General features: G+C 69.1%; 40 protein-coding genes and 2 pseudogenes (1 of these 42 only partly in view). 27 read left to right on the top strand and 15 right to left on the bottom strand.

Translation table 11 applies throughout. The annotated features are described in order from the left end of the window. Positions 1-148 precede the first annotated feature (148 nt). Entirely contained in the window at positions 149-1,399 is a 1,251-nt protein-coding gene (locus tag QCZ28_RS08855; RefSeq protein WP_279516127.1) for an MFS transporter, read from the bottom strand. A 1,202-nt stretch (positions 1,400-2,601) separates the two neighbouring features. On the opposite strand from QCZ28_RS08855, the gene QCZ28_RS08850 reads away from it, so the two are divergent. After that, on the top strand, positions 2,602-3,615 hold the full coding sequence (locus QCZ28_RS08850) for a cytochrome P450 (RefSeq protein ID WP_279516126.1): 1,014 nt from the start codon (positions 2,602-2,604) through the stop codon (positions 3,613-3,615). 872 nt (positions 3,616-4,487) lie between these two features. Beyond that, the gene (locus QCZ28_RS08845; RefSeq protein ID WP_279516125.1) at positions 4,488-5,711 is read left to right on the top strand and encodes a hypothetical protein; all 1,224 of its coding nucleotides are present in this window, start codon (positions 4,488-4,490) and stop codon (positions 5,709-5,711) included. A 75-nt stretch (positions 5,712-5,786) separates the two neighbouring features. On the opposite strand, the gene QCZ28_RS08840 is transcribed toward QCZ28_RS08845, so the two are convergent. Next, complete coding sequence (locus QCZ28_RS08840; RefSeq protein ID WP_279516124.1) at positions 5,787-6,302, bottom strand: Lrp/AsnC family transcriptional regulator; 516 nt, start codon at positions 6,300-6,302, stop codon at positions 5,787-5,789. Positions 6,303-6,353: 51 nt separating this feature from the next. Here QCZ28_RS08840 and QCZ28_RS08835 point away from each other — a divergent pair, with 51 nt between their 5' ends. Further along, a complete protein-coding gene (locus QCZ28_RS08835) occupies positions 6,354-7,433 on the top strand; it encodes a Glu/Leu/Phe/Val dehydrogenase dimerization domain-containing protein (RefSeq protein ID WP_279516123.1) in 1,080 nt (359 codons plus the stop codon). Between the two features lie 161 nt (positions 7,434-7,594). On the opposite strand, the gene QCZ28_RS08830 is transcribed toward QCZ28_RS08835, so the two are convergent. After that, positions 7,595-7,975, bottom strand: a complete 381-nt coding sequence (locus QCZ28_RS08830; protein ID WP_279516122.1) for a helix-turn-helix domain-containing protein — start codon at positions 7,973-7,975, stop codon at positions 7,595-7,597. 84 nt (positions 7,976-8,059) lie between these two features. On the opposite strand from QCZ28_RS08830, the gene QCZ28_RS08825 reads away from it, so the two are divergent. After that, entirely contained in the window at positions 8,060-8,977 is a 918-nt protein-coding gene (locus QCZ28_RS08825; protein ID WP_279516121.1) for an NAD(P)-binding domain-containing protein, read from the top strand. A gap of 102 nt (positions 8,978-9,079) precedes the next feature. Here the strand turns inward: QCZ28_RS08825 and QCZ28_RS08820 are convergent, their stop codons facing one another. Further along, positions 9,080-9,940, bottom strand: a complete 861-nt coding sequence (locus QCZ28_RS08820; RefSeq protein WP_279516120.1) for an SDR family NAD(P)-dependent oxidoreductase — start codon at positions 9,938-9,940, stop codon at positions 9,080-9,082. 170 nt (positions 9,941-10,110) lie between these two features. Between QCZ28_RS08820 and QCZ28_RS08815 the strand changes: the two genes are divergently transcribed. Next, positions 10,111-11,025, top strand: coding sequence for a helix-turn-helix transcriptional regulator (locus tag QCZ28_RS08815; protein WP_279516119.1), 915 nt, complete (start codon positions 10,111-10,113; stop codon positions 11,023-11,025). A 30-nt stretch (positions 11,026-11,055) separates the two neighbouring features. Here QCZ28_RS08815 and QCZ28_RS08810 read toward each other — a convergent pair whose 3' ends face one another. Then, entirely contained in the window at positions 11,056-11,385 is a 330-nt protein-coding gene (locus tag QCZ28_RS08810; protein WP_279516118.1) for a contact-dependent growth inhibition system immunity protein, read from the bottom strand. A 342-nt stretch (positions 11,386-11,727) separates the two neighbouring features. On the opposite strand from QCZ28_RS08810, the gene QCZ28_RS08805 reads away from it, so the two are divergent. The 3 genes and pseudogenes from QCZ28_RS08805 to QCZ28_RS08795 form a co-directional block, all read left to right on the top strand. Continuing rightward, positions 11,728-12,087 (top strand): hypothetical protein, encoded by a 360-nt coding sequence (locus QCZ28_RS08805; protein WP_279516117.1) that lies wholly within the window; start codon positions 11,728-11,730, stop codon positions 12,085-12,087. Next, complete coding sequence (locus QCZ28_RS08800) at positions 12,084-13,361, top strand: caspase family protein (protein ID WP_279516116.1); 1,278 nt, start codon at positions 12,084-12,086, stop codon at positions 13,359-13,361. The genes QCZ28_RS08805 and QCZ28_RS08800 overlap by 4 nt, the downstream gene beginning before the upstream one ends. 39 nt (positions 13,362-13,400) lie before the next feature. Continuing rightward, a pseudogene (locus QCZ28_RS08795) lies at positions 13,401-13,550 on the top strand (transposase); the annotation flags it as partial. 366 nt (positions 13,551-13,916) lie between these two features. Here the strand turns inward: QCZ28_RS08795 and QCZ28_RS08790 are convergent. Both QCZ28_RS08790 and QCZ28_RS08785 read right to left on the bottom strand, forming a co-directional pair. After that, positions 13,917-16,436 carry a S8 family serine peptidase gene (locus QCZ28_RS08790; protein WP_279516115.1) on the bottom strand — a complete coding sequence of 840 codons (2,520 nt, stop codon included), beginning with the start codon at positions 16,434-16,436 and terminating at the stop codon, positions 13,917-13,919. A gap of 878 nt (positions 16,437-17,314) precedes the next feature. Continuing rightward, complete coding sequence (locus tag QCZ28_RS08785) at positions 17,315-18,562, bottom strand: MFS transporter (protein ID WP_279516114.1); 1,248 nt, start codon at positions 18,560-18,562, stop codon at positions 17,315-17,317. Positions 18,563-18,951: 389 nt separating this feature from the next. Here QCZ28_RS08785 and QCZ28_RS08780 point away from each other — a divergent pair, with 389 nt between their 5' ends. The 11 genes from QCZ28_RS08780 to QCZ28_RS08730 all read left to right on the top strand — a co-directional run bounded on the left by QCZ28_RS08780 (position 18,952) and on the right by QCZ28_RS08730 (position 37,969). Continuing rightward, on the top strand, positions 18,952-19,752 hold the full coding sequence (locus QCZ28_RS08780; protein WP_279516113.1) for a response regulator transcription factor: 801 nt from the start codon (positions 18,952-18,954) through the stop codon (positions 19,750-19,752). Positions 19,753-19,757: 5 nt separating this feature from the next. Beyond that, the gene (locus tag QCZ28_RS08775; RefSeq protein WP_279516112.1) at positions 19,758-20,597 is read left to right on the top strand and encodes an aminoglycoside phosphotransferase family protein; all 840 of its coding nucleotides are present in this window, start codon (positions 19,758-19,760) and stop codon (positions 20,595-20,597) included. 164 nt (positions 20,598-20,761) lie between these two features. Continuing rightward, the gene (locus tag QCZ28_RS08770) at positions 20,762-23,989 is read left to right on the top strand and encodes an amino acid adenylation domain-containing protein (protein WP_279516111.1); all 3,228 of its coding nucleotides are present in this window, start codon (positions 20,762-20,764) and stop codon (positions 23,987-23,989) included. Next, positions 23,982-26,237, top strand: coding sequence for a polyketide synthase (locus QCZ28_RS08765; protein WP_279516110.1), 2,256 nt, complete (start codon positions 23,982-23,984; stop codon positions 26,235-26,237). Before QCZ28_RS08770 ends, QCZ28_RS08765 begins: the two co-directional genes overlap by 8 nt. Next, entirely contained in the window at positions 26,237-26,503 is a 267-nt protein-coding gene (locus QCZ28_RS08760; RefSeq protein WP_278146919.1) for a phosphopantetheine-binding protein, read from the top strand. Before QCZ28_RS08765 ends, QCZ28_RS08760 begins: the two co-directional genes overlap by 1 nt. Beyond that, on the top strand, positions 26,503-29,895 hold the full coding sequence (locus QCZ28_RS08755; RefSeq protein WP_279516109.1) for an amino acid adenylation domain-containing protein: 3,393 nt from the start codon (positions 26,503-26,505) through the stop codon (positions 29,893-29,895). The genes QCZ28_RS08760 and QCZ28_RS08755 overlap by 1 nt, the downstream gene beginning before the upstream one ends. Beyond that, complete coding sequence (locus QCZ28_RS08750) at positions 29,892-32,774, top strand: type I polyketide synthase (protein WP_279516108.1); 2,883 nt, start codon at positions 29,892-29,894, stop codon at positions 32,772-32,774. The genes QCZ28_RS08755 and QCZ28_RS08750 overlap by 4 nt, the downstream gene beginning before the upstream one ends. After that, positions 32,771-34,795, top strand: coding sequence for an amino acid adenylation domain-containing protein (locus tag QCZ28_RS08745; protein ID WP_279516107.1), 2,025 nt, complete (start codon positions 32,771-32,773; stop codon positions 34,793-34,795). Before QCZ28_RS08750 ends, QCZ28_RS08745 begins: the two co-directional genes overlap by 4 nt. Before the next feature lie 273 nt (positions 34,796-35,068). Beyond that, a complete protein-coding gene (locus tag QCZ28_RS08740; RefSeq protein WP_279516106.1) occupies positions 35,069-35,950 on the top strand; it encodes a helix-turn-helix transcriptional regulator in 882 nt (293 codons plus the stop codon). Between the two features lie 95 nt (positions 35,951-36,045). Further along, positions 36,046-37,050 (top strand): hypothetical protein, encoded by a 1,005-nt coding sequence (locus QCZ28_RS08735; protein ID WP_279516105.1) that lies wholly within the window; start codon positions 36,046-36,048, stop codon positions 37,048-37,050. 22 nt (positions 37,051-37,072) lie between these two features. Beyond that, positions 37,073-37,969 (top strand): MBL fold metallo-hydrolase, encoded by an 897-nt coding sequence (locus QCZ28_RS08730; RefSeq protein ID WP_279516104.1) that lies wholly within the window; start codon positions 37,073-37,075, stop codon positions 37,967-37,969. 80 nt (positions 37,970-38,049) lie between these two features. Here QCZ28_RS08730 and QCZ28_RS08725 read toward each other — a convergent pair whose 3' ends face one another. Continuing rightward, entirely contained in the window at positions 38,050-38,454 is a 405-nt protein-coding gene (locus QCZ28_RS08725; RefSeq protein ID WP_279516103.1) for a hypothetical protein, read from the bottom strand. Next, positions 38,451-38,879 carry a hypothetical protein gene (locus tag QCZ28_RS08720; protein ID WP_279516102.1) on the bottom strand — a complete coding sequence of 143 codons (429 nt, stop codon included), beginning with the start codon at positions 38,877-38,879 and terminating at the stop codon, positions 38,451-38,453. The genes QCZ28_RS08725 and QCZ28_RS08720 overlap by 4 nt, the downstream gene beginning before the upstream one ends. A gap of 81 nt (positions 38,880-38,960) precedes the next feature. On the opposite strand from QCZ28_RS08720, the gene QCZ28_RS08715 reads away from it, so the two are divergent. Continuing rightward, a complete protein-coding gene (locus tag QCZ28_RS08715) occupies positions 38,961-39,578 on the top strand; it encodes a TetR/AcrR family transcriptional regulator (RefSeq protein WP_279516101.1) in 618 nt (205 codons plus the stop codon). Between the two features lie 124 nt (positions 39,579-39,702). Here the strand turns inward: QCZ28_RS08715 and QCZ28_RS08710 are convergent, their stop codons facing one another. Together QCZ28_RS08710 and QCZ28_RS08705 are read right to left on the bottom strand one after the other, a co-directional pair. After that, a complete protein-coding gene (locus QCZ28_RS08710; RefSeq protein WP_279516100.1) occupies positions 39,703-42,981 on the bottom strand; it encodes an FG-GAP-like repeat-containing protein in 3,279 nt (1,092 codons plus the stop codon). 189 nt (positions 42,982-43,170) lie between these two features. Continuing rightward, a complete protein-coding gene (locus QCZ28_RS08705; RefSeq protein ID WP_279516099.1) occupies positions 43,171-43,797 on the bottom strand; it encodes a hypothetical protein in 627 nt (208 codons plus the stop codon). Between the two features lie 461 nt (positions 43,798-44,258). On the opposite strand from QCZ28_RS08705, the pseudogene QCZ28_RS08700 reads away from it, so the two are divergent. Then, positions 44,259-44,456: pseudogene (locus tag QCZ28_RS08700) on the top strand (hypothetical protein); the annotation flags it as partial. Positions 44,457-44,848: 392 nt separating this feature from the next. Here the strand turns inward: QCZ28_RS08700 and QCZ28_RS08695 are convergent. After that, entirely contained in the window at positions 44,849-45,925 is a 1,077-nt protein-coding gene (locus QCZ28_RS08695) for a hypothetical protein (RefSeq protein WP_279516097.1), read from the bottom strand. Positions 45,926-46,678: 753 nt separating this feature from the next. Between QCZ28_RS08695 and QCZ28_RS08690 the strand changes: the two genes are divergently transcribed. Both QCZ28_RS08690 and QCZ28_RS08685 read left to right on the top strand, forming a co-directional pair. Further along, positions 46,679-47,134, top strand: coding sequence for a hypothetical protein (locus QCZ28_RS08690; protein ID WP_279516096.1), 456 nt, complete (start codon positions 46,679-46,681; stop codon positions 47,132-47,134). A 272-nt stretch (positions 47,135-47,406) separates the two neighbouring features. After that, positions 47,407-47,991 carry a transglutaminase family protein gene (locus QCZ28_RS08685; protein WP_279516095.1) on the top strand — a complete coding sequence of 195 codons (585 nt, stop codon included), beginning with the start codon at positions 47,407-47,409 and terminating at the stop codon, positions 47,989-47,991. A gap of 436 nt (positions 47,992-48,427) precedes the next feature. Here QCZ28_RS08685 and QCZ28_RS08680 read toward each other — a convergent pair whose 3' ends face one another. From QCZ28_RS08680 to QCZ28_RS08670, 3 genes are all read right to left on the bottom strand, one after another. Further along, positions 48,428-48,685 (bottom strand): hypothetical protein, encoded by a 258-nt coding sequence (locus tag QCZ28_RS08680; protein WP_279516094.1) that lies wholly within the window; start codon positions 48,683-48,685, stop codon positions 48,428-48,430. A gap of 703 nt (positions 48,686-49,388) precedes the next feature. Beyond that, a complete protein-coding gene (locus tag QCZ28_RS08675) occupies positions 49,389-49,766 on the bottom strand; it encodes a VOC family protein (RefSeq protein WP_279516093.1) in 378 nt (125 codons plus the stop codon). A gap of 387 nt (positions 49,767-50,153) precedes the next feature. Beyond that, positions 50,154-51,467, bottom strand: a complete 1,314-nt coding sequence (locus QCZ28_RS08670) for an aspartate aminotransferase family protein (RefSeq protein WP_279516092.1) — start codon at positions 51,465-51,467, stop codon at positions 50,154-50,156. 85 nt (positions 51,468-51,552) lie between these two features. On the opposite strand from QCZ28_RS08670, the gene QCZ28_RS08665 reads away from it, so the two are divergent. The 4 genes from QCZ28_RS08665 to QCZ28_RS08650 form a co-directional block, all read left to right on the top strand. Beyond that, positions 51,553-52,440: a LysR family transcriptional regulator gene (locus tag QCZ28_RS08665; RefSeq protein WP_279516091.1), complete on the top strand. Its 888-nt coding sequence runs from the start codon at positions 51,553-51,555 to the stop codon at positions 52,438-52,440. Between the two features lie 498 nt (positions 52,441-52,938). Then, entirely contained in the window at positions 52,939-54,585 is a 1,647-nt protein-coding gene (locus QCZ28_RS08660; RefSeq protein WP_279516090.1) for an alpha/beta hydrolase, read from the top strand. Beyond that, positions 54,554-55,837: a glutaminase gene (locus QCZ28_RS08655; RefSeq protein ID WP_279516089.1), complete on the top strand. Its 1,284-nt coding sequence runs from the start codon at positions 54,554-54,556 to the stop codon at positions 55,835-55,837. Before QCZ28_RS08660 ends, QCZ28_RS08655 begins: the two co-directional genes overlap by 32 nt. Before the next feature lie 77 nt (positions 55,838-55,914). Beyond that, positions 55,915-56,032 carry the 5' end (the start) of a flavodoxin family protein gene (locus QCZ28_RS08650; RefSeq protein ID WP_279516088.1) on the top strand. It continues 608 nt past the right edge of the window, so the window shows 118 of its 726 coding nt (coding positions 1-118); its start codon is at positions 55,915-55,917; its stop codon lies beyond the right edge, outside the window.

Here is a 56,032-nt window from a genome sequence, read left to right as displayed (position 1 = left end):
GCCGCCCGCGGTGTCGACCACCTCGCCCAACTGGTCAAACGCCGACTACGCGCTTGTCAGCAACAGACCGATCTCCTCGCCGGTTTCTTCGCCAGCACCGGCATGACCCTCGAACCCGAACCACCGAAATAGCCCGAACCTTGGCCCTTCAACCTCTGTAGCCGTGCCGAAGGTTGTAGACGGAGCGGGAAAGTAGCGGAAGAAGCGCCGCCGCGAGAAACAGGATGCCACCGAACAGGGCGACGTGCTCATTGCCGAATATGGCGCCGGCAGGGGCAGCGCACATCATCCCAATGGGAACGGTGACGTACGAAAACAAGTCGTCGTAGGAAGTTACCCTGGACAGGACGTTGTTCGGAACGTGTTCTTGTAGCGAAGTTTCCCAGGCGGGACCGAACATGCCCGAGCCGATTCCAGCCATGAACGCCGCGATGAAGAGCCATAATGCGTTGGCACCGACCCCGAGCGCGATGAGGGGGAGGCACCCCAGAGCGAAGAACAGCTGGCCGGTGCCGAGTAAGCGGCTCACCGTCAATCGGTACATCACAAGTCCCATGACCAGCAGGCCTACCGCACGCGCGCTAAGGACCCCACCCCACGAAGCAGCCCCGATGGTGGTGATAGCGATAGCTGGGCCAAGAACAACCCAGATCCCGGTCTTGAGGAGATTGGTAACCGCCAGGGAGGCGACCACGGACCAGACCCAGGGGATGCTGCGGAACTCGCTCCACCCTTCGCGTACGTCCGACAGGACGCTGCGGGAATTGCGGGCGATCTCTTCGGTCAGGCGGATGCGGGAGATGAAGAACGCGGCCAGTAGGTAGCTGGCCGAGTCGAGCGCGATCGCCCAACCGCCGCCGACCGTGGCGACCGTGATTCCCGCTGCAGTAGGACCTAAGATCGTTATTGCATTCTTGGACGAGGCGACAAGGGAATTTGCTCGTCGCATCTGTGCCTTGGCGACCAGTTGGGGGATGATCCCCCGCATGGCGGGCTGAGTGAACGCGGTCAGGGAGCCGTTAAGAAATTCAAGAGCGATGATGAGTATAAGGCTGTACCGGCCCGAGAGCAGCAGGAAAGCGACGACGCCTTGAGTGGACGCAGCTCCGAGGTTCGACAGCTTAAGGACCGTGCTCCGTGGGAATCTGTCGGCCACAGCACCGCCGACAAGGAGGAATGCTACTAGCGGAATGCTCCGTGCAGCTAATACCCAGCCCAGGTCGTATACGCTGCTCGAATGCTCGAGCACGGAGAATGCCAAGGCTACCGGGGCCATCGCCGTGCCCAAGAGGGAGACGGACGTACCGGTGAAATACCATCTGAAGCCTGAGGTCCACAGTATGGTCTCGGCATCACCGGTATCCGCCTCCGCAGGCGCGTCCATTCCTTGCTGCTGCAACTCTTTTATCCTTCATGAGGAACAGGAAGTCCGAGGGCCCGGGGTGGTAGACCTCGGCGGGTCAGTGAACCTCTGTCGGGCCCGGCGTGATCGCCGAGCCCGACAGGCCTCAGGCTCAGTGGTCGTAGCTCATGATTACACCTCCTTTGTGAGGGGAGATTTATCCCCGGGCGCCCTGGGGCGTCTCCGGTGGCATGGGCGTCCGCAAGGGCGCGATAATGTTCAACGCGGCCTATGGCTATTTGATGACCGACGGGAGCTGCTGCCCGATTGCTCAGCATCGTGGCTGTAGTCGACAGGCTGATCGCCGGCTCACGCCGTACGCCATGGCGACGAAGAGGCGAGGACGCTCGGGCGCCCGTTTATTTCAAACAGGAGCTTGAAATGATTGGGCGAATCGTAGTCGTTGCCGACTGGCACGGCTCTGTCTACCGACACTTGGGCGTGGATGTAGACATCGATCTAGAGCGTAGCCGGCTTCGCCAGAGAGCGCAGGCGGCCTATGGCTGGCGCGTGCAGCTTAGGCGAGCTTCTAAAAAATGATCAACCATCACGCACTACCCCCGTGGTGTCATGTCGGCCTAAGATAATTCCTTGATCGCGTGACGACTGCAGATTTGCATCGTTCCGCGACTAGCGTCAAGAGGCGCTTTGATGAGAGTGCCTCGGGTGTGACCACGTCATACATAGCAGGGGCGGCCGACGACTGAAAGAGACCACCCCCTGTTAATGGGTGAATCCCTGGCGCCGCCAACCAGCCTGACGTATGTGGCACAGTAACCCCAGACGGTTGCCTGGGGCAACCCTCTGGCTAAGCGCGAGGACGTTTCCGCAGGTGAGAGACCATTAATCCAGGAGATGCAGGCAGTCTTACGGGTAAATCTCCTTCGTCTGGAGCCTACGTCGTTGACAACGATGTCCAGCCGGTCGTAGCGTCACGTCAGTACCGATCACGGAGTCGGGTCTGGGACAAGATGTCAATTGACCAGGCACGGACGCGTCGTTATGTCGTGCACATTGCGCACGGGGAACCCATCAAAAGGGGTGGCAATTTGACTACAGCCGTGGAATACGACCCTCTGTCTCCAGAAATGCTCGCCAACCCGTACCCTCAGTACGCTCGGTTCCGTAGAACAGCGCCAATCTTCTGGCACGAGGGCATGAAGTCATGGGTGCTCAGCCGGTATCAAGACTGCCGCGACGTGCTGCGCGACAACGACACGTTCGCGCGAGACCGTCGGCGGGTAGGGGCGGAACTGCCGGAGTTCCTGCAGAACATCCAGACGATCGATCCACCGGATCAAGGTCCACTGAAGAGCGTCCTAATGAACGCTCTGCGTTCTCAAGACCTTGACACCGCCGGCGCCCAGGCGCGGGAGCAGATCACGGGGATCTTCGCGGACCTCGCGCGGCGTGTGCGCTTCGATTGGATCAAGGAGGTCGCCGCTCCGGTCGCCCTCACGATCACCTCGCACTTGTTCGGAGTGCAGCGCCCCGACCTGCAGTGGTACGTCAAGTTGTCGGACTCCATCGCTCGCCGGATGGATATCGGGCTGCGCCCCGAACGAGCGGCGGTCGGAAACGATGCCCGCACTCAGCTCAATTCGTTGGTCGACCAGTGGTACGCCGCCGAACGACGGCCTGGCGTGTTCGCCAGCATCCGGGAAACCGCCGGCCAGCTCCAGGTTCCGCCGCACTACGTGCACAACACCGCAGGTGTGATGTTCAACGCGAGCTACGGAACCCTGTTTGCGACGGTCAGCAACATTGCCCTGACACTGATCGAGCGACCTGAAACGCTCGATGCCCTGCGCGGGGCAGACCGCAAACTCCTCGATTCCGCTACTGACGAGCTGATCCGCTTCGAAGGGCCGGCCCAGGGAACTAGTCGCGTCGCTACTGAGCGAACGGTCATCCATGGCACGACGATCGAGCGTGGGCAGATCGTGCTGACCCTGATGGCCTCTGCGAACCGCGACGAGACCGAGTTCACGCGTCCGGATGAGTTGGTGCTGGATCGATCGCCTAACCGGCATCTGTCGTTTGGCTGGGGCGTTCATGGCTGTCTCGGAGCAGCCTTCGGCAGGGTGGCGGTTCGCGAGCTGATTCTATGCTTGACCGAAGCCCCTCGGCTGCGGCTGGCTGGCACACCGGTGCGACGGACGACGGCAACGGTCGGAAGCCTCGATTCATTGCCGGTCTCCTTCACCGCCTGACGCCGTCATCGTCCGGCAGCCTCAGGGGACAACTAGGGCAGTTGCGACACGGAGCCGATCGGTAACCCTAGCCCGGGTAGCGGCTCGTTCCCCTACGTGCTGAACTCAAGCTTCTACTGCCGGACCCGCCGCCAAGACTCGGCCATGCCTGTCGGCTAGTCGCAACCTTGGTCAGAGGCCCTGTCTGCGGCTCGGGTCGTCCGCCCCCGCCTACTGTTGGTGATGGGCGGACGACTCAGCACGATCAATCGTGGGCGCGTCGGACGTCTGCGCGATTGCGCGGGCACGGCGGACGTAGCTGCCCGCGTGCCGGGTCGTATCCCGCGTTGTGCGCCGCGCGAGTTGAACCAACGGAAGCGTTCAGCGGTAAGAATGCGCACGCGACGATGCCGCCCGGACGCGATCCGTCGCCGGCTCCCCTTCGATGGCCGGTAGCCACAGGACCCCGAACGGTCGCAGCCCTGCCGGCGGCACGACACGAAGAAGTCCCGGGCCACCAGCGGAGATAGCTCGGAGGTTGCGTCGTTGACGGCGAATTGGGGTCGCAGTACCGCCGACGCGGAGGTGGGAGGTGACGTGCCCTCATGACCGCGTGCAGCTGACGTCGTTGATCTGGGCAGTAAACGGCAATTCTCCGCGACCCGCAGACGACGGCTACCAGTGTGCGGGGTGGCGTGGGACCGGTAGTGCGTGCTCAGCCGTTGAACGTCGCCGGGTGCGGCCCGACACGCAGGTCCCGCTCCAGCGAAGGCAACGGATGAGCGGAAACGGTGGCGGGCCGCTTGAGCGCGGGCGGGTTGGCGAAGTGATCAGGGTCGATTGCCGATAGTGTTCCCAACCGCGCTGTCCGCGCTTACTGAAAGGGTGCTGTCATGAGCTCTGGTCGTCGACGGCTGTTGCGAACTGTTGCCGCCGCGCTGTCCCTCCTCGCCGGGTCGGCTGTCCTCGCCGCCCCCGCCGCGGCGGCGAAGAAAGGTCCGGACCTCGCGGTCGACGCGTCCGGGACACGGATCGCGCTGGGGGTCGAAAGGAAGGTTGTCTATCTGAAGATCAGCAACCTGGGGGACGAAACCCCGAGCGACGTCGTCGTCAATGTCCGTCAGCTATCGCAGGGCCCTGACCCCCTGCCGGTCTCTCTGCTGTGGCATTCCGGGGGTGGTGTGGGGGAGTGCGACGGTGATTTCGGCGGTTTCTACTGCCGACTGTCGCCGGAGTTGATTCCGGGGCCGGGCGAAACCGTCGACGTTCCCATCGACGCGCTCGTCTACGGGACGGCGCCCTACGAGGGCAGGTTCGAAGCGTCGGTCAGCATCCGGCCGGATGAGGACGCGAATCCGGCTGACAACACCAGATCGTTCCCGCTGACGCTTGTCGACGAGCCCAAGGTGGACCTCTCGTTGGTAGCTCGAGACGTGCGGCAGTCCGTGCGGATCAGTGCCGACGGCATGCCGACGCCCACCGGGACGCTGCACCCGGGTGAGACGGGCGCGGTGTGGCACACCGTCGCCAACCAGGGCCGGAGAACGGTCAGCGGAGTGCGGGTCATGCTGCGTCTGCCCAAGGGTGTGACCTTCATCAGGCAGCCGGAACAGTGTGTGCTCGCCGACGCCGGGCGATCGGCCGTCTGCACCTACCAGCGCCTCACACTCGTTCCGGCCGCCGAGGACACCGATCCGAACGACACGATCTACTCGGCGGTCGAGCTGTACAACCTGGTGACGACTGCGTCATCCGCCAGCGCGCCGGCGACGTTGCGGGGCGGCACCGTGCGGGTGGAGGGCCTCGCCGAGCAGTCGACGACCAACGGCTCCACGCCTGCGCGAACCGACCTGCCCGCGAACGCGGTCGCCGTACGGGTGGCCGAGGTGGACCCCGGTGACAATCAGGACGGGTTCGCCGTGGTGCTGGCCGCGAAGGGCGGTGGTGGCGGTGACGGCGGGTTGCCGGTCACCGGAGCGCAGGCGGGGTTGTTCGGCGGAATCGGCATGACGGCGCTGGCGGCCGGAGGCGTGTTGATCCTCGCTGCCTGGCGTCGCCGGGTGGTCCTGGTGTCGCCCGAGGACGCCGGATCCACCCGTAGCCGAGCGCGCACCTGATCAAGCGGTCCTGGCGGCCGCGTCGCGCCTGATCGGCGGCAGATGTGCGCACTGTTCCGACTCTGTGGCCGTGCGTTACGGGTCAAGTGGTTCGATGACCTGCTTTCGGGTGTGTTGATAGATGACGGAGCTGCGGAACCCGACGATCTCGCGGCGTCCGCTGAACTTGTCCATGAGGAAGGAGTGCAGGCCGTCGACGCTGGGCACGGCGACGTGGACGAGGAAGTCGTCGCCGCCGGCCACGACGTACACCGACAGCACCTCGGGCAGCTCCATCGCATATTTCTTGAAGCCGTCGATGACGGTGCGACTCAGGGGTCGGACCTGCACGTGCAGCAATGCTTGGACGCCGCGGTTGAGGGCGGCCAGGCTGATCTCGGCGTGGTAGCCGGTGATCACGCCCCGCTCCCGTAGTGCGCGCACGCGTTCGAGGCAGGTGGACGGCGCGATGCCGACCGCGCGGGCCAGTTCGCGGTTGGTCTGCCGCGCATGTGTCTGCAGATGCTGGATGATCGCCGTATCAAGTTCGTCCACGACCGGAATCTTGCCATTCTCTCCGAACGTTGTTCGCCTTGAGCCGGTCAGTGCCAAGCACCTGCCTACTGTCGATCTCGTTCCGGCGAACACACGACAGGAGCCATCATGGTCGCGACGCACCTCGACACCGAGTCCATGCACGAACACGTCGTCCTCAGGCGGGGCGTACGGTCGGGCTTGCCGATCGTCGTCGCGGTGCACTCCACCGCGCTCGGTCAGGCCATCGGCGGTTGCAGGGTCGCGCAGTACCCGCACTGGCGCGACGGGCTCACCGACGCGCTGCGGCTCGCGGCCGCGATGTCGGACAAGTGCGCGCTGGCTGGGCTGCCCAACGGCGGCGGCAAGACCGTCGTCGCCCTGCCCCCGGGCAGGGCACTCGACGCGGCCGCCCGTCGAGCGGTGCTGCACGACGCGGGCGACGTGATCGCCGGCCTGGACGGCGCCTATGCCACCGGGCCGGACGTGGGAACCGGACCGGACGACATGGTCACGATCGCCGAGCGGACCCCGCATGCGTTCTGCCGACCGGTGCACGCCGGTGGCAGCGGCGACTCCTCCGGACACACCGCCGTCGGCGTCCTCGCCACGCTGCGTGCCCTGTGCGCCGAGCGATTCGGGTCAGCCGACCTGTCCGCGCGCAGCTTCGCCGTGCTCGGCCTCGGCCGCGTCGGCGGCCACGTGCTGCGCATGCTCGCCGACGCCGGCGCGACCCTGGTGGCCGCCGACACCGACGAGGGCAGACGCCCGCTCGCCGACACCGCCGGTGCCGCCTGGGTCAGCCCGCAGGACTGCCTGACCGCCGACGTGGACGTGCTCGTCCCCGCCGCTCTTGGCGGTCTGTTCACCCCGCACACAGTGCCGACATTGCGCTGCGCCGCGATCGCCGGACCGGCCAACAACCAACTCGACACCCCGGTCACCGCCGACCTGCTGCACCAGCACGGCATCCTCTGGGCACCGGACATTGTCGTCAGCGCCGGCGGCATCATCCACGCCACCGCCGTCGAACTACACCGGGAAACGTCCGCCCAGGCCACAGCCCGGGTCCACGGCATCGCCGACACCCTCACCGACATCCTGCGCACCGCCCGCGCCACCGGCTCGACCCCGGCCGCCGCCGCCCGCGCCCGCGCCCGGCACCACGTCGACGATGACGAGCGTCTCGAACCTCATGAGAGACCATGATGGCCACCGCAGCCCCTGCAACGAAAGGCTCCTGCCCTCGTCGCGGCAGGCGCCTCCGGCTGAGAGGGCTTGCACGTAACCGCGGGTCGATGTTCCTGGCCACAGCAGGCTCTTCGTACCGCTGACCGCCGCCGATCGCGACGCGGCCTGCCGCCCCCTGATCAGCGCAGAGCCGCGCGGTCTTCGGAAGTCGCGTCGACCATCTCGGCGGCCTCGCGTCGGATCCGCTCGCTCCCCCAGGCGCCGAGCGGCCCGAGCGCCTGGTTGAGCGTGCGCCCGTGCTCGGTCAAAGAGTATTCAACCCGCGGCGGCACCTCGGCGTGGACCTTCCGGTGCACCAGGCCGTCCTCCTCGAGCTCGCGCAAATGCTGAGTCAGCATCTTCTCGCTCACTCCGGGCAGCCCTCGACGCAGCTGCGCGAAACGGCGTACGCCGTGGGCCTCGAGTTCCCAGAGGATCAGGCCCTTCCACTTGCCGCTCACCACGTCGAGCGCCGCGTCGATGCCGCAGATGTAAGGCCCGCGTCGGGATGCCTTGGCCATCCCTGACCCCCTTACTGAAAGGTAAGTACCGCAGAAATTAGTGGGTACTTACGAGAATAGTGAAGCGTCGCCGAGCATGGAAAGGTGAACAACCAACAGCACAACAGCGCCGTCACCGTCATTGGGCTCGGCCCGATGGGGCAGGCGATCACCCGCACCCTCCTCGCCGCCGGCCACCCCGTCACGGTCTGGAACCGCACCCCCGGCCGGGCCGAGGGCGTCGTCGCCGACGGCGCGACGCTCGCGGCCGTACCCGCCGAGGCGGTCGAGGCGAGCAAACTCATTATCCTGAGCCTGACCGACTACCAAGCGATGTACGACATCCTCGGCCCCGCCATCGCGTCACTCGCCGGCCGGACGTTGGTCAACCTAAGCTCCGACACCCCCGACCGCAGCCGCGAAGCGGCATCCTGGGCGGCGACCCATGACGCCGCTTTCCTCACCGGCGGCATCATGGTCCCAGCGCCGATGGTCGGCACCGACGCGGCGTACGTCTACTACAGCGGCCCCGGCGGGGTGCTGGACGACAGCCGAGAGGCGCTGGCCCAGATCGGCACGCCCAACTATCTGGGCGAGGATCCAGGTCTCGCCCAGATGATGTATCAAGCCCAGCTCGCCGTATTCCTCGGCACTCTGTCCGCGTTGATGCACGCCACCGCGATGCTGGGCGCCACGGGAATGACGGCCACGGAGGCAATGCCGGAGCTGATCGCCTCGGCCGAGTCGATTGGCGCCATCCTCCGCGCCGGCGGGGAAACCCCCGGCGCCGCGCTGGACGTTGGAGAACACCCCGGCGATCTCAGCACGGTCACCATGATGGGCGCGACCGCCGACCACATCGTCGAGACCAGCACGACACTGGGCCTCGACCTCGCGCTTCCCCTGGCCGTGCGAGCCCACTATCGGCGTGCGATCGAGAATGGGCACGGTGGCGACAACTGGACCCGCATCATCGACAGCATCCGCGAACCACGGGACAAGCCGCGCCGTCCCATCAGCTGACTTTCGGGACGGGCCATGCCGTGGTTCGTCGTAGGCGCGGCGGGCGGCCCGGCCTGGGCAGTGAGACCAGGCCGGGCATCGCCGGGAGGCCGCGGAGAGCCCTCAGCTGCGCTGCGGGATGTCCGTCGTGTACGCCAGCTCGCGGCCTGCCTCCACATCGGAGGTCAGCGCATCGATCCGGGCCTTGGCCAGCGAGTAGGAGTCCGAGCCGAGCAGTTGGTGCAGAGGAGCCTTACCCGAGACCGCCACCTCGATGATGGCGGTTGCGGCTCGGACAGGGTCACCGAGCTGGGTGCCCGGCATCGCCAGGTGCGCCTCGGTCATCTCCCGGATCGACTCGTAGCCGGACACGGTGGTCGACGGCAGGCCAAGGGAGTGTGTACGCAGAAAATCGGTCTGCATGTAGCCGGGCTCCACGAGGTTGACCTGCACGCCGAAATCGCCGACTTCCGCGGCCAGTGACTCGGTCAGCCCTTCGAGGGCGTACTTCCCTGCGCAGTAGAGACCCCAGCCCGGGAAGGAGGTCAGACCGAGGATCGAGGAGACGTTGATGATGTGACCGCTGCGCTGGGCGCGCAGGGACGGCAGTACCGCGCGAAGAACGTTCCAGAGCCCAAAGATCTGCACGTCGAACATCTGCCGGACGTCGGCGTCGGTGACCTCCTCGATGGCAGCGAGGAAGCCGTAGCCGGCGTTGTTCACGATCACGTCGATCGCGCCGAAACGGTCGGTGGTGGAGCGGATCGCCGCCGCGACCGCCGGCTCGTCCGCGAGGTTCAGCTCAAGTGGCAGCAGCCGGGCCCGGCCCACGGATCCCAGGGCCGCGTCGAGACGCTCGGACGACCTGGTCGTCGCCGCGACGTTGTCACCGCGCTCGAGGAGCTGCTTGACCAACTCCAGGCCGAGGCCACGGGAGGTGCCCGTGACGAACCAGGTGGCGGGTCGGGTGGTGGGGTACGACATCGGTGTTCTCCTTGTGACTGGAGTGGCAGCGCTGCGCCCTGCCGGAACGCATCTCATGCTGCTGCCGTGCGGGCGAGCCGAATACCTCTGGCCAGGCCCAGCCGTACCTGGGAACGACATGCCCACTCAACCTCTGGGCGCGGCCCGCCGCGAGCGGCATCATTGGCGACATGGTGCGACGCACAGAACTGGCCGGCTTCCTGCGGAAATGCCGGGCTGACACGACGCCGCAGGCAGCGGGAATCCTCCCCCTGCCGGGGCGACGCGTCCGCGGCCTGCGCCGGGAGGAGGTGGCTCAGCTCGCCGGGGTGAGCGTCGACTACTACACCCGACTCGAACAGGGTCGCCACAGCAGTCCGTCGGAGGCGGTCATCGACGCGTTGGGCCGTGTCTTCCACCTCGACGCGGCCGCCCGGGCTCACCTTGTCGACCTGGCCCGCCCGGCCCGGCACCGCGCCGGGCAGGTGCCGGGCCAGCGGGTCCGGCCGGCGATGCACCAGATGATCGCCTCGATGGTCGACCACCCGGCCTTCATCGTCGGGCGCCGTACCGACATCCTCGCGTCGAACCTGCTGGCCCGTGCCCTCCTCACCGACTGGACCCAACTGCCACCCCGCGAGCGCAACTACACGCGCTGGGTCCTCCTCGACCCCGCCGCCCGCGAGGTCTACCCCGAATGGGCCACCGTGGCGGCTGACGTCGTGGGCACGCTGCGCCTCTACGCCGGCCGGAACCCCGACGACCCGCAGCTCAACGAACTCGTCGGCGAGCTGACCATCAAGAGCCCGCAGTTCCGTACGTGGTGGCACAACCACCGGGTGCACGAGCGGACCCACGGCACCAAGCACATGGTCCACCCCGCCGTGGGACCGATGACCATCCGATACGAGGCGCTGGCACTACCCGGCGACGACGACCAGACGCTCTTCATCTACACCACGGATCCCGGCAGCAGCTCACACGACAACCTGCGCCTGCTCGCGCTCTGGGCGACACAGCAGCGGTACGCCCCAACGACCGGCGCATCCAAGGCCGCTCCCGCTCAGATCGAGGACAGCCCAACCAGGTCTGCGGGCTCAGCCTGATTCCGACGGGCGTCGATTGCCCTTCGACAATCAGCGGTCTCCACCGTGGAGCACCGGCACCAACCTCTTGCGATCCGCTCGAAGGTTCGACCAGGCCGAGTCGGGCAGCCGCAGCACGTTGCGGAGCAGGTCGACCGGATAGTAGTCACCTTCTGCCAAGGGCTCGCGGAGCAGGTCCTGTACCGCGAGAGGCAGCAGAGCCGGCACACCGATCTCTTGCCCGAGCATGATGCGCAGGTCTTCGACCGTGAACTCAGCCAACGGCTTGCGTCGCAGTTCGGTGCAACGTCTCACGAGGAACGTGTCGTCCGCGTGGGGCTCCGGCCACACGTCCCGTTCAAGCTGCTCGATGGTCGTCACGGCGGTCAGGGTAGTCCGCAAAGCCTGGGATGCCGACGAGGATGGCGGGCCATCCACGGGCTACAAGGTGGTGTCGCGGGAGACCAAACGAGGCCATCGCCGGCCAGGTCGACAAGGCGAAACGCCATGCCCTGTACCGATCTTGTGCAATTCCCAAGCTGACAGTCGGCCCGTGCCCGCTGCGTGCCCAGCCAGTAATGGGAGCTGCATACCCATGCGAACAACCCGTGTGGATCAATGCTGTCCGTACGTTTCTGTTCTGCCGAGCTCACCGAGGGTAGGGTCAACGGCCTCCAACCAGTATGGGTTGCCGATCACGTCAGCCGGGGGTCAAGGATGTCTGTGCCGCTGCAAGTCGACGTCTCGTCTGCTGATGGGGACCCTGAGACGCTGCAGTCGCTTTTCGCGTGGCTGCAGAAAGAGGAAGAACTGCGGGGACGGGTCACTGTCCGTCGACCCGCTGTCGTCGACGGGGAGATGGGTGCGTTGGCAGACACCCTGACGATGGCACTTGGTGGCGGCGGCGCCGTCGCCGCGCTGATCGCTACGATGTCGACATGGTTGACCGTGCGCCGCGCCCGGATCGTCGTGGAGGTCAACACGACGGGGAGCAACCGCCGGGTCGAGATCGATGCGAAGGACGCGGAGGACGCCGGGCGTTTGCTGCGGGCCGCTCTTGATCCGCCGCCGGATGCGCGATGAGTGCTCGGCTGCCTGACCGGGGGAATTCGCGGGCGTTGATCGTCGGTGTCTCGCGGTTTGCCGACAGCGCCATCCCAGATCTCCCGGCCGTGGCCAATAACGTCGCGGCGCTCCGCAACGCGCTCACGGCGCCAGCCGGTGTGTTGATGCCCGAGAACTGTCGGGCTTTGGTGAATCCGGCCCTGCCGCACGAGGTCGGGGCCGCCGTGGCCGAGTTGGCCGACGCGCCGGCGGACACCGTAATCCTCTACTACGCCGGGCATGGCCTCCTTAACCAGCAAGGGACGCTACACCTGGCGGTCAGTGACACTAGGCGCAACTTCGAGACCTACACGGCCGTTCCTATGGAGTGGCTGCGATCCGCGCTGGCCGTCAGCCCTGCCCGGAACCGTATCCTCATTCTCGATTGCTGCTTCTCCGGCCGGGCCGCTGAGGCGATGTCGACCGAATCCTCTGCGGTCGCGGCCGCCATCGAGGTCTACGGCACATACACGATGACCTCGTCGCCGGCGAACTCCACCTCCATCGCAATGCCCGGAGCTCAGTTCACGGCGTTCACGCAGGAACTCATTGCGGTCCGGCGCGACGGGATTCCTGGAGCGGGGGGCCTGCTTACGCTGCGAGACATCTACCTCGAGATGGTCCGACGGCTGACAACGCGTGGTATGCCTCGCCCGCAGCGCCTCGGCACCGGTCTCGCGGAACTCATCGCGCTGGGACATAATCTCGCTGGCCCGGCGCCCCCCGTCGTTCCGCCCTCGCTTAAACCACCCTCGCTTAAACCACCCTCGCCTGGGCCACCTGGGCGTGCACCGGCCCCACCCGAGCCGTCCGAGGTTCGCGCGTCCTCAGTACCGAAGAGGCCTTCGGCACCCGATATTGAAAACCTCGCCCGCACGCAGACCGGTCGGCAGATCGCGTCATTGAAGGCAAACAAGACGCTCGACCACCAGCAGTTCGGGCGGTTGTTAGCCAGCGTGACAGTGCTCCGTCCCTTCGACGAGGTGGTCGAGATCGCGTTCGCTCTGATCGACGCAGGCGAGCGCGACAACGCCCGCTGGCTGCTTGGCGCGGTGTCGCAGTCGTCCCTCCGGTGGGAAGAGGTCGCGCACCGGCTCATTGAACTCAGGGAACGGGGGCCGCGTGAGTATTGGGTCATCTGGGTGGAGAGCATCCGCCACTGCGTCGGTCGCAAGGACATAGCCAGGCGGTTCAAGGCTGCGGGCGCGGATGTCGAGAGTCGACTGGTCAAGACTAATGGCGCGGTTACCTAGGGCATGTCCTGCCGGATCTTCGAGAAGTTGGTCAGCGTCGGCGGACGACCACCGGCCTTCGACAAGCAGCTTTACCGCAGACGCAACGTCGTGGAACGCTGTTTCAACCGGCTCAAACAGTGGCGTGACCTGGCCACCCGCTACGCCAAACGCGCGTCGCTCTACCAGGCCAGCCGAGGCGCTGCTTGAGGCGCAGGTGCACGACCTTGCGGACCACGGGTTGCGGTGTGCATCTCGGGCTGTGGTGTGGGCGTGACGAGCGGTCCTGCATACCGTCAGCGCCGTGCTCGCGGTAGCGATCTACCCAGCGTTCGCGGTCCGCCAGGACGTCATAACGCCGTGCCGCCTGGGCGACCGGTCAGCCGTCGTCTACGACGAAACGCGCCAGACGCAGACGTGCGCATGGAGTCAGAGCAACATTAGGTGGAGCTGAAGGCCTCCTGGTTGCCGGAGCGGTTCCTGGACAGATCCACTCCACAACCGGAGGCCTTCACCTACCTACGACATCAGACCGTGTCGTCACACAACCTCGACCAACGTCCCTGGACAGCACACCTAGGCGTTGCCGGACCGTGCCCCCGGCAGCGTCCGCTCGGCGGTCAGCGTCATGGCGCCGCCCTTGTAGGACACCCGGAACATGTGGCCGCCCACGTTCAGGACCCGCCGTTCCGGCATGGAGTGGAAGTTGCCTTTGATCGAGGCCCCGCTCATGATCGTGATTACCGTGCCCGGGGTGATGGGCGCGCGGACGTCCAGGGTGAGTTCGCCGTCGAGCACCAGGGCACCCGTGGCCCGCACGCTCGTGTAGTCGCGGTCGCCGGAAATGGTGATGGCGAGGCGACCCGCTCGGCTGATGGTCACGTCGCCGCCGACCTTCAGGACATTGCCCTGTGGAACGTCGGTGAGACTGACGGACAATGCGGACGCCGCTTCCGCGGCCGACAGGCCGGGCTGCAACACGCCGCTGTTGACGCGGATGCTGCCTCCCACGAAACCGCTGCCGCCGAGCGTGCCGCCCTTGACGGCGACCGAGCTTGCGTGCGACCCGGCGATCGAAAGCTTGCCGCCTTCCACCGTCGTGCCGCCCTCGTAGGTGGCGTGGCCCGACATGATCAGCATCCCGGAGCCCTGCTTGGTCAAAGACGCCGTGTAGAGGTTGTTGTCGATGTTGTTCTGAATGAAGGCCGCGCGCGCGTCCATCCATTCCTTACGCCACTCGGCGGCGTCCTCATAGCTGATCTTGTCGTACAGTTCCGGGTGGCCGTTGGTGATGGCTTGGACGTAAGGATCAGCCAGAATGCCCTGAAGCATGAAGGCGTTTTCGCTGAGCTTTCCGTCCGGGCTCAGTACGTTGGGGCTGAATTCACCGGCGAAGGCGATGCCCTGTTTCTTGTAGGCCGCCAGCCACTCCCGATCCTCCCGCTCCCTTTCCTTGATCGCGACCTGGCTGATGTCGTTCGACCAGACGTCCAGGGGCCCCTTGTCCATGTTGTAGGTCATGGGGCCCAGGAACTGGCCGGGGCCATACATGCCCTTGTCCAGATCGGGGATGCCCCAGCCCCAGCGCGCGTCCGGAACCCCGTCGGGAGCGGTCCAGGCGATGGATGCCCCGGAGGGGGAGGTCTGACCCGTGCCGAGGAACCTCACACCGTCGGACATCTTGTTGTTCGCCGTGGTGAACATCAGATCACGGACCTGCTTGGCGTCCATGTTCGGATAGCGGGAGAGCAGAACCCCCATCACCGCTGTCGCGACGGGCGTCGCCGGAGACGTTCCGCTCGAGTTCGAATAGTTGGTGTCGCCACCGCTGTTGGTGGTTCGAACACTGTTCGACGGAGTGGACACGGTCCACCATTTGGCGAGCCCCGCCTCGTTGTACCCGAATTGCTTCGTGTATTCGGGGTTGGCCGCAGTGGGAGGCTGCACCCCGCCGACGCATACCCACTGCGCCTCCGCGGCGGGATTGAAGAAGGGGTACGCCGGGCGGAAGTACGGGTTGCTCCAGTCGTTGTTGCCGGCCGACCTCACGTTGACGGTACCGCTGTCCTTGATAGCGTCCCAGATGGCATCCATGAAGGAGCGTCCGGGGTGGTTCGGGTTGTATTGAATACCGTCTTCCGAATAGCTCTTCTTGAAGAGGAAATACTGGTATTCCAGGTCCTTCAGATGCTCGTTGGGGATGATGATCGCCATCGCCGTGGCGCTGGCGCTGTCCTTGCCGCGCAGTTGGTAAGCGTTGGCGAGGTTGCCATTGACCCCAAGGTCGTTACCCAGGCCGTCGAAACGGCTCCTGTCGAGAGTCTGGACATAAGAGCCCCAACTGCTGTTGATGACCTGGGCGCCTACGTCAACCAGGGCCTTATTGGCCGTACGCCAGTAAACGTAATCGTGGAAGGGGCCGTGGGACTGGGTATCGGAACCGCCGGTCATGGCGACATACATCGTCGAGCCAAAGGCGATGCCGTGCTGCTCTTTGCCATCGCGAATGCCAGAGGTGACGCCAAGCATGCCGGTTCCGTGACTGTAGTCACTCGTTCGCGCCTGGTCGCCGGCCACAGTGAACCGCTGGCCCGCAGTGAACGGGTTCGACGGGGTTGCTGAGTTCCGGTACCCGAAGCCGGACGTTCCGTAGAACCCCTCGGCTCTCACCGGAACGATCAGCCCGGTCTGGAATCCTTCGTGGGTAGGCCGGTAGCCCGAATCCATCATGCCCAGAGCGACGCCCTGCCCGCGGTACCCAAGGGCGTAGGCGGTGGACGCGTTTACCGCGACGAGCTGCCAGGGGGAGTCGATCGCTGTGCCAGGGTTGGCAGGATTGTGGCCGCTGTAGTAGCCATACTCCGGCGTTTCCCAACTGGCTTTAGCGGCACCCAGTTCCCCCGGCGTCCTGGCGACAAGGCCGGGGTCTCCCGGATACGCCGGTCCGCCGGCTGTACTGCCGGGGGTTGATGTCAGGCCGGTCTTGGGCGATGCTGAGGCGAACCCGGCCGGAAACAAGGCGATGCCTGCGCCGGCAATAAAGGAGCCTCCCACTCGACGCAGCAAATCCCGCCGGCTCAAGAAATTCATACTCATCTCCGATTCCTTCCGAAGGGTCGATTCCAGTGGGCGGGGGCGCAGTCCTGCCGCCTTTATCGGGCGGCGAATGTTGTTGGCTTTGTTCGGGATCCAGGCTGCCGCGCGAGCCCACGCATGGACGTCGGAACGGCGAATTGGAACTCTCCCGCAAGTCGGCCTCCCCTATATGGACACCAAATTAGACTGCGGCAGATGCCCCTCGTCAAGGGGTCAACATCGGCCCGCCGGGAACAGTTAAGCGACGATCTATATCGATATGAATAACTGCCATGCATCGGGTCACGGATTGACTACGTGGAGGTGGTGTGCGACTTGCCCGCGATGGAGTAAATGCGCAGATGGGAGGCAGCCGCCGCGCCGCGCGACCCTTCGAGACGGCGAAGTCGAGCGGAGGAGTGTGCTGCGCGACGCTGAGTCCGCCGATGCTGGAGCCGAACCGGTCTGCGGCCGCGGGTTACGGGCAGCGACGCAGCACCGAAGAAGTGCCCCGATGAGCTGCGTGAACGCCCGGTGGGCTTGTATCGGGAGTCGGAGCCGAAGCCCGTGATCCGCCAGCTGGCCCGCCAGCTTGGGGCCCATCACGAAGCGTTGCCGCAACTGGATCCGCCAGGACGAGGCCGACCGCGGTCAGCGTGACGACCGGCCGACGACCTCGGAGGTGGAGGAGCTACGCCGGCTGCGGCGGGAGAGCGCCGAGTTGAAGCCTCTGTCTGATGTGGGCTTGGCGGCTCGCTGGAGGCCCTGCTGGTGGGGTTACGTCGAGGTCGTCGGCGAGGCCAGGGTGAACAGTCCGGCTTCGGCGGGTCGGGTCGAGTTCCGAGGCGAAAAAGCCGACGCGGCCTTCAAAATCTCATTCGCCCTCCCGAACCAGCCCCTCAGGTCGTGGTGGCCGGGGCCGTCTCGTGGACCAGCGTGACAGCGCTGTGGTTGGCGGCAGGAATGATCAGCGCCGATGCGACGAGCGCGGCGACGGCGATGCCCAGCCATCCCCAGAAGCCGAAGGCGATGACCAGGCCGGAGAGCGCCGCCGGGCCGATGATGTTCTGCGTGATCACGTGCAGGTCGAACGCCCCCAGGTACTCGCCCTGAGCGTGCTCGGGGGCGAGGCCGAATGCGAGCCCCCAACCGGAGGCGGCCTGCATCACCTCGGCCACGGAGAGGATCAGCACGGCGGCGACGATCGCCACGGACGCCAGGACCACGTTGTCGTCGAGCGCGGTCACCGCCAGGATCGCGCAGCCGCCGGCCAGCCAGTAGCCGGAGCGCCGGGCGAGCCGACCGGCGCCGTGCACGGTGTCCGCGCCCCGGCTGGCCCGTACCTGGAACAGGATGACGAACGCGGTGTTGACGATCAGCAGCAGAGGAATCAGGAAGTGCGGCAGGTCGGTGCGGTTGAGCGCCCAGAGCGGCATCGTCACCAGGATGATGCTGACGTGCGAGGCGAGGATCGTCGAGACGCCGATCACCGCGAGGAAGCGTGGGTCGCGGACTGCGGCGAAACGCTTGAAGCCCACCGGTGCGGGACGCGGCGGCACGTCGGGCAGGCGGGTGACGAGCAGCGCGGCGCCGGCCATCAACGCGGCGGTGGTGAGGGGGATCAGCACGAGCAGCCGTTGGCTGAGGGCGGCGACGGCCGCCACGCCGATACCGATGCTGAATCCGATGTTGAACACCGACCGCATCATGGCCTTGAGCTTCACCCGCTCCTCGGCGGGCACGAGGTTGCCGATGAGGGCCCCGTTGGTCGGGCCGGTGCCGTACTCGAGGAAGCCGACGGTGACGACCAGCGCGAAGAAGGCGGTCGCGCTGTCGACGAGGCTGTAGAGCCCGAATCCAACCGCCAGCGCGGCGAACAGGATGACGAGCAGGCGGCGGGCGCCCACCCGGTCGGCGATCACACCGAACAGGACCGACGAGAGGAAGGCGGACAGGCCGGCGGCCGACAGGCCCAGGCCCACCTGCCGGGCGTCGAGTCCGACACGCAGCGTGAAGTAGACGATGCTGCCGCTGAGGAAGACTCCCTTGCCGATGGACTCGGCCAGTCGGATCGCGATCAGCTTCCTGCGGAGCGGGTCGGTCGGTACCAGGCCGGCGACAACGTCCGTCACTCGTGACAAGGGCATGGGTCAATCCTGGCGACGGCGGTCGCCGGCGGACAGGGCGACAGGAGTAGCGCGTGCGGGACGACGTCCCGGATCGGCCGGGAAATTCTCCCGTGGACTCCCGGGGTCGGCGGCACGTCGACCGTCCGTGAAAGGTCCGCTGTGGACGGCTTCGTCAGGGCCAAGACGGAAAGTCTGGTTCGTTTTTTCGATGCGTCAAAAGCCTGACCGAGCCCGTTCCCGGGATCACTTCTTGTGTTGTTCTGTTGGCCGTGAGTAGATGTTCATCACGACGCGGGGTCGGCGCTACCGCGGCGTTTCCCCGCGCGACTAAGACACCGCGGGCCGTTCGGACGGGGTGAGGTGGATAGATGGTCAGCGTTGGCTCGGTCTCGGAACTGACTCGGAACATGAGGCGGTGTCCGGAGGAAGTCGCGGCGGAGACACAACCCGACGCGGTGACGGTGGTCCTGGCCGACGCTCAGCCGGTGGTGCGCAAGGGCCTGCACGCCCTGCTGTCGCCGTCGGCTGAGGTCGCCGTGACAGGTGAGGCGGCGTCCGCGCGGGAGGCGTTGGCGCTGGCCACCGCCACACGTCCCGACGTGCTCGTTCTCGACGTCGAGCTGCCGGGGTTCCAGGCGGGGGTGACGATCCAGGAGATCATCCGGGTGTCGCCCTCGACAGCGGTGCTGGTCTTCACCGCGGTCGAGGACGAACACGCGATCCTCGCGGCCATGTGGGCGGGCGCCCGGGGCTACGTGCTCAAGAGTTGCCCGGGCGACGGCATCGTCCGGACGATCCGGGGCCTCGCGACGGGTGAGGTCATCCTCGGCCCCCGGGTGGCCGACAAGCTCATCGGGCAACTGAGCCGGGAGCCCCGCAATCAGCAGCTCTTCCCGGAGCTGACAGCCCGCGAGCGGGAGGTGCTGGAATTGATTGCCTCGGGTATGCGCAACGTGGCGATCGCCGCGAAGCTGAATCTGTCCCCGAAAACGGTCAGCAATCATATTTCCATCATCTTCAGCAAATTGAACGTTTCTGACCGGTACGAGGCGATCGAGGTCGCCCGCCGGGCGCGGTTGGGGCGCCCCGGGCCGCCCGGCTCCCATTCACCAGTGGTGCCTGGTGGCAGCGTTCTGCTGACCGGCAGGCGTGGTGTCGTGGCGCCGGGCGCGGCCGCCTACGCCGGCGCGCGGTCGGTGCGGGGGTGAGCGGGATGAGCCTGGACCTGGACGCGATCGCCAACCGACTGGAGCCACGGTTCGGCCGGGCCGCGCACCGCTGGGTGGGCACGCTGCGCCAGCGGCTCGACGACCTCGTCGAGCAGTGGGAGTTGACTCTCGGTGACCGGCTCAAGTCCGGCAACTCCTCGGTGGTGTTCCGGTGCGTGGGCCCGCTCGGCGACGCGGTGCTCAAGCTGTCCCCGGACAGCTACGCCGTGCGGGAGGAGGTGGACATGCTGCGCCAGTTCGCCTCCAGCGGACGGGTGCCGGCGGTGCGGGAGTCGGCCAAGGGCGCCGTCCTGCTCGAAGCGATCCACCCCGGCACCCTCGTGGAGAAGATGCCGCAGCCGCCCTCACCGCGGGAGTACGCCGCCTTCCTCACCGATCTGCACGGCGCGGGCGACCCGGCTGCCGCTCCCCGTCAACTGGCGGACTGGATCGACGTGCTGTTCAACTCGGCGACGCGCCGGGGCGCCGACCTGAGCGGGTCCAAGCGGCTGCGCGACGACCTCTTCGCGGTGCCCACCGACACCGTGCTGCTGCACGGGGACCTGCACCTCGGCAACGTGCTCGACGGCGGGGGCAGGGGCCTGGTGGCGATCGACCCGATGGCGTGCGCCGGTGACCCCTGCTTCGACGCCGTGGACTACGTGCTGGAGGGTCTGGACCGCGCGGAGATGGTGCGCCGCCGCGACGAGCTGGCGAGCGCCGCCGGCATCGACGTGGGCCGGCTCGACGCCTGGTGCCGGGTGACGGCCCCGATCGGCGCCACGTACGTCAGCAATCCCTTGCACTCCGCCGAGCTGGCGGCCTTCGGGCGCGGCGAGTACTGACCGGCCGACCACCGCCCCGGTCCGACGGCAACCCGCGTCGGGCCGGGGCCGCGCCATGCCCGGGGACCGGGTCGACGTGTCGCCGACGCGACCGGGAGCTTTTCCTGGTGAGGCAGGAGAACGTGCTCTGCCGCGCGGGACGTGCCGGGCCGCACGATCGGTGCATGGTTCGTACCGGTCGTGCTTCCTTCGCCCAGGAACGCCTCTACTTCCTCGATCAGCTCCAGCCCGGAAACCCGGCGTACGTGGTGGCCTTCGCGGTGCACCTGCGCGGTGCGCTGCGACCCGAGGCCCTTCGCACGGCCCTGACCCGGGTGGTCGCCCGGCACGACGCGCTGCGCACCACGTTCGCGGTGGTCGACGGTGTCCTCACCCAGCGGGTGTCGTCGACGCCCGCTGTGGACGTCGACATCACCGCCAACGGGTGGGTCGATCGCGCCACCCAGGAGGCCCACCTGCGGACGCTCGTCGCCGAGCAGGCCCGGCAGCCCTTCGACCTCGCCGACGGGCCGGTGGTACGGGCCTTCCTGCGCTCCTGGGGCCCGGACGAGCACGGCCTCGCGGTGCTCGTGCACCACATCGCCTGCGACGGGTGGTCGGTGGGTCTGCTCCTGCGGGACCTGGCCGCCGAGTACGACGCCACCGTCGACGGGTCGGTGGCCGCCTACGACGAGCCGGCCGAGTCCTACCTGGCGTACGCCGAGCGGCAGCACGATGATTGGCGGCGGGACACCTCGGGCCTCGACTTCTGGCGTGCGGCGCTGGTCGACGTGCCGCAACTGGCGCTGCCCACCGACTTCCCCCGCCCGAGCGTGCTCGGCACCACCGGCGCGGTGCTGCGCCGCCCGGTCGAGCCGGAACTGGTGCGGCGGCTGGGGGAGTGGGGGCGGGCGCGGGGCGCGACGCTGTTCGCGGTGACGCTCGCCGCGTACGCCTCGGTGCTGTCCCGGTACGCGCGCCAGGACGAGGTGGTGGTCGGCGTTCCGGTGGCGAACCGGATGGACGACGCCGAGGAGCGCCTGGTCGGCTGTCTGGTCAACACGCTGCCGATCCGGCTCGACGTGTCCGGCCGGCCGAGCTTCACCGAGCTGGTGGACCGGGCACGACGGACCAGCATGGCGGCCTTCGCCAACCAGGACGTGCCGTTCGAGCAGATCGTGCGGGCGACCGTGGGGGAGCGGCAGCTCAGCCACGCGCCACTGTTCCAGACCTCGCTGACGGTGCAGAACTTCCCGTTCGCGTTCCCCGAGTTCGCCGGGGTACGGCTGACCGAGGTCGACGTCGAGATCGACGTCACCAAGTTCGACCTGGGCCTGACCCTCGACGTCTCCACCGACGTGCCGTTCCTGCGCGCCGAGTACAGCACCGAGCTGTTCACGGCGGAGACCGTCGGCACGCTGCTCACGCACTACCTGACGTTCCTGCGGTCGATCGTCGACGAGGAGCAGCGGGAGCCGTCCATGGTGGACAAGGCCGAGCGGGCGCTGCTCACCGAGGGGGTGAACCCGCCGCTCGCGTCGGCGCCGGTCATGCACCCGTCGGTGCTGCGTCGCTTCGCCGACCACGCGGCGGCGACCCCGGACGCGGTGGCCGTACGCCACCGGGACGTCGAGATCACCTACGCCGAGCTGGACCGGTGGGCCGGGCGGATCGCGGCGGGCCTGGCCGACCGCGGTGTCCGCCCCGGCGTCCGGGTGGGGCTGCTGCTCGGCCGTTCACCGGGGGTCGTCGCGGCGATCCTGGGCGTGTGGAAGCTCGGCGGCGTCTACGTGCCACTGGACCCGGACTACCCGCGCCAGCGCCTCGAACTGATCGTTGCGAACGCCGGGATGGCGGTGCTCGTGGTGGACCCGGAGACCGCAGAGGCGGCAGCGGCGCTCACCCGCGACAGCGGGACCCCCCTGGCCGACGCGCACACCCTCGACGGAATCTCCGTGCTCGAGGAGACCTTCCCGGGGCCGGACGACCCGGCGTACGTCATCTACACCTCCGGCTCGACCGGCGTACCCAAGGGGGTCCTGGTCGGGCACGGCGGCCTGGACGCGCTGAACAGCCCGACCCCGGCGGGCCTGGACGTCACGGCCGCCGACGTGTGGCTGGCGGCCAGCTCGTTCTCGTTCGACGCGTCGGTGTGGGAGATGTGGGGCGCGCTGACCACCGGCGCCCGGCTGGTCATCGCCGACCGGGTCGACCTGGTGGACCGGGAACGGCTGGCCCGGCTGGTGCGTCGCGAGGCCGTCACCGTGCTGTTCCAGACCCCGGGCGCGCTCTACCGGTTGCTGCCGCCGTACCTGCGGGCGCTCGGCCCCGACGAGACCTCCCGCATCCGCTACGTCGTCCTCGGCGGCGAGGCGCTGAGCTGGTCGCGGCTGGCGTCGCTGATCGCGGACGCGCCGGGTCTGCAGACGGTGTTCGTCAACATGTACGGCATCACCGAGGGCACCATCCACGTCACGATCTTCCAGGCGTCGGCCGCCGACGTGCCCCGGGTCCCCGAGGGTGCCATCGGCGTGCCGTTGCCGTCGGCGCGCTGCTACGTCCTCGACGAGGACCTGCGGCCGACCGGCCTCAACGTGCCCGGCGAGCTGTACTGCGGCGGCGCGCTCGTGGCGCACGGCTACCTGGACAACCCGGAGCTGACCGAGGCGCGGTTCCCGCCCGACCCGTACGGCGGCGGGGTCATGTACCGCACCGGCGACGTGGTGAAGTGGGGTCTCGACGGGGGCATGGTGTACCTCGGCCGCAACGACACGCAGGTGCAGGTGCGCGGCTACCGCGTCGAGCTGGCCGAGGTGGAGGGCGCCCTGCTCACCCACCCCGCGGTGCGGTCGTGTGCCGTGGCCGCCGAGGACGACGAACTCGTCGCGTTCGTGGTCCACGGGATCGGCCCGGACGCCGAGCACGACCTGCGGGCGCACCTGCGCGAGACACTGCCGGCGTACATGGTGCCGTCGCGGATCCTGACCGTGGCGATGATCCCGCTCACCGCGCACGGCAAGGTGGACCTTCCCCGCCTGCTGGCCGACAGCCGCGCGGCACGGACGGCCACCGCGCCGTCGCGGACACCGGCCGCAGTGGTCGGCACCGGGTTGGAGGAACGGATCCGGGCCTGCTGGGTCGAGGTGCTGCGGCGGCCCGATGTCGGGCTGCACGACAACTTCTTCGACCTGGGCGGCCACAGTTTCGCGCTGATCGCGCTCCAGCAGCGGATGTCCGAGGAGGGTCTGGACGTCTCGGTGACCGACCTCTTCCGCTGCGGCACGATCGCCGGCTGCGCGGCGGCGCTCCAGCACACCGCGCCCGTCGTCGCGGACCCCAACGCGGCCCAGCGCCGCCAGGGCCGCGCCCTGCTGGCCGACCGGCGGCGCAGCGTGGGAGCCGGCCGTGGCTGAGCTGGACGAGAGCGCCGCGGTGGCGGTGGTCGGCATGGCCATCCGCGTCCCCGGCGCCGAACGTGACCTGGACCGGTTCTGGCGACACGTCCACGACGGCGTCGACGCCGTCAGCGTCTTCACGCCCGAGCAGCTCGTCGGTTGGGGCGTACCCAAGGATCTGGTGGAACGGTCGGGCTTCGTGCCGGCCCGCGCGGTGCTCACCGACGCGGACCGCTTCGACCACCGGCTGTTCAGCTACTCACCGTCGGACAGCGCCCTGATGGACCCGCAGCAGCGGATTCTGCTGGAGTGCGCCTGGGCGGCCCTGGAGCACGCCGGTCACCCGCCGGTCGCCGCCGACGGCAACCGGGTCGGGGTGTACGTCGGCACCGGGCTCAACGTCTACCTGCTGGACAACGTGTGGCCCAACGAGCGCGCGGTCGAGGCGGCCGGTGGCCTGGGCGTGATCATCGGCAGCGACAAGGACTTCGCCGCCACCCGGATCGCCTACAAGCTGAACCTTCAGGGGCCGGCGCTGACAGTGCAGACCGCCTGCTCGACGTCGCTCGTCGCGGTGCACCAGGCGACGCAGGCGCTGCTCACCTACGACGCCGACGTGGCACTGGCCGGGGCGGCCACCGTCGCCCCGCCGACCCGGCGCGGACACCTGCACGAGCCCGGCGGCATCTTCTCCGCCGACGGTCGCTGCCGCGCCTTCGACGCCGCCGCCGACGGGACGGTGCCGGGTGACGGAGCGGGCGTGGTGGTGCTCAAGCGCCTCACCGACGCGCTGCGTGACGGCGACACGGTGCACGCGGTGATCCGTGGCTCCGCTGTCAACAACGACGGCGCCCGCAAGGCCGGCTTCACCGCGCCCGGTCCGACCGGTCAGGCCGCCGTCATCGCGGCGGCGTTGGAGGTGGCCGACGTCGACCCGGACACCGTGGGCCTGGTCGAGACGCACGGCACCGGCACCGCGCTCGGCGACCCGATCGAGGTGGCGGCGCTGCGGCAGGTGTTCGACTCCACCCGGCCCGACCGGGCGCCCTGCGCGCTGGGCGCCGTCAAGTCGGTCGTCGGCCACCTGGACACCGCCGCCGGGGTGGTCGGCCTGATCAAGACGGTCCTGGCCCTGACGCACCGGACGATTCCTCCGATCGCCCACCTCCGTACGCCCAACCCGGCGATCCGACTGGACGGCTCGGTGTTCGAGCTGCCGACGACCGCCCGACCCTGGGCGCCTGTCGACGGCGTACGCCGCGCCGGGGTGAGCGCCTTCGGCATCGGCGGCACCAACGCCCACGTGGTGCTGGAGGAGGCCCCGCCAATCGCGGCCCGACCCCGCCGGCACGTCCCGCAGCTCGTCCTGGTCTCCGCGAAGACCGCCGCGGTGGCGCAGGAGAGCCTGGACCGGGTCACCGCGTTCGCGGCGGGAACCGCGCCCGGGGACCTGGCCGACCTCGCGTACACACTGCGGACCGGCCGCGCCGAGCTGCCCTGGCGGGCCGCCGTCCTGACCGGCGTGACCGACGGGGTCGCCCGGGTCCGCACTGTCGACGCGACGGCTCGGGCGCGCGGGGTGGCGCTGCACCTCACCGGGGCCGGTGAGCTGACCGGCAACCGACCCAACTACGACGCCGACCCGGTGTACCGACGGACCGTCGACGAGGGCGTCGCGCTGCTGCGTGGCCACGACCTGGACGATTCGGTCCGGGAACGCGGCGACCGGCTGCTGGCCTGCGTCGGCCTGACCCGGTCACTGCGCAGCCGGGGCGTCACCCCGCGCGCTCTGGCCGGTGACGGTGTCGGCGCGGTGGCCGCCGCCGTCGTGGCCGGGGTGATGTCGCTCGCGGACGCGCTGGCGCTGCTGCGCGACACCGACGACCCCGGGGTACGCCTGCACCCCGCCGCTCTGCCCCTGCTCATCGACGGGCGGCCCGACGACAGCGCCTTCTGGCGGGCCGCGGCCCTCCGTCCCCCGACGTCGACGCCGCCCCCCGACGTGCCCGACCAGGTGCTCTGGATCGAGGTCGGCACCAGCGTCACCCCGCACCTGGACGCCGACCAGCCGCCGCTTCCCGCCAACCGGCACGCCCGACTGCTGGCGACCGTCGGCGCACTGTGGCAGCTGGGTCTCACCGACGCCTGGGATTCCGTGCACGACACCGGCCGCCGCCGGCTGCCCGCCCCCACCTACCCCTTCGCGGCCACCCGGCACTACCTGGACGCACCCGGAGCCGACCCGACCACAGAGAGGCGACACTGATGCGCGACGTACACGACCGGACCTGGGTGGCCGAGTTCGAGGAGCTGTGGATGGAGGTGCTCGGCGTCGACACCGTCGACGACGACGACGACTTCTTCGACCTCGGCGGCCATTCGCTCAGCGCGCTGCGGCTGAGCACCCTGATCCGCCAGGAACTCAACCTCGCGGTCATGTTCGGGCACGTGCTGGAGAACCCCCGCCTCGCCGACCTGCGCAAGGTCGCGAGCGAGGTGCCGCTGGAGCGTCCGGCGGCGGAGACCGCCTGATGGTCGCCCCCGACCTCGCCGCCTGGGTGCCGCTCGCCGCGCGGGTGCTCGGCGGCACCCCCGAACAGGTGAGCGCGGCGGCCGCCACCGAGTCGTTCGTCGCTCTGGGCGGCACCTCGCTCCAGGCCATCGCCCTGGTCTCGCTGGGTCAGCGCGAGCTGCGGGCGGACGTGGACAGCGCCCGCCTGCTGTCGGCGCTGCCGCTGGCCCAGGCCCTCGCCGGCGCCGTGGACTTCGTCGACACCGCGCCACCCGTCGTCGCGCGGCGGCCGGCAGAGCGGGAGCTGCTGCCGGGTCAGCGGTCCATGCTGGCCGCGCACCTGCTGGAGCGGGACGCGCCGTACCACCTGATGTTCACGGTGGAGGCGGACGGGCCCCTCGACCCGGCCCGGGTCCGGTGGGCGCTGCGCGAGCTGACCACCCGACACGAGGCGCTGCGGACACGCTTCGTGCGCGACCCCCGCCAGGCCCGGATCGTGCTGCCCGCGCCCTATGAGCCGCGCCTGCTGCACCAGACGCTGCCCGACGACGACGCGGTACACGCCGTACACGACCTGTACGGCCCGGCCGCCGCGCGTCTGCTGCGCCCCCTCGCGCAGCCACCCGTGGTGTTCGTACTGACCCGAACCGGCCGGCGCGACCTGCTCACCATGCTGGTGCACCACACGGTCAGCGACGGCTGGAGCGTCGGACTGTTCGCGCGGGAGTTCGCCGAGTTCTATGCCGGGGACGGCCCGGCCGAGGCGGCCCCGTCGCCGGACTGGGTCGGCACCCGGCTCGCCGCGCAGGAGTCGTCCGGCGCGCTTGACGCCGCTCTGACCCGGGTCACCGCGCGGCTGGACGGGGCACCGTGGACGGTGACGCTCCCCACCGACCTGCCGCCGGTCGCCGAGGCCGACGGGCGGGGCGCCCGGCTGCGCTTCCACCTGGACGAGACGGCAGCGGAGGCGACGACCGGATTGGCCCGGGAGTGCGGAGTGACCGTCACGTCGGTGGCCCTGGCGGCCTGGGCGTTGACAGTGTCCCGCCGCGCCGGTCTGGACGACCTGGTGCTCGGGGTGCCGGCGGCGGGCCGGTTCGAGGCGGGCATGGACCGCCTGGTGGGCCTCTGCACCCGGGTCGTCCCGGTCCGCTGCGCGGCGACCGACGACAGCACCGTCCGGGAGTTCGTCCGCGGGATCGCCGACGCCCTGGCCGCGGCGGTCGCCGACGCCGACGTGCCGTTCGAGACTGTCGTCTCCGCGCTGGGCGCCGGCACCGACCCGGGACGGAACCCGTTGGCCCAGCTCGGCTTCGCCGCCCACCACGAGCTGGTGCCCGACGAGCTGGTGGTGGGCGACCGTACCTGGCGGCTGCACGAGGGTCACTGCGGCGGCGCGGTGTTCGACGCCCTGCTCTACCTCCAGTCGTGGTCGGATCGTCCCCGGTTCGCGCTGGAGTACGCGACAGCCCTGTTGACCGCCGCCGACGCCGGGGAACTGGTCGAGTCGTTCCAGGCGGCGGTGCGGGAGCTGGCCGCCGACCCGGACGCGACGGTGCGGGACGTCACCACGCTCTCGGCGGGTCAGCGCGCCCGGTTGCGCGAGCTGGGCTCGGGTGGGACGTACGACACCGCCGACGACGTGTGGCACCGGTTCGCGGCGTACGCGGAGTCGGCGGGCGAGCGGTCCGCGCTCGTCGACGCGCACACCGGGCTGACGCTCACCTACCGTGAGCTGCACGACGCCGCGGTCGAGCAGTCCCGTCTCCTGCACGGCCACGGGGTGCGTGCCGGCGACGCGGTTCTGCTGGAGGTGCCCCGCTCGGCCGCCGAGGCGGTAGCGGTGCTGGGTGTGCTGCGGCTCGGCGCGCACTACGTGGCCGTGGACCAGCACGCCACCGCCGAGTGGCGTACCCATCTGGCGGCGACCGTCGCGGCGCGGGCCCGCCTCGGTGTGGGCGAGCCCTGGCCGGGAGTCGTCGACTGCCCGCTCGTCGATCCGCGGACGCCCGTCGGGGCAGACCCGGTCGAGGCGGTGCCGACCGACCCGGCGCGCACCGCGTACGTCTCCTTCACGTCCGGTTCGACGGGCGTGCCCAAGGGCGTCGTCGTGCCGCACCGGGCGGTGCTGCGACTGGCCGACGACCCGGGGATGTTCGCCGAGCGGCCGGGCATGCGGATGCTGCGGCTGTCCCCGCTGGCGTTCGACGCGTCCACCCTGGAGCTGCTGGTGCCCCTGGCCACCGGCGACACGGTGGTGGTCTTCCCGCCGGAGGACCCGACGCCACGCGGGCTGGCCGACGTGCTGAGCGCCGCCGGGGTCACCCACGCCTGGCTCACCTCGGGCGTGTTCCACCTGGTCGCCGACCACCGTCCGGACGCGTTCGCCGGGCTGCGGCAGCTGTTCACCGGCGGGGGAGCGGTGTCACCGCCGCACGTGCGCCAGGTGCTGCGGGCCTGCCGGGGCCTGCGCCTGACCAACGGGTACGGCCCCACCGAGAACACCACCTTCACCACCACGTACTCCGTCGAGCACGCCGACGCGACGCCCGACCCGCTGCCGATCGGTGCTCCGGTGCACGGCACCGACCTGTCCGTCGTCGACGCGTCGGGTCGTCTCGTCCCACCGGGCGCCGTGGGTGAACTGCTGGCCGGCGGCACCGGTCTGGCCGACGGGTACCTGGGCGACGCGACGAGGACGGACGTCTCCTTCGTGCGCCACGACGGGGAACGCCGTTACCGCACCGGCGACCTGGTGCGCTGGGGCGCGGACGGGCAGCTGCGCTTCCTGAGCCGCAACGACCGCCAGGTGAAGATCGCCGGACACCGGGTGGAGCCGGTCGACGTCGAGCGCCGGTTGCGGGCGCAGCCGGGCGTCCGCGACGCCGTGGTCTTCCCCACCGGTGACCCGACGACCGGGGTACGCCTCTGCGCGGCGCTCAAGCCCGACCCGGACGGCGTCGACGTGGCCGCCGTGCGCCGCGCGGTGGAGCCCGACCTGGCCCCGTACGCCCGGCCGCAGCAGTGGGTGACGGTGGCGGAGTTCCCGCTGGACCGCAACGGCAAGGTCGACCTGCGGGCACTGGGCGCGCTGGCCCAACCGACAGCGCCGCCGGACACCTCGGCCGCGCCGGCCCGGGTTCCCGCCCAGCGCTCGGCGTCACTGGCCGAGTTCGAGGAGCTGGTGACGGACGCCTGGGTGGAGGCGTTGGGCACCGACGACTTCGACGTCGACGAGGCGTTCTTCGACGTCGGCGGTGAGTCGCTGCGCCTGGCGATCGTGCGCCGGCTGCTGCAGGAGCGGCTGGCCGGCCGGACCATCCCGCTCACCGACCTCTACCGCTTTCCGACCGTCCAGACCCTGGCCCGGCATCTGCACGCACAGACCGAGAGAGCAGGGGCACCCTCATGAACGACGACATCGCGATCGTCGGCCTGGCCGGTCGGTTCCCCGGCGCCGCCGACGTCTGGGAGTACTGGTCGAACCTGGTCGCCGGGAAGACCACCGTCAGTGCGCTGACCCGGGGCGAGCTGGTGGCCGCCGGGGTGCCCGCCGACCGGCTCGACGACCCGGCGTACGTGCCGGCGCGCGGCGTCCTGGCCGACCCGGACCTGTTCGACGCGGCCTTCTTCGGCATCACGCCGAGGGAGGCGGAGACGATGGACCCGCAGCACCGGCTGCTGATGCAGACGGCGTGGGCCGCGCTGGAGTCGGCGGGGCTCGCCACCGAGCGGCCGTTCGGTCGGGTCGGCGTCTTCGCCGGGGCCGGGTTCAACTACTACGCGCTGCACCACGTGTTCGCCCAGCCCGACGTCGTCGAGTCGCAGGGGCTGCTGTCGGTGGTGCTGGGCAACGAGAAGGACCACCTGGCCGCGAAGATCGCGTACCGGCTGGACCTGGGCGGACCCGCCATCACCGTGCAGACCGCCTGCTCGACGTCGCTGGTGGCGGTGCACCTGGCCTGCCAGAGCCTGCGCGGCGGCGACTCGGACGTCGCGCTGGCCGGTGGCGCCTGCGTGGCGGTGCCGCAGCAGGCCGGGTACCTCTACGAGACGAAGGGCATCATGTCGCCGGACGGCACGTGCCGGCCCTTCGACGCCGCGGCCGACGGCACCGTGCCCGGCAACGGGGTCGCCCTGGTGGTGCTCAAACGCGTCGCGGACGCCCGCCGGGACGGGGACACCGTGTACGCGGTGATCAAGGGGTCGGCGGTGAACAACGACGGTGGGATGAAGGTCGGCTACACCGCGCCGGGCATCGCCGGGCAGGTCGACGTGCTGACCCGCGCGTACGCCTCCGCCGCCGTCGACCCGGCGACAGTGGGCTACCTCGAGGCGCACGGCACCGCGACCGAGGTCGGCGACGCCATCGAGCTGGCCGCGCTGACTGAGGTGTTCCGTAGCGGCGGGCGACAGCGTTCGATCGGCTCGGTCAAGGCCAATGTCGGGCACCTCGACGCCGCCGCCGGTGTCGCCGGTCTCATCAAGGCAGCGCTGGCCCTGCACTTCCGGCAGATCCCGCCGCTCGCCGGCCTGAAGCAGGCGCGGCCCGAGCTGCTGGACCCCTCGACACCGTTCATGGTGGACACCGTCGCCCGTCGGTGGGAGGCCGTCGACGGTCCGCGCCGCGCTGCGGTCAGCGCCTTCGGTCTGGGTGGCACCAACGCGCACGTGGTGCTGGAGGAGGCCGACGGCCCGATCCCGCCGGAGCCATCGGCCGCCGACGGCCCCGCCGAGCTGATCGTGCTGTCCGCGCGGACCCCGGAGGCGGTCCGCGAGGCCGCCGAGCAGGTGCACGAGTACGTGCGGCAGCGCCCCGACCTGTCCCTGCGGGACGTCGCGCTGACGGCGCAGACGTACCGCCGGCACTTCCCGCACCGGTTGGCGGTGGCCGCACGGGACGTCCCGGCGGCGCTCGCCGGCCTGCGCCGGGCGCGGGTGCGCGCGGCGGCCCGCCGACCCCGGGTGGTCTTCCTGTTCCCCGGGCAGGGCGCCGAGTTTCCCGCCATGGCGCGGGGCCTCTACGACCACTACCCGTCGGCGCGGGCCGACCTCGACCACGGGGCGGAGCTGCTGGCCCCGGTCCTCGGGCTGGACCTGCGGGACGTCCTCGTCGACGACGACCCGCACGGTGTCGTGCACCGCACGGACATCACCCAGCCGGCCCTGGCCCTGTACGAGGTGGCGCTCGGCCGGCTGCTGCTGTCGTGGGGCGTCCGCCCGGCGGCGATGATCGGCCACTCGGTCGGTGAGCTCCCGGCCGCCGCGCTCGCCGGTGAGCTGGCCGACGACGACATGCTGCGCCTGGTCGCCACCCGGGGCCGGCTCATGCAGGACGCCCCGGAGGGCCACCTGCTGGTCGTGCTGGCCGGGCCGCGCACCGTGGAGGAACACCTCGCGGGCCTGGACGACCTCGACATCGCCGCCCGCAACGCGCCGGAGGTCACCGTCGTGGCCGGACCGCCGGCCCCGCTCGCCGCGTTCCGCGAACGCCTGGACGCGGCCGGCGTGCCCTGTCGGGCGCTGCCCGCGCAGCGCGCCTTCCACAGCCGGATGATGGCCGACGCGGCCCGGCTGCTCGGCGTGGCGGCCGACCGGGTGCCCCACCGACCCCGGACCATCCCGGTCGTCAGCAGCGTCGACGGCGCGCTGCTCGGCAGCGGCCAGTCGCGTGCCGAGGGCTACTGGGCGGCGCAGTTGCGCAGCCCGGTGCGCTACCACGACGCCCTGCTGACCGCGCTGGAGCTGCCCGACCCCGTGCTCGTCGAGGTCGGTCCCGGCACCGCGCTGACCGGCATGGCCCGGCAGACACCGCAGGGACGGGGGGTGCCCGGGTTCGCCGTGCAGCCACGGGCGGCACAGCGCGCCGACGCCGCCGACGTCCTCGCCGGGCTCGGTGGACTGTGGACGGCCGGGGTGACGGTGGACTGGCCGGCGGTGCGCGGCGACACCCCGGCGCGACGGGTGGCGCTGCCCACGTACCCGTTCGCCCGTACCCGCCACTGGCTGGAGGCGACACCGCCACCGGCCCCGGACACCGCCGAACCGTCGCCGCCTCCCGCGGCTACCGGGGAGAACACGGTGGTGGGCGAGATCGTGGAGCTGTGGGGCCGGTTGCTCGGCTCGCCCGACATCGGGCCGGACACCGACTTCTTCACCGTCGGCGGTGAGTCCCTGCTGTTCATCCGCATGGTCAACCAGGTGCAGCGCCGCTTCGCCGTCCGCATCCCGATGGAGAAACTGTCCGCGCGACCCACGCCGCGCGCCCTGGCCGAGCTGGTGACCGCATGACCGACCCCACCGACCTGGCACACGCCGCAGCGGTGGCGGCCGTGCTCGCCCACCGCCTCTCCGGCGCGACGTCGGTGACGGTGCGCGGCCCGCACGGCGACCACACGCTGCGCGTGCACCCGGACACCACACCGACAGAGGTACGCGCGCAGACGCGGACACCGTCAACCGAGCTGTCCCCGGTGGACGCGGTGCTGGTGACACCCGGCCCACCGGGCGGGGCGACGGGAACGGTGGGCCCGGTGCCGGTCTGGCTCGCCGGCGACCACTGTCATCCCACCCACCTCCAGGAACGACTGGACACCCTGAGCGGATGGCTCACCGCCCACCCCGACCGCCCGGTGCGCGAGGCGGTGCTCGTCGGTCCCCGGGAGCGGGCCACGCTGCTCGGCTTCAACCCCGCGCCGACCCCGGCCCCCCGGACACCCGTGCACGAGGCGATCTGCCGGCAGGCGGAGCGCACCCCGGACGCCGTCGCGCTGCGCGGCGGGGGACGCGACCGCAGCTACCGGGACCTGCTCGACGAGGCAGCGGCGCTGGCCGGGCGACTGCGCGCCGAGGGCGTCGGCCCCGGCTCGGTCGTCGCCCTGTGCACCGAGCGGAGCCCGGAGATGGTCGTCGCGGTGCTCGGTGTCCTGCTGGCCGGAGCGGCGTACCTGCCGCTGGACCCGTCCCATCCGAGGGCCCGGCTGGACCTGATGCTCACCACCGCCGACGCCGCGCTGGCGCTCGCCGACGAGGAGGGACGGGCCGCGCTCGGCACCGGTGGAGCCCCGGCCGTTCCGGTGCGACCACTGGCCGGCGCCGACCTGCCCGCCTCGCCCGTCGACTGGCGTGGCTACCGCGCTCCGGAGGAGGTGGTGGACGGGCTGTCGTACGTCATCTTCACCTCCGGGTCGACCGGGGCGCCGAAGGGTGTGCAGATGACCCATCTGTCGCTGGCCAACCGGCTGGCGTGGATGCAGGAGGAGTACCGCATCGGGCCCGGCGACGTGGTGCTGCAGAAGACGCCGTACACCTTCGACGTGTCGGTGTGGGAACTGCTCTGGGCCTTCCTGGCCGGCGCGACGCTGGTCACGGCCGAGGCCCAGGCGCACCGCGACCCGCAGGAGATGGCCGCCGTCATCGCCCGCGAGGCGGTGACCACAGTGCACTTCGTGCCGTCGATGCTCGCCCTGTTCGTCGAGGAGCCCGGAGTCGCCGCGTGCGCAGCCCTGCGCCGGGTGATCTGTAGCGGGGAGGCCCTGCCGCCGAAGCTCGTCAACAAGCTCACCGCCACCCTGCCGACGGTGCGGGTGGACAACCTGTACGGCCCCACCGAGGCCGCCATCGACGTCACCGCCTGGCCGTGCCGCCGGCCCGAACCGGACCCCACCGTCCCGATCGGCAGGCCCATCACCAACGTCACGGCATACGTGCTGAACGACGACGGTGCGCTGGCCCCGCTCGGCGTACCCGGGGAACTGGTGGTCGGCGGCGACTGCCTGGCCCGGGGGTACGCCGGACGGCCCGACCTGACCGCCGAGCGGTTCGGCACCGTGCACGTCGCCGGGCGTCCCCAGCGGGTGTACCGCACCGGCGACCTGGCCTGGTGGTCACCACAGGGGCACCTGAACTACGGCGGGCGCATCGACACGCAGGTGAAGATCCGTGGGCAGCGGGTGGAACTCGGCGAGATCGAGTCGGTGCTGAACAGTCACCCGCTCGTCGCGAACAGCGTGGTGCTGCTCCGCGACGACCTGGGTGCGGCCCCGACCCTGGTGGCGTACGTGGTGACCGAGCGGCACGCCGACGCGGGCGACGTGAGCGAGGCGGCGCTGCGGGCGTTCCTGGCCGAGCAGCTTCCCGACCACATGGTGCCGTTGCGCCACGTGGTGCTGCCCGAGTTGCCCGCCACCGCCAACGGCAAGGTCGACCGCAGGGCTCTGCCCGCCCCGCCGGCCCGGGTCCGCCGGCCGGTACGGGTCGGGTCACCCTCGGCGTATGGCGCCCTGAGCACCGGCGTTCCTCCGCCGAAGTGACCGGCGGCCGCGGCGGCTCGCCGGACGCTGAACCGCCAGCCTCCGATCGCCCGTCGAGTTCCCGCAGCGTCCGGACCTGTTCCAGCCGGACCAGCATGAGCACGAGCAGGACGACGTCCACAACGGACCTCGGTCGATCGTACGGCCACTGCGCCCGGCAGACGACCCTCGCCGGTGCCCATCGCCCGGTCGGTGCAGGGGCTGCCTCGCCGTGCGGTGCCTACCCCTGGCAGTGAGTGGTTGGGACCGGCAGGGATCGCAATACTTCGAGTCATGAACGCGAGAGGACAGCTCGGCGACTTCCTCCAGGCCCGGCGCTCCCAGCTGAGCCCGGAGGACAGCGGCGTGCCGACGTACGGTGAGCGGCGCCGGGTGCGAGGGCTGCGCCGGGAGGAGTTGGCCCTGCTGGCCGGGGTGAGCGTGTCGTACTACTCCCGGTTGGAGCAAGGGCAGGCCGTGAACGCCTCACCCGAGGTGCTCGACGCGCTGGCCCGGGCGCTGCGGCTCGACGACGCGGAACGCCGCCACCTCGGCGAGTTGGCGGCCGGGACCCGCCGGCGGCCCGCCGTGCGCCGCCCGGCCCCGGAGCGGGTGAGCCCGGCGGTACGCCAGCTCGTCGCGACGCTCAATGACGTACCCGTGGTGGTGCTCGGTCACCGCGCCGACGTGCTGGCCTGGAACGCCGCCGGTCATGCCCTGTTCGCCGGCCATCTGAACCCGGAGATCCCGGACCGGCCGAACCAGTACCCGAACATGGCCCGGCTGGTGTTCCTGGACGCGCACACCCGCGACCTGTACGCGGACTGGCCAACCAAGGCCCGCGCGGTGGTGGCGACGCTGCGGATGGCCTCCGGGCAGCACCCGGACGACCCGCTGATGGCCGCGCTGGTCGGTGAGTTGACGGTGCGGAGTCCGGAGTTCGCCGCGATGTGGGCCGACCACCGGGTGAAGGCCGGGGGCGACACGGTCTACCAGATGCGCCATCCGCTGGTCGGCGCGATGGGCGTGACTCAGCAGACCCTGCGTACCGAGAACGGCCAGACCGTGGTCGTCGCCACCACCGAACCTGGCTCGTCATCGCACGCTGCGATGACGTTGCTTGTGCACGGCACCCTCACCACCGGTGCCGCGCATCCGCTCGTCAGGCGCGAATAGCGCCGTTCCCACCGGTTTGACAACAGGTGCTCCGCGAGGAGCGCCGGACCCGTCGTGCCCTTTCCAGCCCATCAACATCCTGAGTAAGGACAGAAATGCGCAAGAGAACGATGACCGTCGCAGTCGCTGTCGCCGCAGCGGGGATCGCTGTGGTGACGGCCGTGCCGTCGAGCGCCGCACCGGCCGCGATCACCGGGGCCCGCACCGTCGGGCCGACCCGAGCGTCGGCGGCGCCGGTGCCCTCGCGGATCGCGGTCCACTTCGACCTGGCGAGGGGACAGATGCCGGAGAACGTGGCCCTCGGCCCGGACGCTACGGCCTACGTCACTTTCGCGGCGGCCCGACAGGTCGCCGCGGTGAGCCCGTCCGGCGGGACGCGGATCCTGGCGACCCTGCCGGCCCCCGCCGATGGCGGCGTCAATACGCCGGTGCTCGCGTTCGCGCTGACCACGGGCATCGTCCGGATGCCCGACGGCACCCTCTACTTCCTGTACGCGAGCGGCGATGCCGCCACCACGGGGCTGTACCGACTGCGCCCCGGTCAGGCCCCGCACCGCATCGCGGCGCTACCGGCCGACGGGCTCCCCAACGGCTTGGCGTACGACGCGGAGGCGAAGAGGTTCTACCTCACCGACTCGGTGCTCGGCACGATCTCGACCGTGCCCCTGCAAGGTGGGCGCGCCGAGGTGTGGTCATCGGCACCCGAACTCGCCGCGGCGGGCTTCCTCGGCGCCAACGGCATCAAGGTACGCGCCGACGCGGTGTGGGCGACCAACCTCGACCAGGGCACGCTGCTGCGGATTCCGTTGCGGCACGGCCGGCCCGGCCCTGTCCGGGTGGCGGCGACCGGCCTGGTCGGCATCGACGACTTCACGTTCGTCGGTGCCGATGATCGCCAGGTGATCGCCACCCTGAACGGCCCCAACACGGTGGTGAGCATCGACGTGGCCGGTCGTTCACGGACGTTGCTTACCGCCGCCGACGGGCTGCAGAACCCGACCTCGGTGGCCGTGCGCGGTCGCACCGCCTATGTGCTCAGCGCCGCGTACACCACCGGCGTCGACCCCAACCTGGCGCTGGCCACCCTGCCGCTGCGCTGACCCGCCACACTTGGAGAAACCCATGCACGAGATCCAGCTCGGTGACGTGACGGTCACCCGCGTCGAGGAGACGCACGGCCCGATCATGCCGACCGGTGCCTTCTTTCCCACCATTGCTGCTGACGCCTGGCGTACGGACCGCGAGCTGCTGACTCCGGACCACCTCGGGCCGGACGACGACATGGTGCACGTCGCCATGCAGACCTGGCTGCTGCGCAGCGAGGGCCGCACCATCCTGGTCGACACCGCGGTCGGCAACGACAAGGACCGGCCCGCGGTCGAACCCTGGCATCACCAGCGGGTCAACTACCTGGACCGGCTGGTCGAGGCGGGGATCAAGCCCGAGGACGTCGATCTGGTGATCAACACACACCTGCACGTCGACCACGTCGGCTGGAACACCCGGCTCGTCGACGGTCAGTGGCTGCCAACGTTCCCGAACGCCACCTACCTGATGCCCGCCGTCGACTTCCGCTACTGGAACCCCAGGAACAATCCCGGCATCGCCGGCAGTGTCAACGAGAACGCGTACGACGACAGCGTCGCCCCCGTGCACGTCAACGGGCAGGTCCAGCTGTGGGAGGACACGTATGTGATCGACAGTAACCTGCGGCTGGAGGCCGCACCCGGGCACACGCCCGGCCACGCCGTGATCAAGATGGAGTCGGCTGGCGAGCGGGCGCTGTTCGCCGGTGACATCCTGCACACCCCGCTCCAGTTGCGCCACCACGACCACAGCAGTTGCTTCTGCGAAGACCCGACCCAGGCAGCGATCACTCGCGGTCGCCTGCTCGGCTGGGCGGCCGACACCCGGGCGCTGGTGCTGCCGGCGCACTTCAGCGGGCACTCCGCCCTCGAGGTCGAGCGGCGGGGCGAGTCGTACGCCGTCAAGCGGTGGGGTTCGTTCCCTCGATACTGAGCGTTCGGATCGCCCGTCGCCGTCGGATGACGGCGACGGGCGATCCGAGGCGTCCGCCCAAGCGGGGAGAAGCGGTTTGGTCACGGCGCGACCCGAAGAGACAGCCGCCGCTCGTTCGACGCGCCGTCGGGCCTGTGCGGGCGCCGACGGTCGAGGTGGAAGGCCGTGGCCGCGGCCAGCGCGGCCAGCACGATCAGTGCGGCGAGGGCCGGGTGCATGTCCTTGGACAGGCTCGGGGCGCGGTCGGGTCCGATGGCCCAGAGGATCAGCGGGGTGGCGTACGCGGTGGCGAGAGCGATGGTCCAGCGGCGTAGTCGGCGGAGGTGGGCGTGGCGCAGGCTGACGGTCAGCGCGAGGGCGACCGGGGCGATGGCCAGCATGGCGAACTGGCCGACGACCAGGACCGGGACGGCCCAGATCGAGATGATGGCGGTTCGGTCCGCGCGCCGCGCGGGCGGGGTGGAGGGCATTGTCGTTGCCGTCATCGGGTCGGGTTGGTGGTCGTGGGCTGCCAGGCCAACCAGCCGCGGCACAACACGTACGCGGTCGCGACGACGGCGACGAGCCCGAAGTCGATGATGGCCGACAGCCGTGCCTCGGGGACGTCTCCGATCAGCGCGCCGAACACGACGAGGGCGGTCTTGCCGACGAGAACGATCTCCCAGACGCCGGCCGCTTGGCGGGGTCTGAGGGCGAGCAGGGCGAAGAGCGCGGCGAAGATGCCGTAGCTGGAGACTCGCCAGCCTTCGATGAACAGGCGGTCGTCGCTGGCGTTGATGGTCAGCAGCACGCCGTTGACGAACGCGACGCCGGTGGCGAGGGATGCGAGGGCCGCCAGCGCACGGCCGGCGAGGTCAGCGCGGTGGGTGGGGGCAGCGGTGGTGAGTCGGGTAGGAGTCGCAGCCGTCATGAGGGGCTCCATCTTGAGAAGCGGGCGTTAACTTACAGCCGTTAACTTACGCGCTCGCCTAACGCCTGTAAAGTCACGGGGGTGACCACACCGAGAACACGGGCCCGCAACAAGCGCGGCGAAGGCGCCCAACTGCGCGACGAGATCGTCGACGCCGCCATGACGCTCCTGGAGAACGGACCGCCGCAAGCCGTGACCCTGCGGGGGATCGCCCGGCAGGCCGGCGTCTCCGCGCCGTCGATCTATCCGCACTTCCCGGACCTGGACTCGATCCTGCTCGCGGTCGCGCAACGCGCGTTCGGCATCCTGGAGAAGGAACTGGCCGCACCGGAGGACGCGGATCCGGTCGAGCGTCTGCGCGCGGTCTGCTCGGCCTACCTGAGCTTCGCCGAACGCCGGCCCCACCAGTACCGGGTGATGTTCGGCGCTGTCTGGGATGCCGAACAGGCCCGTGAGCGGGCCCCGGCCCTGGCGGACGAACTCGCCGTGCTCGGCATGGGTGCCTTCGAGGTCCTCCGGCGTACGCTCGCCGACTGCGTCGCGGCGGGACGCTCGACCAGCACGGATCCCTTCGGCGACGCGACGGCGCTCTGGGTCGGGCTGCACGGACTCGCCCAGCTCCAGGTGGCGGCGCCGTTGTTTCCCTGGCCACCGGAGCTGCGCGACTCCATCATCAACCGGCTGGCGCTGCTGCGTTAGCGGTGCGGTTGGTCGAACCCCTGGAACGCGCACGACACCACGCCCAGTCGACCAGGCTGAACGTGGTGTCGATCGGGGCGTTACCTGGACCCGCCGGCCCCGACCGACGGCGAGGTGGCAAAGCTCAGAGGTTTCCGCCGCGATTGAGCCAGGCGCGGACCGCGCCCTGGTGGTAGACCACGAGATAGTCGGCTTTGCCGTCTCCGCTGATGTCCTTGAACTGGACGAGTTCGCCAGGATAGTTGGATTCGTTGGCGAAGTTGAGGTGTGCCTCGAACCCGCCGGCGTCCTTGCCGCCCCTGTTGAGGTAGGCGTGGACGTTGCCGTTCGAGCCGACCGTCAGATAGTCGGCCTTGTTGTCGTTGTCGACGTCGGCGAAACGCAGGTTGTTCCGGCTGGCGCCAGTGGCCCCCGGCGCCCAGTTCAGCTTCTCCACCCACACCGGTTTCGGGCTGTCACTCGCCAGCCCCGTGTTGACGTACGCGTGCACCTGCCCGGCTGTGCCCACCCGGAGGTAGTCGTCACGGCCGTCGCCGTTGATGTCGGCGAAGCGGATGTCGGCGCGGGCGACGTCGTTGACCGGCGCGATGTTGCCGGCCTGGTGGACGAAGCCCGGCAGACCCCCGGCCTGGAGCAATCTGTTGTAGAAGACCTCCATCTCGCCGGACGGGGACAGCAGGACGAAGTCGTCGCGGCCGTCGCCGTCAATGTCGACGAGCCGGGCGGAGTCGGCGAAGCCCGTGTCCGCCGGATCCGAGCGCTGACCGGTGGGTACGAACTCTCCGGTACCGCCGCCCCACGGCAGCCACGTGGGTTGTCCGGGCTGGTCCTCGGTGTTGATGCCGACCCGGATCGAGCCGTCCTTGCGGATCTGCACGTAGTCGGCCCGCTTGTCACCGTTCATCTCGGCGATCTCGGTACGGGCGTAGGCGGCCGGGCGCGGCATGCCGGGCGCGATGACACCCAGCCTGCTCCAACCCGCACCGAGCGCGGTGGGGGTGGAGGCGAGGTTCCCGCCCCTGTTCAGCCAGGCGCGGACCGCGCCCTGGTTATAGACGACGAGATAGTCCGCCTTCCCGTCTCCGCTGATGTCCTTGAACTGGACGAGTTCGCCCGGGTAGTTGGACTCGTTGGCGAAGTTGAGGTGCGCCTCGAACCCGCCGGCGTCCTTGCCGCCTTTGTTGAGGTAGGCGTGGACGTTGCCGTTCGAGCCGACCGTCAGGTAGTCGGCCTTGTTGTCGTTGTCGACGTCGGCGAAACGCAGGTTGAACAAGCTGGCGCCGGTGGCACCCGGAGCCCAGTTCAGCTTCTCCCGCCAGGTCGGCGGGGTGAAGGGATCGTTGGGACTCGGCACGTTGATGTACGCGTGCACCGTGCCGGTGGTGCCCACCCGCAGGATGTCGTCGTACCCGTCCCCGGTGACGTCCGCGAGGCGCAGGTTGTCGCGGCTGAACGACACGTCGTCGAAGACGGTGCCCCAATAGGTGAACCGCAGCCTGCCGCCCGTGCCGGGCAGATTGAGGAATGCCCTGGTGAGGCTGTTGGATGCGCCCACGGCGAGGAGGTCGTCGCGGCCGTCGCCGTTCAGGTCGGCGAACCGCACCTCCTCGGCGTTCACGGTCGCGCCGTCCAACCCGGCATCGACAGTGGGGTCGTACGTGCCCGCGTCCACCCATTCGGGGAAACCGGGCTGGCCGACGGTGTTGATCGAGGCCCGGAAGCTGCCGTCGGGGTAGAGCTGCAGGTAGTCGGCGCGGTTGTCGCCGTTGAGCTCGGCGAACACTGGCTGGTACGACGCGCCCTCGAAACCGGGGACGATGACGCCCAGCCTGCTCCAGCCGTCACCGAGCGCCGTGGCCGGCGAGGTGGGGGTGGGTGACGTGGGGTTGTCCCGCAGACACGTGCCGGGCGTGACTTCGGCCGTCTGGAGCCAGCCCTTGCCGTCGGCCGTAAGGATGCCCCGGAAGAAGTCGTAGCCGAGCTTGGCGTAACCGCCGTCGTCGGGGTGCGAATCGTTCTGCAGACCCTCACTGACCTTGATGTCGGACGTGTCCACCAGCAGAACGTGTTTGTCCTGGGCTTGCAGGTCCGCGACCATGCCGGCCAAGGCTCTGTTGATGTCGTCGATCCGCGGCTGCAGCCCGGCTTTCCCGGTCGGCAGCAGCCGAGCCACGACGACTACCGCTCTGGGTGAGTCCGTCAACACCTGGTCGATCAGTTCTCTCAGCCGGGCCGGGGCGGACGACAGGGCAAAGTTCTGGTTCGCGTCGTTGGTCCCCGCGTGCACTGTCACCACGTTTGGCTTGGACTGGGGAACCGAGCATTCGACGAGGTCCGCGATCTCGTCGATCCGTTTGCCCGGATAGCCCTCGTGGTGATTCTCCGCCATCGTCCCGGTGCTCTGCGAGCCGACGAAAGTAACGCGATCGTCGCCCCACACATGGCTCATCGCGTCGTGCAGCTCATCGCGGTAACCGTTGTTGTTCGAGCTCTCCACCCCCGCGGTGATGGAGTCGCCGAGCGGCATGACCCGCAGTTCGGGCCGCTGCGCTCCGCCTCGCGCGGCCCCGCGCCGAATGGCCGCGACGGCATCGGCCGCGTTGTCGTAGATCCAGTTGCCGACATCGGTGGCGATGTCACCGACTGCCCTGCCGAACCAGCGCAGCCCGTTGGCCGCCGTCCTGAGCGCCGTGGCGATGCCCTGCATCATCTCCACGCCGTGGTCCCTGACCCACGGGCCGAGGTACTTCTCCCAGACCCCCGGGCCGATCGCCGCGACCAGCGAATTCCCAAGCGCCTCAAGCCATTTCTGCCAGTCTCGTTCCTGCCCGTTGAGCTTGATCAAGATGGCTTGCGTCGTGAAAGTGCCAAGGAACACTCCCAGGGGCGAGCAGATCACCTGCGAGGGCTGCCACGGTATGGCAAAGAAGTAGGCCATTGCGGCAGAGCAGGCGAAGCGGACGAAGTATCCGATAGCTGCTCCGGCGGCGAGCGCGCCGAGGGTGGCCAGGTAGCCCACGTCGGAGGTGGCCACATCGGAGACGATAGTGACAGTCAGGCCGGTGGCCGTGAGCGCGAGCTGTCCGTCGAAGTCGGGCCACGGGACATCGGCGGTCCCGCCCGGCAGGTCCAGATCGTCGCTGTCGACCTCTTCCCTGAGGGAGTCACTCAACAACGGGTTACGGTCGTTGAGTTCGGCCATCCACGCCGCGGCCTTGGCGCGGTCCAGTCCCTCGGGTAGATCGAACTCGAACACCGCCGTGTGTGTAGTCGCGGCGTGCGCCGGCGACGCCGCGCCCGGCTGAACCGCCACGATCAGGGCGAGCAGCAGCGCTGTCGCGGTGTGGCCCCACCACCGGGCACGCCTGGACCAACCGATCGTCTTCCTGCCGGTGTCGGGCACTGTACCTCCAGATAAGGAAGCGACGACCCCGAGGCGGTCCGCTCACGGCCGCATCAAATCCGATCAGGAGGAGTTGTCCAGCCGATGATCGCCGCCTTAACACACGGTCTGTCGATGGCCGCGGCGTCGTCGGCGGCGATCCTCAGCGCTGCCGGCGCTGAGGATCACCACTGGTGTGCCAAGTGGGGATCAGTTGACGGGCTGGCGGTCGAACGTTCCCTTGTCGACGAAGCGAAACGTGCTGGCCTGCGCGGGTTTGGCCAGTTCCTTGAGGACGAGACCGTTGCGGGGGAGGTGCTGGAGCATCCGGGTCTCACTGCCGATCGCGTACGTGCCGTCGCCCCTGGCGACGATCGTGAACCGCTGGATCGGGTTGTCCTCGTCGCAGACCGCGGCCTGGATTGTCAGCTCGGGCTCGATGTCCAAGCCGTTCACCTCCCAGCAGGACGGATCGTCGTTGGCGGGGTGGTCGTCGTTCGGGCCGAAAGCCTTGATCACGTAGCGGTCTGCGCCGATCAGCACGGGCACGAACAGGACCCGTCCGCCGGTGTCGCCGCCCTCTTCGAGCCGGGAACTGAGCTCCAGGTTGCTTCCCGAACCCTGCACGCGGACGATCGTGATCGCATGCTTGCCGGACAGCAGTGGATCGCTGGTGACCGGCACGACCGACGACGCCGACGGGGACGGTGTGCCTGCGCCCGCACCGGACGGCGTCGGCGCGGTGACCGCTGCACCGGGCGCCTTGTCGGCACCGGCTCCGCAGCCCACCATCGTGCCGGCGCACGCCAGCCCCGCCGCACCGGTGACCCACTTCATCGGACCATGCTGTACTCCTTCAACGGATGTTCCGAGCCTGTCGGTCCGGTAGTAACTCATGTCGCTGACCGTCGCTTGTCCATGCCGTACGACGGTCGTGACGGCGAGACGGTTCGAAGCGGCGGGCGACTTTCACGGCGTCGTCCGCCACTATTCCGCCCGGCAGTGGAACTGACGTCTGACGCGTTCTGAGGGCGTGATCGGACTACAACAGCGGTGAGTAGTCTCTGGATCTCCGGTACGGTTCTGGCCAAAATCATGTCGCCGCCGGAGTTGGTTTCCCTGCGCGCCAAGGGGTAGGGCGACGGACAGTCAGCCGTCCGCGCCGGCCCGGCCCATCGTGGTGGTGATCGTATTCTCGTTGCGGTGGGTCTCGACCGCATAACCGACATCACGCTGCTCCAGCCGGACTCGCAGGCTTCGACTGGTCGTACTCCCTCGTCAACCGTCACTCACCCCACCGGCATGAGGCCGAGCACGGACCGCTCCCCGCCGGCGCCGCGGCGCGGCTCGCCACCGACGTGCCGCGGTTGCGCGCCGAGCTGGAGGCAGCCCGGCACATCTCGACGCTGCCCGACCACCCCGACCCGCGAGCCGTGGAATCTCTACACGAGCTGGTGGTGCGCACCCGACTGCACGGCCCCCAGTTGGCACCGTGAGTCAGCAGGCTGAGGTCCGCCGTCTCAGACACCTATCCCCCGGGCAACGTCCTGAAAAGATTCCTTTACTCGTGCGGTTTACGCTTGAAGTGACCATGTCGACGCCAAGGCCTGCGGTGGCGCGATCGGCCTGCTTGATCTTGCGATCTTCCTCGGCGGCGGATGCGGTGCCGTGATGTGCGCTGCCCTCTGGCGGACCTGCGGGCCGAGAGTCGCGTTCACGATTATCGCCGTCTGGCCTGCTGTCGGCACCGCGGTGGCGTGGCGACGGAGCGTGACTGGAATCGAGGTAGTCGGCAGGCGCTGATGACCGTGGCGTCCGCGACCGGCTTGTGCACGGCCGCGGACGCCACGGTCGGTAAGGTCGTGCGGATCTCTGCGTCAGGTCCTGGTTACGGGTGCCAGGCCCAGCTTTCGGTGCCCGGGCAGTCGTGCTGGTCTAGCGGCAGCGCCGGTGGAGTGTTCATCGCGTCCTTGAAGTTGCTGTAGACGGCTTGATGGCCCATGCCGTCGTAGTTGCAGACGAGGATGCGGTCGCGAGGTCCTCCGTTGGCGCGTAGGTAGTCGAAGTACAACGTCTGGATGCCGCGGTGGCTGTCTTCGCCGGTGCGTTGTCCGGCGAGGATGACGAGTTTGGCGTTCGGGTTGGCCTTGAGCCACTTGGTGAACAACTGGCCGCGGTCGTCCCTCGTGTCGCAGCTGTTGACCAGGAGGTCGTCGTCGTTTCCGGGGTCAAGCAGCAGGATGTAGTCAAGCTCCTGCCATCGTCCGCCGCCGGGGTTGCCCTGGGTGGTCTCGAGCGTGTAGACGGGGCCTAGCCGCCCGAGGCTCCAGCCGGCTGCTGTGGTGATGTGTGTGTTGCTTGCAGAGAGCCAAGAGGGAAAGTTGTTGGCGTTAACGGAGCTGCAGTCGCTTGCGGTCCAGTGGCTGAACGACCGGTGGACCGAGGCTGGCGACGATTCATCGCCGGAGCCGTTGGCTTCGAAGTAGACGGAGCCGTTGTAGGTCGGTGGGGGCGGTGCGCCGCACTCCGGTTCGCCGGGGGTGTACTCGTTGGCCTTGTTGGGAGTGTTGAGGTAGCGGTCGGCGATCCAGCCCTGCTGGCCCGCGGCCGGTCCGTTGGTGGCGTGGACGTAGTGCCAGCGGCGGTTGTTGTAGGGACCGACGGCCTCACCCCACGCGCCGCAGATCAGCTCGACGGTGTTGCCATAGTAGAGGTAACGGTGATAGACCCGGTCGACGTTGCCCATGCTGGTGCCGTTGCGCAGGTAGATCCCGCTGTAGGGATCGTTGTCGGCGTCGACCGCTTGGTAGTAGAGCCCGGTACCGGCGAGCGCCGGGGTGCCGGTGCTGACCGCGACGCCGAGGGTTAGCGCTGCGGCAGCGAGGACCGCGGTGAGGCGCCTGATGGTGCTACGGCGCAGGCCGCGGCTTGTCCTGTCGGGTGCTGACATCATGGCCTTGGTCATCCGGGCAGCGAGGGCGACCATGGCCGCCGCGAGCCGGGACGTTCTACGTGGTCTCATTGCGTCCTTTCGAGGGTGGGCGGTCCGCGTAGCCGCGTCCCGCGGGCGCTGGCGATCGCCGAGGGGGTCGGCGACGGGTGCGAAGTCCGTTGTAGGGCCTAGGGCTGTTGTCCGACCCGGGCGACGGTTTACCGCCCGGCGACGGTCAACCAGCACAGACGTAAGCGGCACTGTCGCCGATCTGATGGCAAGGGCCAGTAAGTCGTCGCGTCTTGTACCCTCTGGTTGCTGTGTGTCACGGAAGGTCAACAAGCGGTTGTCTATCTGATTGAGCGTTGTGGAGGTGGAATGCCTCGCCCAGAGCGACCCGTCGACGCAGCTGCTGGTCCGATTCAGGCCTTCGCCCAGGAGCTACGCGATCTTCGCCAGGCTGCCGGCACACCGAAGTACCTTCAGATGGCGCGGACCACGGGAAGATCCCGGACCTCCCTCGCCGAAGCTGCCGGTGGCGACCACCTGCCTACGTGGGAGACGGTGGAGGCCTTCGTCCGATACTGCAAGGGCGATCTGCTTGCCTGGCGGGTGAAGTGGGAACAGGTGCGAGCCCAGGTAAGGCCGGCCGACCAACCGACCGGCGACAGCAACGGAGCACGGCCCGCTCTTGACCCGCCCCAGGTTGGTCCATTCCCGGCAGTCAAAACTGTCACACCCGGGTCGACGCCACACCGTCACCGCAGCCGCCGCCTACTCCTGGTGATGGCGACCGTTGTCATCAGCCTGCTCACTATGGGCGGGAGCTACTGGGCGGGTTTGCGCGATAACCAACCAGCAGGCGGAAAGCCGCCCCTGTCCTCGACCGTCGTCACCGTCCACAACAAGGTCGCAATCGGTGCCTCCGGACTCGCTGAAGACTCCACCTCGTCCTACCTATCCACGAGACCGGTCGCGCGCTGCGCGTCGCGCGGTTGCAAGCTCGCCGGCACCGAGATGTGGAGCGGGGCCCAATTGGTCGCTCGTTGCTGGACCCGCGGCGACACCCTCACCAACCGCGACTTGACCAGCGAGAACATCAGCCAGAATCCGGCCGGAGTCAGCTCAGACATCTGGTACGAGATCGTCTTGCACGACGGGCAGACCGGTTACCTCTCAGAGGTGTACATCGCTCCCCAACACCGCGGCGGCATGAACCTGCCGGAATGCCCGCGTCGCTGAGATCGCACCGTCACGTCGCACCCAGCGCCACGAATCCGGCCCGTGGCGATCGACATGCTGAGAGCCGCTTACCTAGCAAGCAGCCCCAGTGCGCCGCCAGCGTTGCGCTGAGTCCGCCAGATCAGTGCGCGTTGCCGCAGCGGTGTCCGGCCATGAGGGTGACAGGCGAGCTTGGCTGCGTTGAAATAGCGCCACCACCGTGACGCGACGGATCATGGCGCGATGGAGCAGCTTCGAACCCGACTGGACAAGCGGCGGGGAAAGGGACAGCTATGCAACTGGTTGCGGGGGAACCGTTGGAGTACCTGGGCGGTGACACGGTCGTCGAGGTGGACCACCCGGCAGTGCGGGCGTTAGCTGGTGAACTCCGCGTAGCGCATCCGGACGACGTCGACTTCACGCGGGCCGCCTTCGAATGGGTTCGTGACCGGATCCGGCACTCGGTCGACGCCCAGGATCCACGGATCACCGTCACCGCCGGCGAGGTGCTCAGCGCCGGCGTCGGCCTCTGCTATGCCAAGTCGCACCTGCTGGTGGCCGTGGCCCGGGCCGCCGGCGTTCCGGCCGGGTTGTGCTATCAACAGCTGACCGACGGGGGGAAGCCCTTCCTGCACGGCCTCGTTGCCGTGTACCTTGCGGGCCGCTGGCATCGCCAGGACCCGCGCGGCAATCGAACCGGCATCGACGCCCAGTTCCGGCTCGGGCGTGAGCAACTGGCCTACCCGATCACCGACGGCTCGACCGGCCTCGATCTTCCTGAAGTGCACGTGCGGCCCTCGCCCAATGTGATCGCAGCCCTGCGCGGTGCTCGAGACGCTCTTGAACTGTGCCGCGCCGGGTTGCCCGCTACGCCCTGAGCCGGGACAGCGGATGCCGGACATGGGAAATTCGCGGCAACACACTTTCTCGGCATGAGCGCGCGCCGCGTCGGGTCGTGGAGGCGCGTCCGGCTGAGAGGGCTCGTGACAAAGGCGGGTCCCGAACGCCTGCCTCGGGAGCCGTCAAGGTGGGCTGATCTTCAGCTGGGCGGGATGGCGCCGATAAGGCGCATCCTACGTCGGGCATCGGTCGTGGCGGTCCGCTGACACGAACCCCTTGCCGGGGGTGGGCGAGTCGCGACGGGCAGGCGCACGCTGTTTCCTGGTGACGGCACGTCCCCGATGGCGGGGGAGCGGGCCACGGTGGGACCGAGCACTGTCATGTCTGCCGGGCCCCTGTTTACCCCCGAAAACCCCTGTCTGCCGTTGACAACCAGTGACAGAAGCGACCACTGTTCGATCGTGTCTGTCCAGCTCAGTGCCTATTTCTGCCAATCAATGACAAGGTCGGTATGGTTGCGGACGGTAACAAGGGGTCGTCGGTTCGCATCCGGCCGCCGCGAGGACCGACGAAGAGCGGGTCGTCATCCTCGGTGATCCGGTCGAGCTTCGCGGCCGCCATCGGCTGCGGCTCCTCGATGATGGGCACCTGCAGCGCCCGCTCACCCTTGGTGCCCTTGTCGACCAGGCCGCCGGTTCCGGTGGGGTCTGCCGGCGTACCGTCCACAACCACGTGTCCCGGTCCATGTCGCCCTAGTGCACGCCCGGCACCTCACCGATCCGGGCCGCCGTGCCGGCTGCGAACAGCACCACCTCACCCCAGTCGGTGGGTGTAACGACGGTGCCAGCGCTCGCCCAGCGCCGCCGCCAGGGTGGCGCTATACGCTGCCTACGCAGCACTACCTGTACTTCGGCCACAGGTAAAGAAGGGAGAGCTCGACCCCTCGGGCGTGACCAAAACGGTCACGCTGCTATCGACAAGATCCACCACCAAGCACTGATGATGCTCGCACGCGAAATCTTCGACCCCGAGGTGAACAGGCATGTCTAGTTGACCATGCGTTCATTGTGGCCGGCGGCGAGATCACCAAAGCTGCCCGCAACTGACTCGGCAACGCCGCTTGCGGACCTTGAAACGGGCGATGGGCTTGGTGGTCGTGCACGGCACTTCGGTGAGGAACTGGTCGTCGTGGTGGACGCGGAAGATGGCGTCGGCGTCTTCGACGGTGAGGGTTCGACCGGCGTGGCCGACGCCGACGTGGATTGTCTGGCCGGCGCTATCATCTCGCCGGCCGACGCGTCACCATCCGCCTCGACCGAGGCGTGCTGCACCTGCGTAACGGGTGGCCAGCCAGTGACGCGCGGTTGGGTGTTCGGACCTGTCGATATGTGGATGTCGACAACACCGCGGCAATCGTCTGTGCGCAGGGAGATTGTCAGACCATCGGGGCTTCCCAGGTGGTCAGGCAGAAGGGATGGCCGGCCGGGTCAGCGTAGACAAAGCACTGTTCGCTATTGGGCTGGAAGGCGTATTTCGTTGCGCCGGCGGCGAGCACGCGCGCCTCGGCGGCGTCTCGATCCTCGACCATGAAGTCGAGGTGCATCATGATCGACGCGGTGGGGTCGGGCCAGGTTGGAGGCGTGTATCCAGGCACGGTCTGGAAATTGAGCCGCCCGGCCGGGCTCTGCACGCATGCCCATTCGTCGCCGATCTGCGTCATCGTCCCGCCGGTGATGTCGGCGTAGAACTCCGCCAAGCGGATGGCATCCGAACTGTCCAGAGTGACTGCGCTGAGCCGAATCTTGTCGGACATCTCGCCTTCTTCTGTTCCAGGCCGCCAGTAGCCCCACTGACAGCGTTGGCATGACGGATGGCACCTTATCGAAGTCGACAGAGCTGGTGCGCACCATGTGGCCTGAGCAGCCTTGAACTACGTGCAACGGCGCCCAACTGCACCCGTCCCTGCCTGCGGCTCCGCGTCGCAGCAGGTCAGAGTCGGTGCGGCGGCGTCCTGGTTTCCGCGGCGACGATCGGGAGCCCTGAACAGATCGAGGACCTCGCGACGGAGCTCGGGTCGGATTCCTCCGGCATGCCTCGCATCGATGAGCGACCAGCCTGCTGAGGCAACCAACCCGACTTCACGGAATCCGGGAACGGTACGCGCGACGCGTTGTCGTCGTCACGAGCCCCGACTGGAGTATCAGGGTGTGAACCACGGCGCCACGTCGGCGAGCGCGTGGTCGAGGATTTCCAGGCCCAGGTCCAGCTCCGCGTGGCTGGAGGTGAGCGCCGGCGCGATGCGGAAGACGCCGCCCATGCCCGGCAGCTGCACCACGTTCATGTGCAGGCCCAGCTCCAGGCAACGTCCTGTCACTGCGGCGCCCAGCGCGTCGGCCGGTCGCTTCGACTCCCGATCGCTGACCAGCTCGAGCCCGACCAGCAGACCGCGGCCGCGCACGTCGCCGACCACCGGGTGGCGCTGGCTGATCTCCTGAAGACCCTTGCGCAGGTACGAGCCCAGGTGCGCCGCCTGTTCGTCGAGCCGGTCGGCCTCCAGCACGTCCAGGACGGTGTTGCCGACCGCGGCGACCAGCGGGTCCGAGACGTGCGTGGTGAAGAAGAGGAATCCGCGCTCGTGTGCCGCGTGCTCGATCTCCGGGCTGGTCACCACGGCGGCCAGTGGCAGGCCGGCGCCGAGCGTCTTGGACAGGGTCAGGATGTCCGGCACGACGCCGTCCCGCTGGAACGCGTACCACTCTCCGGTGCGGCACAGGCCGGTCTGCGCCTCGTCGAGGATCAACAGCCCGCCCCGCTCGTGCACCTTGTCGCGCAGCGCCGCGAGGTATCCCGGCGGCAGGTCGATCACCCCGCCGGAGCTGAGGATCGGTTCGACGATGCACGCCGCCAGGCTGCCCACCGACTGGGCGTCGAACAGCTCGAACGCGAACTCCAACTGATGCCGCCAGTCCAGCTCGCCGCTGGGCAGGGTGAAGTCGGGCCGGTACGCGTTCGGCGTGGGGATCGCGAAGTTGCCGGGCACCGCGGGCCCGTACCCCTTGCGCCCCGAGCTGTAGGTGGCGCTCGCCGCGGCCTGGGTCATCCCGTGCCACGACCGGGCGAACGAGATGATTTCGTGCCGGCCGGTGACCAGCTTCGCCATCCGGATCGCCGCCTCGTTGGACTCCGCGCCGGTGGTGAGCAGCAGGACCTTCTCCAGCGGCGCGGGCAGGGAGCCGGCGAGGCGGCGGGCCAGTTCGACCACGGGCCGGCTCAGCATGCCGCTGAACAGGTGGTCGAGAGTGGCTGCCTGTCGCTGGATCGTGGCTACGACGGCCGGGTGGGAGTGGCCGAGGATCGCGCTCATCTGCCCCGAGGTGAAGTCGAGCAGGCGGCGGCCGTCGGCGGTGAAGACGAAACTGCCCTCGGCGCGCTCGATGATCTCACGTACGAAGCTGCCAGCGCCGCTGTAGCGGACCAGGTGACGATCGGCGTCGGACCAGAACGAATCAGCCATGGACCGACGCTAGGCAGTCCCGGACAGGTACGTCCATCGCACATTTTCGCTGTCGCTGTTAAGCAGAGCCGTACAGTCGGAGGTCATGACGCTGAATCCGTGGCGGCTGCGCCTGCTCGCCGACCTGGCGACCTTCGGCACTGTTCGGGCCGTTGCGCAGCGCGGCAACCTGAGCCCGTCGGCGGTGTCGCAGCAGTTGGCCACGCTGGAACGGGAGACCCGTACCGCGTTGCTGGAACGCACCGGCCGGCGGGTGCGGCTCACCGCGGCTGGAATGTTGCTCGCCGGTCGGGCTCGGGAGATCCTCGCGGCCATGGACGCGGCCGAGGCAGAGCTGCGCCGCCTCGCCGAGGAGCCGGCCGGCACGGTCACCGTGGCCGCGTTCCAGAGTGCCGTGCAAGCCCTCGCCGAACCGGCGCTTGCCCGTCTCGCGACCCGACACCCGGACGTGAGCGTGGTGTTGCTGGAGTTGGAGCCGCACGAGAGCATGCCGGCGCTGCGCCGCGGCGACGTCGACCTGATCATCACGACCGCCGACTTCGCCGGCGCCGAGCTCTCCCCGGAGATTTACCTGGTGCCACTCGCCACCGACCCGGTGGTGCTGGTGCTGCCCCCGGAGCATCCGCTGACCGGCGCCGAATCGGTCGACCTGGGGGCGTGCGCGCAGCAGCGGTGGACGTTCGACGTCGCGGGCTCGTACATGTCCGAGCTGTCCACCCGGCTGTGCCGGGAGGCCGGCTTCGAGCCCGTGGTGATCTGTCGGTTCAACAACTACATGCTGGCGCTGCGGCACGTGGAGAATGGCCGCTCGATCACCATGCTGCCGAAGCTGGCGGTGGACCCGCGATACCGGGTGGTGACCCGACCGCTGAACCCGCCGCTGACCCGGCGCATCACCGCCGGGGTCCGGCGAGCGGCCGCGTCCCGCCCCGAGGTGACCGCCGTGCTCAATGCTCTGAGAGCACGCGACTGACCTTGCCCGGGCAGGTTGGGAGCGCTGCGCCTGGCCCGAGCCCGCGTAAGCCGAACGCGAACTTCCCTTCCAGGCCTCACCCCGACCGAATACTCCACCCGGAATCCCGAAGCGGCCGCGACGTCACGGGCGTACTCCGGGATCGCGGTCGTCCCGGTGCCCGCTTCCCCACGCATCACGAGCACCCCGCTGCGTCCGGCCTGGGTCTGAGCGAGCAGGTGCTCGATGGCGACGCGCTGTGCGCGCCGGCTCAGGAGGTCGGTCGGTTTCGCTCCCACTTACTCGCACCGACAGCGGTCAGCTCGCCTGCGACGCGGTGTGCTGAGGGTGAGAACTAAGGGGCTTGTACCGACGCGAAGGTGCCGCCAATGACGGAAGTCTTGTGCCGAGACGAAGGATCCGCGATGCAGGGGTCAGGCTGCAGGAGAGCGGGCTCGCAGGCGACATCACCGTCGCGGGAGTGTCAGGAAACGACGGTCAGCAGTCGAGGGTGGGGGTATGAGATTGCGTCGAAGCGTGGCCGTCGCCGTCGTCACCGGGGTCGTCACGTCCCTGGCGGCGGCACCGGTGCAGGCCGATAGTTCGGCGGCGCGGGTGAAGTGGGGCGTGTGCCCCGAGGAGATCGCGGTTGTCTCGCCGACGTTGCAGTGTGCGACGCTGCCGGTGCCGCTGGATCACCGCCGTCCCGATGGTGTCACGATCGACATTGCGGTGTCGCGGATCGCGAGTGCGAAGCCGGCCGAGCGCCGTGGCATCCTCCTGCTCAATCCGGGAGGCCCGGGCGCCTCGGGACTGACGATGCCGGCGGACCTGGTCGGGTTGGGTTTGCCGAGCAGCGTGTCGGAGCGCTACGACCTGATCGGCATGGATCCTCGCGGGGTCGGGCGTTCGGCCCCGGTGAGCTGCGGCTTCACCGGCGAGCTGGACTATTTCAGCAACGTTCCGCCGTACGCGGTCGACGACGCGGCGGTTATCGCGCGGGCGAGGACCGCGAAGGCGGCCGCCGAATGGTGTGCGGCCAACGACACCGAGGGTCGGCTGCGGCATATCACGACCGCGAACACGGCCCGTGACCTGGACGCGATCCGTGCCGCGCTCGGCGAGGAGAAGGCCAGCTTCTTCGGTGCGTCGTACGGGTCAGCCCTGGGCGCCGCGTACGCGTCGATGTTCCCGGACACCACCGACCGGGTCGTGATTGACAGCAACCTCGGCGACACGCACCTCGACTATGCCGCGCAGCGCCGCTTCGGCCTGGGTGTGGAACAGACGTTCCCGGAGTTCGCCGCATGGGCGGCGGCCCGGCATGGCACCTACGGCCTGGGCCGTACCCCGGCACTGGTACGCAAGACCTACTTCCGGCTCGCTGGACGGCTGGATGAGACTCCGGTGGGCTACGTCAACGGGGCGGCCTTCCGGTTCACCACCTTCGCGGCGCTCTACGGGAAGGTGCACTATCCGGCACTGGCACAGGACTGGCAATCGCTGCTCCGCGCCGGCGACGCGGCGGTCACCAGATCGGACGACCGTGCCGCAACGCCGGCGGAGGTGCTGCCCTGGGACAACTTCCTGTCGGCGTACCTCGCCGTGACCTGCAACGACGTCAACTGGCCCGAGGACGTCAACACCTACCGGCACGCTGTCGCCAAGGACCGCGAGAGATACCCGATGTACGGCGCGGCCAGCGCGAACGTCACCCCCTGCGCGTACTGGGCGCACGAGCCGTCCGAGCCGCCGGTACGGATCAACGACAAGGGGCCGCGCAACGTGCTGATCGTGCAGAACCTGCGCGACCCGGGCACGCCGCACCGAGGTGGTGAGCTGATCCGGGAGAAGTTTGCCGAGCGCTCCCGGCTGGTCAGCGTGGACGGCAGCGGGCACGGCGTCTACGTGTACGGCGACAACGCGTGCGCGTTGAACGTGACCACGGCGTACCTGGTAGACGGCACGATGCCGAAGGACACCTTCTGCGGGCGCGCCGCCCGCCTGGAGCCCGGGACTGCTGGATTCGGAGCGAATGTCGAAGCCGCCGAGTTGCGAACCCTCACCGCCGCCTGCCGGGATGCTGGTGGGCAGGGCGCCGCAGGCAGCCTCCGCGAGAACCTGAGGAGGATAGATGCGGTCAGTCGTTCCCGACTATCTGACTGAGGTGCTTGGAGATGTCGAAGCGGACACCTCCGGGGAGCCGGCGGGATATATCCCCGAGCTCGCGACAGCTGATCCTGAGCGTCTCGCAGCGGTCTTCGCCACGGTCGACGGCACGGTCTACGGTGCCGGCGATGTCGATGCCGCGTTCACGATCCAGTCGATCTCGAAGCCGTTCGTGTACGCGATGGCGCTTGCTGATCGCGGCTTCGATCGGGTGCTCGCCAGGGTCGGGGTCGAGCCGTCTGGGGAGGCGTTCAACGAGATCTCCCTCGAAATCGACACGGGGCGTCCCCGCAATCCGATGATCAACGCCGGCGCGATCACCGCCCACTCACTGGCCGGACCGGAGAACCTGACGTCCGTCGAGCGGGTCGACCGCGTCGTGCAGGGGCTTTCGGCGTTCGCGGGCCGTCAGTTGACGGTCGATGAGACGGTGTGCGCATCTGAGATGGAGAGCGCGCACCGCAACCTCGCGATCGCGCACATGCTCCGCAGTCACGACATCCTCACCGAGGACCCGAGGGCCGTCGTCGACGGATACATCCGTCAGTGCTCGGTGTTGGTGACCACCCGGGATTTGGCGATGATGGCGGCGACGTTGGCCAACCGTGGGGTGAATCCGCTCTCGAACGAGCAGGTGGTGGACGGGGCAGTGGTGCGCCAGGTCCTGAGCGTCATGGCCACCTGCGGAATGTATGACGCCGCCGGTGACTGGGCCACGCAGGTCGGCATTCCGGCGAAGAGCGGTGTGGCTGGGGGACTGATCGGTGCACTCCCCGGTCAGCTCGGGATCGCCACCTTCTCGCCTCGACTGGACCGGCACGGCAACAGCGTGCGCGGGGTGTCGCTGTTCGAGCGGTTCTCGACCGACATGGGCCTGCATGTGATGGAGGTCCCGCCCCCGGCGCGCGCGGTCGTGCGTTCCAATCGGGTACGAGGCGGTGGAGCGGACGCGACCCGGGTTCTTCGACTTCAGGGCGGAATCCGCTTCGCGGGAGCCGAGCGGATCGTTCGCGAGCTGGTGGAGAGTGCGCCTTTGGAGCCCCGAGTGGTTCTCGACGTCTCTCTGGTGCACGCCATCGACGATGTGGCCCGACGAATGCTCCTGGAGGTCGCGCGTCGGCTCACGCTGGATGGTCACGAGGTCTATCTCGTAGATCCGGAGATGATGATCCCGGACCCGGATCCCGGCGATGGTGGCCGAATCGCGGTCATCGACGAAATTGATCACGTGCGATCGCCGGTGATGTGAATCCGGCGTGCATCGGGCGCGTGACCCCGAGCACGACCGACAGGCCGACGGCACTACCGACTGTGAGGAAGGACCCCATGACCGCTACCGGGATCGAGAAGCCCGACTTCACCGGGCTACGCGCGATGTACATCAACTGCACCCTCAACCGTTCCCCCGGGCGTAGCCACACCCAGGGGCTGGTCGACCGCAGTG

This window comes from Micromonospora sp. DH14 (assembly GCF_029809455.1).
GTDB classification, from domain to species: Bacteria; Actinomycetota; Actinomycetes; order Mycobacteriales; family Micromonosporaceae; genus Micromonospora; species Micromonospora parva.
The sequence above is the reverse complement of the archived record's forward strand: the minus strand, read 5'-3'. Positions and strand labels throughout refer to the sequence as shown.

Bases quoted from the DNA above. Each gene is read 5' to 3' on its own strand.
- QCZ28_RS08775 (WP_279516112.1), top strand. From the start codon at position 19,758: ATGAGCCTGGACCTGGACGCGATCGCCAACCGACTGGAGCCACGGTTC.
- QCZ28_RS08740 (WP_279516106.1), top strand. From the start codon at position 35,069: ATGAACGCGAGAGGACAGCTCGGCGACTTCCTCCAGGCCCGGCGCTCC.
- QCZ28_RS08660 (WP_279516090.1), top strand. From the start codon at position 52,939: ATGAGATTGCGTCGAAGCGTGGCCGTCGCCGTCGTCACCGGGGTCGTC.
- QCZ28_RS08780 (WP_279516113.1), top strand. From the start codon at position 18,952: ATGAGGCGGTGTCCGGAGGAAGTCGCGGCGGAGACACAACCCGACGCG.
- QCZ28_RS08845 (WP_279516125.1), top strand. From the start codon at position 4,488: ATGAGCTCTGGTCGTCGACGGCTGTTGCGAACTGTTGCCGCCGCGCTG.
- QCZ28_RS08720 (WP_279516102.1), bottom strand. From the start codon at position 38,879: ATGACGGCTGCGACTCCTACCCGACTCACCACCGCTGCCCCCACCCAC.
- QCZ28_RS08655 (WP_279516089.1), top strand. From the start codon at position 54,554: ATGCGGTCAGTCGTTCCCGACTATCTGACTGAGGTGCTTGGAGATGTC.
- QCZ28_RS08735 (WP_279516105.1), top strand. From the start codon at position 36,046: ATGCGCAAGAGAACGATGACCGTCGCAGTCGCTGTCGCCGCAGCGGGG.
- QCZ28_RS08705 (WP_279516099.1), bottom strand. From the start codon at position 43,797: ATGAAGTGGGTCACCGGTGCGGCGGGGCTGGCGTGCGCCGGCACGATG.
- QCZ28_RS08725 (WP_279516103.1), bottom strand. From the start codon at position 38,454: ATGACGGCAACGACAATGCCCTCCACCCCGCCCGCGCGGCGCGCGGAC.
- QCZ28_RS08675 (WP_279516093.1), bottom strand. From the start codon at position 49,766: ATGTCCGACAAGATTCGGCTCAGCGCAGTCACTCTGGACAGTTCGGAT.
- QCZ28_RS08665 (WP_279516091.1), top strand. From the start codon at position 51,553: ATGACGCTGAATCCGTGGCGGCTGCGCCTGCTCGCCGACCTGGCGACC.
- QCZ28_RS08730 (WP_279516104.1), top strand. From the start codon at position 37,073: ATGCACGAGATCCAGCTCGGTGACGTGACGGTCACCCGCGTCGAGGAG.
- QCZ28_RS08695 (WP_279516097.1), bottom strand. From the start codon at position 45,925: ATGACCAAGGCCATGATGTCAGCACCCGACAGGACAAGCCGCGGCCTG.
- QCZ28_RS08790 (WP_279516115.1), bottom strand. From the start codon at position 16,436: ATGAGTATGAATTTCTTGAGCCGGCGGGATTTGCTGCGTCGAGTGGGA.
- QCZ28_RS08830 (WP_279516122.1), bottom strand. From the start codon at position 7,975: ATGGCCAAGGCATCCCGACGCGGGCCTTACATCTGCGGCATCGACGCG.
- QCZ28_RS08670 (WP_279516092.1), bottom strand. From the start codon at position 51,467: ATGGCTGATTCGTTCTGGTCCGACGCCGATCGTCACCTGGTCCGCTAC.
- QCZ28_RS08835 (WP_279516123.1), top strand. From the start codon at position 6,354: ATGGTCGCGACGCACCTCGACACCGAGTCCATGCACGAACACGTCGTC.
- QCZ28_RS08770 (WP_279516111.1), top strand. From the start codon at position 20,762: ATGGTTCGTACCGGTCGTGCTTCCTTCGCCCAGGAACGCCTCTACTTC.
- QCZ28_RS08820 (WP_279516120.1), bottom strand. From the start codon at position 9,940: ATGTCGTACCCCACCACCCGACCCGCCACCTGGTTCGTCACGGGCACC.
- QCZ28_RS08800 (WP_279516116.1), top strand. From the start codon at position 12,084: ATGAGTGCTCGGCTGCCTGACCGGGGGAATTCGCGGGCGTTGATCGTC.
- QCZ28_RS08745 (WP_279516107.1), top strand. From the start codon at position 32,771: ATGACCGACCCCACCGACCTGGCACACGCCGCAGCGGTGGCGGCCGTG.
- QCZ28_RS08750 (WP_279516108.1), top strand. From the start codon at position 29,892: ATGAACGACGACATCGCGATCGTCGGCCTGGCCGGTCGGTTCCCCGGC.
- QCZ28_RS08815 (WP_279516119.1), top strand. From the start codon at position 10,111: ATGGTGCGACGCACAGAACTGGCCGGCTTCCTGCGGAAATGCCGGGCT.
- QCZ28_RS08760 (WP_278146919.1), top strand. From the start codon at position 26,237: ATGCGCGACGTACACGACCGGACCTGGGTGGCCGAGTTCGAGGAGCTG.
- QCZ28_RS08785 (WP_279516114.1), bottom strand. From the start codon at position 18,562: ATGCCCTTGTCACGAGTGACGGACGTTGTCGCCGGCCTGGTACCGACC.
- QCZ28_RS08685 (WP_279516095.1), top strand. From the start codon at position 47,407: ATGCAACTGGTTGCGGGGGAACCGTTGGAGTACCTGGGCGGTGACACG.
- QCZ28_RS08755 (WP_279516109.1), top strand. From the start codon at position 26,503: ATGGTCGCCCCCGACCTCGCCGCCTGGGTGCCGCTCGCCGCGCGGGTG.
- QCZ28_RS08690 (WP_279516096.1), top strand. From the start codon at position 46,679: ATGGCGACCGTTGTCATCAGCCTGCTCACTATGGGCGGGAGCTACTGG.